The organism is Pseudomonas sp. IT-P253 (assembly GCF_949768125.1).
Lineage (GTDB): Bacteria > Pseudomonadota > Gammaproteobacteria > Pseudomonadales > Pseudomonadaceae > Aquipseudomonas.
Genome location: NZ_CATKPT010000011.1, coordinates 342291 through 399961, shown reverse-complemented (window position 1 = coordinate 399961; position 57671 = coordinate 342291). Strand labels below are relative to the sequence as shown.

The following is a 57671-nucleotide window of genomic DNA, read 5'->3' as shown; positions in this document are numbered from 1 at the left end:
AAGTTGTACTTGGTCTGCCGTGCCCGCAGCAGCGATCGGGTGGAAGCGAGCTCTTCCTGCATGCTCATGTAGCGCTTGAGCATTGGCGACAGGCTGCGCAACTCGTCGAACAACGCAAAACCGATGGCACCGATCACCACGCCAGCATCGTCATGAATCGGCAGGCGCATGACCACCAGCGGTTCATTTGAGGTGTCCTGCATGTCGAGCAGAATTGGCCGGCCGGTGCGCACCACCTCGCGCAGCAAGCTGCCGGGGATCACGCTTTCGCAGGCCTTGCCGATGGCCACTTCGGCTGATTCCAGACCAAAACGCCGGGCGTAGCGCTCGTTCATCCAGACGATGTTGGCGTCGCGGTCGACAATCACTGTGCCTTCGCTGGACTGCTCAATGATCTCGAACAGCGAGCGGATTGCCAGCAGGCGCACGCGCTGGTAGTCCTTGAGGCTTTCGGTGGTGTTCATGGATGCAGATCCTGGTTGTGTGTTGCTGGTGCCGGCCCCTTCGCTACGGATCACCTCGTCTGTAGGCGCGAGGCTTGCCCGCGAAGGCCACGACACGGTTTTGTGCCTACCGCGGATGCGCCGCTGCCAACAACTCTTTGGTATACGGGTGCTGCGGCGAATCGAACACGTCATGGCTGGCGCCGCTTTCCACCACTTTGCCATCCTTGATCACGATCATGTCGTGGGCCAGGGCGCGGACCACGGCCAGGTCGTGACTGATGAACAGGTACGTCAGGCCGTGTTTTTCCTGAAGCTGGCGGAGCAGGGCGACCACTTGCTTTTGCACCGTGCGATCCAGCGCCGAGGTGGGCTCGTCCAGCAGAATCAGCGCCGGTTTAAGCACCAGCGCCCGGGCAATGGCAATGCGTTGGCGCTGCCCACCGGAGAATTCGTGCGGGTAGCGATGCCGGCTTTGCGGGTCGAGGCCGACTTCTTCCAGGGCTCGAATCACTTCGGCCTTGCATTCCTCAGCGCTCAGCTGGCTATGCACTTCAAGGCCTTCGCTGATGATCTGCGCCACCGACATGCGCGGGCTGAGGCTGCCGTAGGGGTCCTGAAACACCACCTGCATTCTTTTGCGCCACGGCCGCAGCTGCTTTTGCGTCAGGCTATCCAGCGCCTCCCCCTCGAAGTGAATGCTGCCCTCTGAATCGAGCAGGCGCAGAATCGCCTGGCCCAGCGTCGATTTGCCGGAACCGGATTCGCCGACAATGCCCAGCGTCTTGCCACGCTGAACATTCAGGCTGATACCGTCCACGGCTTTCAGGTACGTCTTGCGCTGAAACAATCCGTCACTCAGGGCGAATCGCACCGTCAGATTGTCTACTTCCAGAACGTTTTCGCGCTCGTTGCGGGGCAGGGCTTCGCCTTCGGGCTCAGCGTTCAGCAACAAGCAGCTGTAAGGGTGTTTGGGCTCGGTGAACAGCGTCTCGCAGGGCGCCTGTTCGACGATCTCCCCCGCCTTCATCACACACACGCGTTGGGCAATGCTGCGCACCAGATTGAGGTCGTGGCTGATCAGCAGCAGGGACATGCCGAGCCGCTGTTGCAGGGATTTGAGCAGCAGCAGGATCTTGCGCTGTACCGTCACGTCGAGGGCGGTGGTCGGTTCATCGGCGATCAGCAACTCCGGCTCACAGGACAGGGCCATGGCGATCATCACCCGTTGTCGTTGGCCACCGGACAGTTGATGGGGGTACGCCTTGAGCCGTTCTTCAGGTTTTTGAATGCCCACCAAATGCAGCAATTCGAGAATCCGTGCGCGCGCGGCCTTGCCGGTCAGGCCTTTGTGCAACAGCAAGGTTTCACCGATTTGTTTTTCGATGTTGTGCAGCGGATTGAGCGAAGTCATCGGCTCCTGAAAGATCATCGCAATCCGGTTGCCGCGCAGTTCTCGCAGGACTCTGGACGACGCGCCAAGCAGTTCCTTGCCGCGATATTGGATGCTGCCAGTGGACTCGGTGCCGGTTTCGGGCAGCAGCTGCAGGATCGAATGCGCCGTTACGGATTTGCCGGAGCCTGACTCGCCGACCAGCGCCAGGCATTCACCGGGCCGGATGTCCAGGCATAGGTTGCGCACCACGGTCTGACCGTTGAAGGCCACGCTGAGGTCACGGATTTCGATCAGGTTGTTCATATCATCTGTCCGCGTCATGACCTCGGGTCAAAGGCATCACGCAACGCCTCCCCGATAAACACCAGTAAGGAAAGAATCAGCGCCAAGGTGAAAAACGCTGTCAGCCCCAGCCACGGTGCTTGCAGGTTCTGCTTGCCCTGGCCGATCAGTTCGCCCAGCGAGGCACTGCCGGCCGGCATGCCGAAGCCGAGGAAATCCAGCGCCGTGAGCGTGGAAATCGCCCCGGTCAGAATAAATGGCAGATAACTCAAGGTTGCGTTCATCGCGTTGGGCAGGATGTGCCGCACAATGACTTTGCGGTCGCTCAGGCCCAACGCACGGGCGGCTTTGACGTACTCCAGGTTGCGCCCGCGCAGGAACTCGGCGCGCACCACGTCGACCAGGGCCAGCCAGGAAAACAGCGCCATGATCCCCAGCAACCACCAGAAATTCGGTTCGACGAACCCCGAGAGGATGATCAGCAGGTACAGCACCGGCAGCCCGGACCACACCTCCAGCAATCGCTGGCCGATCAGGTCGATCCAGCCGCCGTAATAGCCTTGCAGCGCGCCGGCCGCAATGCCGATCAGGGCGCTGACAAAGGTCAGCATCAAGGCGAACAGGATCGACACCCGCGCACCGAAAATCACCCTGGCCAACACGTCGCGAGCCTGGTCGTCCGTCCCCAGCCAATTAACGTTGGAGGGCGGGCTCGGTGCCGGTTGATTCAGATCATAGTTCGGTGTGTCGTCGCTGAACGGAATCGGCGGGAACAGCATCCAGCCGCCATCCTTTTGAATCAGTTTCTGCACATAATCGCTGCGGTAGTCGGCCTGGAAGGGCAGTTTCCCGCCAAACTCCTGTTCGGTGTGTCGCTTGAAGGCCGGGAAATACAGCGAGCCCTGATAACTGACAATCAGCGGATTGTCGTTGGCGATCAATTCGCCACCGAGGCTCAGCAGGAACAACCCGATAAACAACCACAGTGACCACCAGCCGCGGCGGTTTTTCTTGAAACGTTCGAAACGCCGACGGCCTAACGGCGAGAGCTTGAACATCAGGCGTTCCTCGCGGAGAAGTCGATGCGCGGGTCGACCAGGGTGTAGCACAGATCGCCGACGATTTTTATCAAGAGACCGAACAGCGTGAAGATGAACAGCGAACCAAACACCACCGGATAGTCGCGTGAAACCGCGGCTTCGTAACTCATGCGGCCCAGGCCATCGAGGGAGAAAATCACTTCGATCAGCAAGGAACCGGCAAAGAACACGCTGATGAACGCTTGAGGAATCCCCGATACCACCAGCAACATCGCGTTGCGGAACACATGCCCGTACAGCACGCGACGCTCGCTCATGCCTTTGGCGCGCGCGGTCACCACGTACTGGCGGGTGATTTCATTGAGGAAGGAATTTTTGGTCAGGATGGTCAGGGTCGCGAAACCGCCGATCACCAGCGCGGTGACCGGCAGCACCAGGTGCCAGAAGTAATCGGCGATCTTGCCCACGGTCGACAGCGATTCGAAGTTGTCCGACACCAGTCCACGGACCGGGAACCAGTTCAGCGAGGTGCCACCGGCGAAGACCACGATCAGGAACATCGCGAACAGGAACGCCGGCATGGCGTAGCCGATGATGATCGCGGTGCTGCTCCAGATGTCGAAATGGCTGCCATGGTGCACGGCCTTGCGGATGCCCAGCGGAATCGACACCAGATAGGTGATCAGTGTCGCCCAGAGCCCGAGGGAAATGGTGACCGGCATTTTTTCCAGGATCAGGTCGGTGACCGTGGCGCCACGGAAGAAGCTCTTGCCGAAGTCCAGGCGCGCGTAACTGCTGAGCATCAGCCACAGGCGTTCGTGCGCGGGTTTGTCGAAGCCGTATTGTTTTTCTATGTCCTTGATCATTTGCGGATCGAGGCCGCGACTGGCCCGGGAAGTGCCAGACATGGTTTCGCCGGAACCACCGCCGACACTGGCACCGCCAATGCCTTGCAGGTGTGCGATGGCCTGTTCCACCGGACCGCCCGGTGCTGCCTGAACGATGATGAAGTTGACCAGCAGAATGATCACCAGCGTTGGAATGATCAGCAGCAGGCGCCGCGCTATGTAAGCCCACATCAGTGTGCTCCTCCGGGTTTGCCCCGACTGATTTTCTCGGCGGTCATCTGTTGGTTGGTCAGCGGCGTGGTGCTCACTTCCCACCAGCTTTCGATGGCTTCGTCATTGCTCGCCTGCTCGGTGGGCATGCCGAAGCGATTCCACCACACGGTGGAGGTGCCCGGCGGGTAATAGTTGGGAATCCAGTAGTAGTTCCATTGCAGCACCCGGTCCAGCGCGTGGGCATAGCGCAGCATTTCCGGCTGGGTGGTGGCGCGGATCAGGCCGGTGATCAAAGTGTCCACCGCCGGGTTCTTCAGCGCCATGTAGTTATTGGCGCCGGGGTCGGTGGCCGAGGCGGAGCCGAAGTAATTGAGCAGTTCGCTGCCTGGCGAGGTGGTGACCGGGTAACCGGTGACGATCATGTCGTAGTCGCGGCTCATCAGGCGATTGACGTACTGGGAGGAATCGATGCGGCGGATGTTCAGGTCGATGCCGATCTGTTTCAACGTGCGCTTATAAGGCAGCAGCAATCGGTCCATGCCGTTCTGGCTGACCAGAAAGGTGAAGCTCAGTGGTTCGCCTTTGGCGTTGACCAGTTGATCGCCATCGGGTTTCCAGCCGGCCTGCTCGAGCAAGTCCAGGGCTTGTAACTGCTTGTCGCGAATCAGGCCGCTGCCATCGGTCTTCGGCGCTTCGAAGACTTGAGTGAACACCTCATCGGGGATCTGCCCGCGCAACGGTTCAAGAATCGCCAGTTCGCCCGCATCCGGCAATTGTCGGGCGGCGAGGTCAGTGTTGGAAAAGAAGCTCTGCTGGCGGATGTACATGTTTCGCATCATCTGCCGGTTGCTCCACTCGAAATCCCAGAGCATGGCCAGCGCCTGGCGCACTCGGCGATCCTGGAAAATCGGATTTAACAGGTTGAACACAAAGCCCTGGCTCGGTTGTGGCGCTTGTGTGGCCAGGTGGGCCTTTTGCAGGCGACCGTCGCTCAGGGCCGGGCTGTCATAACCGATCGAGTATCCGGTGGCGGAGAATTCGCGGTTGTAGTCGTAGGCGCCGCCACGCAGCACCTGGCGCGCCACATCGGTATCGCCAAAGTACTCGATGCTGAAGTGATCGAAATTATAGAGGCCACGGCTGACCGGTAAATCCTTGCCCCACCAGTCGGGATTGCGCTCAAAAGTGATGCTGCGCCCGGAGTCGACCTTGCTTATCGTGTAAGGGCCACTTCCCAGTGGCGGCTCGTACCCGCCACCACCGGCGAAGTCGCGGGTTTTCCACCAGTGCTCGGGAAACACCGGCAGGGTCGCGACGTCCAGTGGCAGGGTGCGGTTTTCGTTGCTTTTGAAGTCGAACCGAACAACCAGCGGTGATTCCACTTCGACGCCTTTGACGTCGGCGAACTGGGTGCGATAACGCAGGCTGCCCTGGGTCATCAGCAAGTCAAAGGTGTAGCGCACGTCTTCGGCGGTGATCGGTGTCCCGTCGGCGAAACGGGCTTTTGGGTTGAGGTAGAAGCGCAGGAACAAGCCATCATCGGCGCGCTCCATTTTTTGCGCGACCAGGCCATACACGGTGTAAGGCTCGTCCAGCGAGCGCTGGGCCAGAGGCGAGTAGAGAAGACCGTCGACCTGCGTAACGCCGATGCCCTTGTCGATGTAGGGCAAGATGTGGTCGAAGTGACCGATTTCGATCGCCGAGCGACGCATCGTGCCGCCCTTGGGGGCGTGCGGGTTGGTGTAGGCAAAATGACTGAAGCCAGCAGGATACTTTGCCGGTTCGCCGTACACGGTCAGCGCATGTTGCGGTTCAGCATTCACACCGGCGGCGCCCAACAGCAGGGCCACGGCAGTGAACAATAAAGTGGGGAAAACCAGTCGCATTGTCAGCCTTAGAGCCGGGTGGTCGATAATCGCAATTTGTACGCTACCGGCGCGTCCCTAGCCAGCCGTATCACGTATCCCAAACACAACGGCCCACCAAAAGGCGGGCCGTTATGCGCAATACGCAGGTGTTGATCAGTCCTGGCGGCTGGTCACTTCCAGCAGGTGATAACCGAACTGGGTCTTGACCGGGCCTTGCACCACGTTGATCGGTGCGCTGAAGACCACGGTGTCGAATTCCTTGACCATTTGGCCTGGACCGAACGAACCCAGATCACCGCCCTGGCGGCTGGACGGGCAAGTGGAATTGGTTTTGGCAACTTCGGCGAAATCAGCGCCGCCTTCGATCTGGGCTTTGAGTTCGTTGCACTTGGCTTCTGAGGCAACCAGGATGTGACGGGCAGTGGCTTTAGCCATGGGTAAATTCTCCTTTCAATGTTCAGTAAAGTGCTGAGCCTACCGGATTCAGTGGTCTATTTCTTCTCAAAATTCCGTCCGGGTGGCGCAGCCAGTATGGCATTCCTTTATAAGCCGGCCATTCGCAGGCGCTCGGCATGCTGCACATACAAGTCGATCGGGTCGATGCCCGTGCGAACTCGACCGACGGCCTGGCCGATGCTGTCCAGGTGGTCGAGCGGGTAGTCGGAACGGATCACTTTGCCCAGATGGGAGCTGAATCGGCCGACCATGCCATCATTCTGCTCCGCTTCGGTGGTGAAATACCGGGAAAAGGCCCGGGATAACCCATGCAGTGGATCGAGCGCGTTGAGCCCTTCATCGAGGGTGTTCCTCGACAGGATGCCGCTCCAGGAATAATAGCCAACACCGTTGACCCATTCGCTGCCCTTGCCGCCCCAGGTTTTTGGCAAGCCTTGGGGATACTTGTCGTTGAACGCGCCCACGCCTTCGGTGGTGAGCGCGTTGAGCGCGGCGACAGCGTTCTGCGGCAGGTGGCGATGGCCACTGAGCAACGACAGAAAATCGGCAAACAGGCTGGCAACCGTCTCAGCAATATGTTCTGGCAGGCGTCCGGGCGTCAGGGCCTTGCGCAGGAAGTCGGCCAATTCCGAACCATGATTCGGCCCGCTGACGGACGTCACCGAGGCGACGGTGTGTGGTGCAACCGCCGCGGCATAACGTGCGGCGAGTGCGCCTTGACTGTGACCTATCAGGTTGACTTTTTTCGCGCCGGTTCCTTCCAGCACCCGTTCGATCTGCATCAGCAATTGGTCGCCGCGCGCTTCGTTGCTATGGGTAGCCGACAGGTGCGGGACAAACACCCTGGCGCCAGCCCCTCTGAGGGCGTGTTTGACCTCATGGAACAGCTCGAACTTGCCGATGCGCTCGAAGCCGAAAAGCCCGTGGACCAAGAGGATCGGATGGTGAGTGGTTGCATTCCGTTGCATGTTCATACCTTTTTCGCGGGAGTTCATGGGTGTGCTTGCGGCTCACTCTAAAGCACTCCTGCGCGTATGCGGTGTATGAAAAAGCCGCTGTAAGCTGATGAAAACGGTATAGAAAAGGTACGAAATCTCGAATGAGGATGAGGTCTATATCGGAATATTCGGCCATCCTTTGATGGGAGGTAGAGCACATTTGGGTAATGGCCTACCTCCAGAACGTCATTTGACTGTTATCCGTGTTGCGCTCGCAGCCGCGCTGCCGCCTGACGCAACAACTCCTCCGTCCCGTCCCAGCCAAGGCAACCATCCGTTACCGACACGCCGTAACGCAGCGACGGGCTCAACGGCTGGCAACCTTCGAACAGATGACTCTCAATCATCATGCCGATCAGCGAGCGATCACCTTGCAGGCGTTGCTCAAGCACGTCGTTGAACACCGCCGGCTGACGCAACGGATCTTTGCCGCTGTTGGCGTGGCTGCAGTCGACCATGATTCGCGCCGGGATTTTCAGCTTGGTCAGGTCGCTGTGCACCTGGGCGATGCTGTCGCGGTCGTAGTTCGGCCCGCGATGGCCTCCGCGCAATACCAGATGAGTGTCCGCATTGCCCGGGGTCTGAATGATCGCCGGGTGTCCCTGGCTGTCGACACCGAAATGACGATGCGGATGGGCGGCCGAGCGCATGGCGTCGCTGGCGACGCCGACACTGCCATCGGTGCCGTTCTTGAAGCCCACCGGCATGCTCAGGCCGCTGGCCATTTCCCGGTGAATTTGCGATTCGGTGGTGCGGGCACCAATGGCCACCCAGCTCAGCAGGTCGTCGAAGTAACCAGCGGCCATCGGTTGCAGCAGCTCGGTGGCAATCGGCAATCCGAGACGGAGCATTTCGCGCATCAGCTCACGGGACAACGTCAGGCCACCGGCCATGTCATCACGGCCGTCCAGGTGCGGATCGTAGGCCAGGCCTTTCCAGCCGATCGTGGTGCGAGGCTTTTCGACGTAGGCACGCATCACCAACAGCAGTTCATCACTGACTTCAGCGGCGAGTCGGGCGAGGTGGTTGGCGTATTCAAGGGCTGACTGCGGGTCGTGAATCGAGCAAGGGCCGACGATCACCAGCAGACGGGAGTCTTTACCGTTGAGGATCGCGCGGACCGCGTCGCGGTGGGCAACGACTTGCTGGGTCAGGGCGTTGCTGAGTGGCAATTGCTGTTTGAGTTGCAACGAGCTGGGCAGACGCAGGGTCAGCGCTTCATTGGCAGGGCTCAGGGTGGACAGCGGCAGAGCGGAGACGGACGAATTCATGTTCAGGCTTCCTGGGCTGGCGGCGGGTTCGTTCCCGCGCACTCGGCCCTACTGGGGTGTTCGACAATTAGCCGGATTGGCTGCGTGTGGGTGCTTGCCACCAGTGGGTGACCGATCGGAGGCGGCAGGCTGTCCCGAGCGGAGGCTGCTAAATCGCCAGGCGGTAAAACTGTCGTAACGGTAATAAGTGGCGTAGTTCATTTTCTAAATCCTCTGAATGTCTGGTTGTTGCTAAAAAGTGTCTGGGGCTGAAAAAACAAAACCCCCGGTCGGGAGGCCGACCGGGGGTTGAGAATTCTCTGGCGGCGACCCGTTTAAAGTGGGCGCCGTGTGGGTATCAGGCGCGCCAGTGGCTAAACCAATACCCAAAATAAAAGCTGACCGGAGCACAAGCGTCGTTCGCCCGGGCAGCCGCAACCGAGCGCAGGGCGCTGGCGGTACGAAGCGGTGAGCGGGCGTTGAACATGGTTTGTCTCCGATGGATGCGCCGAGCTTACTAGAGGCCGGTACGCGGATTCAATCAGAAATTGCTATCGATCACCGACGAGGTTTGCTACCGCTTGAGTGCGTCGAAGGTTGTGACACACTCGTGGCCTCGACCCAACACAACATTACAAGGACGAAGCATGACACCACTGACCATCGCGGCCGCTCAATCGATTTCCGTCGCGGGCGACCTTGCCGCCAATATCGCCGGGCATCAACGCTTCATGCAGGTGGCTGCAGAGCAGGGCGTGCAATTGCTGGTGTTCCCGGAGTTATCGTTGACGGGGTACGAGCGTGGACTGGCGGCTGAGCTGGCCATTGTGCCGGGCGCCGAGGTTCTGCAGTCCCTGCGGGATTTCGCCCGCGAAGTCGGCTTAACAACGGTTGTCGGCATGCCGATTCGGCTGTCGGAAGATTCGCCGGTATTGATCGGGGCGTTGGTACTGGGCGCCGATGGTTCGCTGGGGATCTATAGTAAGCAACATTTGCACGCAGGCGAGGAGGTGGCGTTTGCCCCGGGCACCGGTGGCTCGACCTTGACGATCGGTACCGACACTGTCGCGCTGGCGGTGTGCGCGGATTTTTCCCACGCCAGCCATGCGGCAGCGGCGGCGCAGCAAGGCGCGGATGTTTATGCGGCCGGCGTGCTGATCACGGAAAACGGCTACGCCCCGGACACGGCCATCTTGCAAGGCTACGCCCGCAGCCATTCGATGGTGGTGCTGATGGCCAATCATGGTGGTGCGACGGGGGGCTGGGAGTCCGCAGGACGCAGCGCAATCTGGGCGTCTGACGGTTCGCTGATCTCGGTCGCGCCGGGAACCGGCAATCTGATGGTGATTGCTCGGCGCAACGCGGATGGGTGGCAGGGGCAAGTAGTCGCTGTTTCGGAGGCTTGATGGGGTTTGAATTACGTACGGCGACTTCGGGGGACCTCGGTTTTGCTCGCGATCTCACTCGTCGCAATATGCTGCGCTATTACCTGCAGCACGATTTGCTGTGGCAGGACGAGGCGTTCGATGTGGGCTGGGCAGGACGCGAAAACTGGTTGGTTGTGCGAGAGGGTGTTTCGCTGGGTTATGTGAGCCTGAGCAGAGACGCAAGGGCTTTATACATTCGCGAGCTGCACATGCTTGAGTCGTTTCAGGGACAGGGCGCCGGTTCCTGGGTAATCGATCAGGTCGTTGCCATGGCGTGCAAGGAGCGGCGCCCGGCCTTGCGTCTGACGGTTTTTGAAAATAATCCGGCGAAAGCGTTGTATGAGCGAAAGGGCCTCAAGGTGGTCGGTGAGGAGGCGTGTTTCCTGAGAATGCAGCGTGATATCGGTGACTTGCATCGCTGAAACACACTGGCGACAAGCCTTTCCAGATGTATTGAAACTTTTTATATAACGCTTGCCGCTAGGTCTGCCAGATGCTTTTTGCTAAGGTGTCGACAACCCAATAGGACCATATCGCGAGGTGTCTGCTTGATTAGGGTGCTAGTAGTCGATGACCATGATCTCGTTCGTACAGGCATTACACGAATGCTGGCTGACATCGATGGCCTGCAAGTAGTCGGCCAGGCTGAGTCAGGCGAAGAATCCTTGCTCAAGGCGCGTGAGCTGAAACCCGATGTGGTGCTGATGGACGTCAAGATGCCCGGTATCGGCGGTCTTGAAGCCACGCGCAAATTGTTGCGCAGTCATCCGGACATCAAAGTCGTTGCGGTCACCGTGTGCGAAGAGGATCCGTTTCCTACACGCCTGTTGCAGGCGGGGGCTGCGGGTTATCTGACCAAGGGCGCCGGTTTGCCTGAAATGGTCCAGGCCATTCGCCTGGTATTTGCCGGGCAACGCTACATCAGTCCGCAGATTGCCCAGCAACTGGCGATCAAATCCTTCCAGCCGACTAACGATTCGCCCTTCGACGCGTTGTCGGAGCGGGAAATCCAGATCGCGCTGATGATTGTCGGTTGTCAAAAAGTCCAGATCATTTCCGACAAGCTGTGCCTGTCGCCAAAAACCGTGAACACCTACCGTTACCGTATTTTCGAGAAGCTCTCGATCAGCAGCGATGTCGAGTTGACGCTGTTGGCGGTTCGTCACGGCATGGTCGATGCCAGCCTCTGAAAATGACTGAAGCCTTCGATCCAAGCGCCTTTCTTTCAACGGTCAGTGGGCGCCCCGGTGTGTATCGCATGTTCGACAGCGAGGCACGCCTGCTTTATGTCGGCAAGGCCAAGAACCTCAAGAATCGCCTGTCGAGTTACTTTCGAAAAACCGGTCTGGCGCCCAAGACCGCTGCGCTGGTCGCGCGTATCGCCCAGGTCGAAACGACAATTACGGCCAATGAAACCGAGGCCTTGTTGCTCGAGCAGACGCTGATCAAGGAATGGCGTCCACCTTACAACATTCTGCTGCGCGACGATAAATCCTATCCTTATGTCTTCCTCTCGGACGGCCCGTTCCCTCGTTTGAGCATCCATCGCGGTGCGAAGAAGGCCAAGGGCAAATATTTTGGTCCTTATCCGAGTGCGGGTGCCATTCGCGAAAGCCTGAGCCTGCTGCAAAAGACCTTTTTTGTTCGTCAGTGCGAAGACAGCTATTACAAAAACCGCACGCGTCCCTGTTTGCAATACCAGATCAAACGCTGCAAGGCGCCTTGTGTCGGCCTGGTGGAGCCCGAGGTATATGCCGAAGACGTCAGGCACTCGGTGATGTTCCTCGAAGGCCGCAGCAACGCGCTGACCGACGAATTGTCCGCCGGAATGGAAGAAGCGGCGATCAACCTCGAATTCGAGCGTGCGGCGCAGCTGCGGGATCAGATCTCATTGCTGCGCCGGGTCCAGGATCAGCAAAGCATGGAAGGCGGCACGGGTGACGTCGATGTGATCGCCGCGTTTGTCAATCCGGGTGGCGCGTGTGTGCACTTGATCAGCGTGCGCGGCGGCCGCGTACTGGGGAGCAAGAACTTCTTTCCGCAAGTGGGTATTGAAGAGGACGTTTCCGAGGTGATGGCGGCGTTTCTCGGCCAGTACTTCATCAGCAGCCCTGAGCGCGACCTGCCGAGTGAACTCATCGTCAACGTGGTTCACGAAGACTTCCCGACCCTGATCGCCGCCATCGAAGAGCTGCGCGGTCGCGAACTGACCATCAGCCATCGGGTCCGCGGCACACGAGCCCGCTGGCAGCAATTGGCGGTCACCAATGCCGAGCAGGCCCTGGGTGCACGGTTGGCCAACCGTCAACACGTTGCGGCTCGTTTCGATGCCTTGGCAGAAGTCCTGAATCTGGATGAGCCGCCACAACGCCTCGAGTGCTATGACATCAGCCACTCCAGCGGCGAAGCGACGGTGGCGTCCTGCGTAGTGTTTGGCCCTGAAGGCCCGATCAAGTCTGACTACCGTCGTTACAACATTGAGGGCGTCACCCCGGGTGATGACTACGCAGCGATGCACCAGGCGCTGACCCGACGTTTCAGCAAGCTGAAGGACGGGGAGGGCAAGCTACCGGACATTCTGCTGGTGGACGGCGGCAAGGGTCAGCTGTCCATGGCCCGCGATGTGCTCAATGAGCTGGCGGTGCCCGACCTGATTCTGCTGGGCGTGGCCAAAGGCGCGACACGCAAGGCCGGTTTCGAAACCTTGTACCTGAACGATGCCGCCCATGAATTTACCTTGCGCGGTGATTCCCCCGCGCTGCATTTGATCCAGCAGATACGCGACGAAGCTCACCGTTTCGCAATCACCGGCCACCGCGCACGCCGCGGGAAAACCCGCCGCACCTCTACACTTGAGGGCGTCGCCGGAGTCGGACCGACACGTCGCCGCGATTTGTTGAAACATTTTGGTGGATTGCAGGAGCTGTCTCGTGCCAGCATCGAAGAGATCGCCAAAGCACCCGGGATCAGTAAAAAGCTCGCAGAGTTGATTTATGCAAATCTGCACAGCGAGTAGAATGCCACCTCACCTCGTAGCCAGTTGTGCCGATGAATATCCCTAATCTGATTACCGTTCTACGTGTCCTGCTCATCCCGATCTTCATTTTACTGTTCTACCTGCCCTACCAATGGAGCTACGTGGCCTCCGCCTCGGTCTTCGCATTTGCCGCTGCCACAGACTGGCTGGACGGGTATCTCGCCCGCCGTCTGGAGCAAAGCACGCCGTTCGGGGCCTTTCTCGATCCGGTGGCTGACAAGTTGATGGTCGCCGTTGCGCTGGTATTGCTGGTGCAAGAACACGGCAACCTGTGGCTCACGCTGCCGGCCGCCGTGATCATCGGTCGCGAAATTGTTGTTTCCGCACTCCGGGAGTGGATGGCCGAACTCGGCGCTCGCGCGCACGTCGCCGTGTCCAACCTGGGCAAATGGAAAACCGCCGCGCAAATGCTGGCACTGGTGATCCTGCTGGCCAATCCGTCGGACTTCAGTTTCTGGGTCCTGGTCGGTTACGCCTTGCTGATGGTGTCCGCTGGCCTGACTTTGTGGTCCATGGTCCAGTACTTGCGGGCTGCCTGGCCTCATCTGAAGACCGACGTAGAAAAGAAATAAAACTTTTTTGAATCAAAGGGTTGACGGGGCTTCTGGATTCTATAGAATGCGCCACACCAAGACGCGGGAATAGCTCAGTTGGTAGAGCACGACCTTGCCAAGGTCGGGGTCGCGAGTTCGAGTCTCGTTTCCCGCTCCAAGTTTGTACACATTTGTTGTTGCGCTACATGACATCAAATGTTTGAGGCCGAGTAGCAAAATGGTTATGCAGTGGATTGCAAATCCACCTACGCCGGTTCGATTCCGACCTCGGCCTCCACTATAAACAACCCCGTAGATCAATGATCTACGGGGTTTTTTATTTGCCCTCGGGAAAGTGACGAGTTCCGCAATTTTTGGGGGGTGTTCCGCAACTGCGCATGATGGGAGCACCTGTGGTCAGAGTGATGACAGGTTGCAGTCGACCCAATATAGCGGCCGATACCGCGTCGTCGACAGGCGACAAGGCTACAGCGACTAAGTCTGCTAGCCTTGAGGGCTCTGGGTGCTATAGAAGGGCTGATAATGCAGATGTTTAAAATCGAGGCGAACGGATTGAGTCAGCTCCGTGAGGCTCTGAGTCAAGCAGCATTGCCCTTTGATGATGTAAGCGACCCGGGGCGGCAGTTTTTCCGTTTTGAGATAGATGGAAAATGGATCGCGTACGGCGGGCTAGAGGGTTCCGATCAGGATATGCTGCTTCGCTCACTGGTCGTTTGTAATTTGCATCGCGGGAAAGGACTGGGCAAAGCTGTGCTGTCTGAGCTGGAACGATATGCTGCCTCCCAGGGGGCGCTTCGGTTGCACTTGTTAACTCAAAGCGTTACTGGATTTTTTACAGCCAATGGATTTGAAACTTTCGATAGGGATGAAGCGCCGGTCGCTATCAGTCAAACCGTCCAGTTCAAGCATTTGTGTCCTGCGTCGGCAACCTATCTACGAAAGTCGTTAGGCAACGCGGTTGTTACGAAGTAGCTCGTCAATTCGCGCTTATGGACGGGACCCGTGTTGTGAGTGTATGTCCGCACTTGGCGTTTTTTTTTGCCTGTCGCGAAGGACGGCAACCGACCCAAAACAGGCATTCGAGAAAGGCGGAAATCGGTCAAGTGTAGTCTTTCGTTGTCAATAAACTCGGGACGATTCAGAGCGCTTGCATCGAGCGCTGTATGTTTCTCCCCCAACATGTCCTACTTGCAATGCAAAATCTTCAAAAGATCAAGGAATCGCGTGCCGCTTGGCGGTAATGGACGGGTTGTGTCAGTCACTGCACAGAACGTTACAGAGTAGCTCTGAGTATCGGGAACGGCCCGAAAATCCCAGCTCTGTGGCAATAGCTCGGCATAGTGTCGGGGAAGAATCCCGCAAAATTGACCAGTTCGGATGAGTAAAGCTACGGAATCGAGCCCAAATGCATCGGGCCCTCGGCTGAAATTATGGTTTACCAGTGCTTGAGAAACAAAAGGCTGTCCCAGACGATTCACCAGCGGCATTGAGACTCCTGTATCGAGTGTCGCACCCGAGGCATATATCAAATGGACTTCTTCGAAAAGCTCCACGTAGCGTAGAGAGGGTGAGCGTTCGTGAGTGCCCTGGATTGCCACATGAATTCGCCGGTCTACCAATGCACGGGTAAGGTCGGTGAGAGTGAGCGTATGGATTTCCAGATGTAAGCCGCTTGCTGTCTGACCGAGCTGGCGGAGGGCCTCACCCACCCGGCAGTTGGGGTTACTGAAAGCATTATCGGTGATCCCTATCGCCAGATCTCCGGTGACCAACCCTTTCAATGCGTCGACATGAGGCTTGATACGATCCAAAGCATCCAGCGCTTCCGCTGTTAATCCCAAGACCGCTCTTCCTGCTTCAGTCAACTCGAAGCCCTGGGGACCTCGCGTACAAAGTGGAGTACCCAGCTTGGACTCTACGTCTTTGATCCGCCTGCTTATAGTCGCCCGGCTCATGCGCAGGCGCTGTTCGGCAGCACCAAAGCCTCCGGCCTCCGCAGCGACGCGAAATATCCGTAAACCCTTGAGGTCTTTCTCTACCAGTGATTCTTCTATATCAGACATGGTGGTTTCAGTTTCTGCAATCATGGTTTCGGATTTTGGTAGTTTTAAGCAGGTTTTGATGGGGATAGAGTAGTTCATATTCCACGTTGCGGTGTGAAGTAAAGGAGAACTACGCGCTCAATCGACGGAAATATCTGGAACGTCTGCCCAGAATTAAAAAAGACAAACGTCAGCCTGATCTCACTAAAAATAAAGCAGTATAGGAGGCGCGATGAGTTCTATCCCATTAGCAATATCAACAACTGAAAAGCCAACTCGCTATAGATGGTTTTTGGTTGCCTTGGCTTTTCTGGCTATTATTACGAACTACATGGACAGGGCAAACCTGTCAATCGCTCTGCCCTATATGAAAGCGGACCTGAATTTATCCTCTTCAGAAGCTGGTTTTATATTAGGTGCATTTTTTTGGACCTACGCACTATTTCAAATTCCCGCAGGTATGCTCGTTGATCGCTTTGGAGCGAAAGTAGTTCTAGGTGTTGCGGTCGTTTGGTGGTCCGCATTCACAATGGCAACGAGCCTGGTACAAACGGGAGCAGGGCTTCTGGGACTTCGGTTAATGTTGGGAGTCGGAGAAGCTGGCGCATTTCCTGCCGCAACCAAATTTGTTGAGCGTTGGTTTCCTCGGTCCGAGCGGGGTACAGCCACCGGTATCTATGACAGCGGGGCGCGGGGAGGAACATTGATCGCACTTCCCCTTTGCACCGCAATCATTGGTGCCTGGGGCTGGCAAACATCCTTTATCGTGACGGGGCTGATTGGGATCATTTGGGTTATTGTCTGGAAATTTGCCGCAACTGAATATCCATCGCAAAGCAAAAATGTTAACCAGGCCGAAGTTGAGCATATCTTGGACGGAACGAAGGATGAGCGTATCTCTACCGTTCGAATCCGCTGGGGAGCACTGCTGAAAACACGCCAAATATGGGCTATGGCGCTAGGCTTGGCATGCCAAAGCTACGTGATCTACTTTTTCATTACATGGTATCCGACCTATCTCGTCAACGAGAGGGGGTTCTCTCTGCTTCAGCTTGGATTCTTCGGTGTGCTGCCAGGAATCGCAGGATTGATCGGCTCATTTGTCGGGGGTTGGGCTTCGGACAAGATCGCCAATAGCGGCTACGGGGTCAGCGTTGGCCGTAAGGTCTGCATCGTGGCAGGCATGGTACTGGGTGCGTCTATCGGCTTGGCAGGTTTTGCAGCCCAGGCGTGGCTGGCTCTTGCCTTGCTGTCACTCGCTTTCTTCGGCGTATCAGCGGCAACATCCAGCATGTTGGCGTTACCAGCTGATATGTCTCCGTCGGGTTCAAAGTCGATTGTAGGGACTATCGCTGGCTTTCAAAACAGCATCGCAAACTTTGCGGGAATCGCTAGCCCTGTAGTCATTGGTTATCTAAAAGATCAAACTGGTTCCTTCGCTCCTGGATTATTGTCCGCGTCCGCTGTAGCTCTGTTGGGCTGTTTGATCTACGTATTTATGCTGGGCCCTATAAAGCCGGATGTATTTACACACGCAATTGAAGATAGAACCAAATAGCACTTCCTTGCTTAAATATCGAAATATTAACAAGATATTTCTGAATACTTTGCTGCGCGAAAGGAGTATAGAATGAATTTTCCCCTTACAGTTCCGCCGTCCAAAAAACATCAAAGTTTTCTATGGTCGCCAATTTGCACTGATCTTGACCAGCTAAATGCGCATGTGGCAATTCTAGGTATTCCTTTTGGCCAGGCCTACACTGCGGAACACATTAGCAATGACCAGAGCAAAGCCCCCGACGCGATTCGTGCTATGAGCGATCGTATCTGTCGCGCACTGCATCACTATGACTTCGACGTAGGCGGCCCTATCTACGACAACCGAGCCCTTAAAGTGGTCGATTGCGGAAACGTGCCTGCCGATCCGCGTGATCTCAGTACGCACGGACCACGCTCCGAAATGGCTGTGCGCAAGATTCTAAAGGCTGGAGCGATGCCAATCATCCTGGGCGGAGATCATGCAATCCCGATTCCAGTACTGCGAGCCTACGACGGCGAGGGCGGGCCTATTACCCTCATTCACATCGACGCTCATCTGGATTGGCGTGAAGAAATCAACGGTGTACGTGAAGGCTTATCCAGCACAATTCGCCGCGCCTCGGAAATGGATCACATCGGCGAGATCTACCAGATCGGGCTTCGTGCTCAGGGGAGCGGTCGTCAGACCGACTATGACGCCGCTGTAGCCTACGGTTCTCACTTGATCCCCGCATACGAGGTACATGAAAACGGTATGCAATCTGTGCTGGACCGAATCGATGATGGTGGCCGCTACTATCTGACCATAGATGCTGATGGCCTGGATCCTTCTATTGCACCGGGTGTAGCCGGACCGGCTCTGGGTGGAATTACTTACGTCCAGATGCGTCAGCTCATTCATGGGTTGGTAAAGAAAGGACGCGTAGTTGGTATGGACATTGTTGAGATCACACCGTCCATGGATGTCAATAATATTACTTCCATCACTGCTGGACGGCTGATTGTTAACTTGATCGGCGCTGCTGTACGTGCTGACTATTTTGACGCACCTCTAGCCGAGTAAAGCATGGGGCTAGCGGTATAAAAGCGGCGGTTTATCAGCCGCTTTTTGCTTATCCTGCGCAGGACGGGAATATCCAATGGCTCGATTTTCCGTTTCCTGCTAGGTCTTTTTCGATCGGCAGGCTCCTTGGTAAATTCGCTGGTTGGCCCAGCACCGAGTCAATCAACAAGCATTCAAAATCTAGTTTCCCAAAGCTTTGCTACGAAATAGACGCTTTTGCCACGCGATAGCACGGCTTAGGGCAGAGACTGTTTTGTTATGCTTTTTGCACACGTAACACCAAGGAGGCTTCATCATTGATGGACAATAAACTGACTTCCAAGATTGCGGTTGGTGGTCTGTTGGCTGGGGCGGCTGACCACGGGTTATGGCGAGGTGATGGGCACTTGGTGCCTGAAGACCATCAGCGAGGAACAGGGCGCGCTGTTGCACGGCGGGATTCCCCGTAAACAAGGGTTCACTCTGGAGTTCGCGCGCTATGGCGACGACATGCAGAACGTCTGATGGGGACATGCTCGATGTCATTTGTCACAACGTATATGGCCATCTGAACGGCAGCACCGAGGCGGTGCTGGATGCCAATCAGGGGCTGGCGGACGAGCCCCAGCCCTACCGCGCGGGTGTGGTGATCGTGCTGCCGGATCTGCCCAGCCCGACCGAGGCAGGGATTAGCTTGTGGGATTGACCCCGGGCTACACCGCCGGCCGCCCCTTGCGTTACGCGTAACGCTCCTTTGTTTTTTGACCCGCCCGGTGCGGGCTTTTTTTTTGGACAAAATCCATGACCCCCTTTTTTAGAATCGTCGCGGACGGTGCCGACATCACGGCCCTGATTAATGATCGGCTGTTGTTGCTGCGCACCTCGGACAAGCCGGGCATGGAGTCCGACGAGTTTGAGTTGCGCATTGATGACCGTGACGGCCAGGTGCGAGATCTACCTGGGCTATGTCGAAACGTCCCTGGCGCGCCTGGCGCGCTATGCGGTGGACACGGTCGAGGTGTCGGGGCCGCCGGACACGATCGTGATCAAGGGGAAGGCCAGCGATATGCGGGGCAGTGGCAAGACCATCCGGAGCGGCAGCTGGGAGGCCGTGCCGCTGTCGGTGATCGTGGCCGACATCGCGGAGCGCAATGGCTGGCAGCCGGCGTGCCCGGTGGCGACGAAAGTCGCTCGGGTCGATCAGCTCAACGAGTCGGATTTTAATTTCCTCACGCGCCTGGCCAAGCAATACGACTACACGGCCAAGGTCGCGGACCGCAAGCTGTTGGTGATGCCGCGTCAAGGGGGCCAGACCGCCAGCGGCAAGGCGTTCGGCGCGATCACCCTGACGCGTAGCGATGTCAGTCGCTGGCAGTTCAGCCTCGGCGATCGCAACTCGCACAAGGCCGTGGCGGCCAAACACCAGAACAAGAAGGACGGCAACCGGCGGCGTGGTTCATGGAGGAACACGAGCCCACCTTGACCCAGCGCATGCTCAACGAATTATCGGCATCACCGATGCCGGTCGCCGTCCCTGCAGATTGTCCCTGCAAGTCCAGCCAAGGCTCTTGCTCCGTGCACAAAGCGCGGCGAGCCCGGCGCCTGTTTATCCATACAGTAAAGGTCTTGTTATCAATGTCTACACCCATCATCCCTTGGATGGGCGGCAAACGCCGCCTGGCCGACCGCCTCATTCCGCTTTTCCACCACACGAATGCTATGTCGAAGTCTTTGCCGGCGGTGCCGCGTTGTATTTCATGCGGCCCCAGGCCGCGCCCGTTGAAGTCCTGAATGACATCAACGGCGACTTGGTCACGCTGTACCGTGTTGTGCAACATCACCTTGAAGAGTTCGTGCGCCAGTTCAAATGGGCGCTCAGCTCGCGCCAAGTGTTCGAGTGGCAGAAAATGACTCGCCCCGAAACCCTCACCGACATCCAGAGAGCCGCCCGATTCTTCTACCTGCAGCACCATGCCTTCGCCGGCAAGATCACCGGGGGAGACCTTCGGTACTGCGACCACCGGTCCTGCGATCAACCTGCTGCGGATCGAGGAAAACCTCTCGGCTGCTTGGCAGCGCCTGTCCGGCACTTATGTAGAAAATCTCCCCTGGCTTGAATGCGCCGAGCGCTATGACCGTGCCCATACCTTCCACTACATGGACCCGCCTTACTGGCAGACCGCCGGGTATGGGGTGGACTTTCCATTCGAAAACTACGAGCGGATGACCGACTTCATGCGCCGCTGCAAAGGCAAGGTAATGGTCAGCATCAACGACCATCCGGACATTCGCCGTGTGTTCGAGGGCTTCCATTTCGAAACGCTGGACATCCGCTACTGCAACACCAACCAGCGCCAAGGCAAAGCCGAGGTGAGTGGCGAACTGGTGATCATGAACTGGGAGCCGATTGCGTTGGGAGGATTGTTCTAGGTCATCAGTAGTGGTGTAGGAGGCCGGTGCGCCGAAAGCAGTCACTGGTGACCGGCTGCGTTCGACCGATTCCGTTAAAAAAGTCGGCTATGGTTTGCGCATCAGAAAATTACGCGCCCGAGATTGAAATCTTTACTTTTGGTAGAGGCTTCCGGACTCGGATTTCACGTAGCAGCGTGCAAAAAAGGCGTTTTCACCAGTCAATGATCAGGCGTTTTGGGCAGACCGACTTCCTCAGGGCGTGATGCTGCCTGTCGCAGAAATCCGGTGGGCAACCTGAACTCCCGACTTAGACCAGGTGGAAAACCGCGAAGCGTTTTCAATCGTGGGATATCAGGCTGCTTGCTGCGCTTGGCGCTTATGAGTGTTGGCTATTGATGTTCAAAGGGTCGCGAGCTCAGCTGCTCCCGCAAACATTGCCCTCCATGTTTGCGCCAACTTTGTCGGATGGGGGAGAGGGGCAATAGCCATCGGTTGTAAGAGGTGGACACTAAGGCATTGAGGGCGCATTCCCCCAGGGTCTACCCGGCAGGCACCTTTGAGATGCGGGTCTATACTCACGATCCTTGTCATTGGTAAGGGCTATGAATGCAAGCTGTGTATTCGACATTAGCCACAAGTCATTGCGGGTCAATGCTCAATATATTAAGGGTGCTGCACCAAAGGATGACGGATGGCCGTCAGTATTAAGATGGGGCAGTTGAAGTTTTTGAGCCTTGAGAGATGAGAACACGACATATCCGATATGGGTAGTTATGTGAATCGACTGGACGAGGATCAAACTCATGAAACCGAGAAAACTTATACTGGCGGGATTGGCGTTGAGTAGTCTGGCAGTGGGAGTGAGCATGCCAGCAGTGATTCAAGCTGCCGAAAACAAACCCAACATTATGTTCATCATGGCAGACGACATCGGTTGGATGCAGCCGAGCATCTATCACCAAGGGCTGGCGGTCGGTGAAACGCCGAATATTGATCGCATCGCCCAAGAAGGTGCGAAATTCATGACCTACTACGCCGAGCAGAGTTGTACGGCGGGGCGCAACGCGTTCTATACCGGAATGCATCCGCTGCGTACCGGCATGATTCCACCGCAATTACCCGGCAGCCCCTCATGGCTGCGTCCTGGCACACCCGCACTGTCCAAGTTTTTGCTTGATCTGGGCTATACCACCGGCGAATTCGGTAAGAATCACCTGGGTGACAACTTTGAGGCGCTGCCGACTTCCCACGGCTTCCAGGAGTTCTGGGGCTACCTTTATCACCTCGATGCGATGCAGGGAGTCAGCTTTGTCGACATCAACAAGACTCCGCAAGAGCAGGGCATTGCACCGCCATGCAAGGCCACTCCAATCAATGGGCTGCCGGACGTACCTGGAGCCATCGATCCGAGAGACGGTACCTGCCTGACACCACCACGTCCAGTCATCTCCTGCGTCTCCAGCGACGGTACGCAGAAGAACACCACGTGCAAGGACGAAGGGCCGCTGACGCTGGAACGCTCGAAGTCTGTGGATGAAGAAATCTCCGCCAAGGTCATCGACTTCCTCGACCGCAACGATCCGAAGAAGACCAACAAACCCTTCTTCGTCTGGTACAACCCGGCACGCATGCACATCACCACGGTACTGCCACCCAAGTATGAGGCCATGGTCGGTGAACCCGGCGGAAAGGACTGGGGCACCAATGAAGCGGGCATGAAACAACTGGATGACAATATTGGTTATGTCCTGAAGAAACTCCAGGACATGGGCCAGTTGGACAACACCATTGTCGTCTTCACCACCGACAACGGTGCGGAAACCATTACCTTCCCGGACGGCGGCACTACCCCGTTCAAGGGCGGCAAGTTGACCACCTGGGAGGGTGGCATGCGCGCTCCATTGGTCATTCGCTGGCCTGGAATGATTAAACCAGGCACGATCCTGACCGACATTTTTTCCGCGCTCGACTGGGTACCGACCCTGGTCAATATCGCTGGCGGAAAGAAGGGTAACGAGCTGAATGAGCAGATCATGGCGGGCAAGTACCCTGGTATCGTCAAGACCAAGCTCGATGGTGTGGATCAAACTGACTACCTGACCGGCAAGTCCGACAAGTCGGCGCGGGACACCTTTTTCTACTATACCGGCTCGCAACCTTCGGCCGTGCGCTACAAGAACTGGAAGATGTACTACACCATGGTGCCGGATACCGCGACAGGCGGGCTATTTGGCGCGACCACTTTCCACTGGACCCAACTGCTCAACCTCAAACGTGACCCTTTTGAAACAACAGTCGGCGCTGACGCGAAGTCCATCACCGGCTATGGCGGTGCTTTGGGTTCCCCTGGCAACGCCTATGTCTACAACTGGAACATGCTGCCAATCGGGCAATTGCTCTGGGAGAAGGAGTTGATGTCCTACAAAGATTTCCCGCCAATGCAGGCTCCTGAAACCTACAACCTGGATGGCATTCTCAAAGCCATGCAGCAGAATGGTCATAACGGACACGATTAACTCCGTGGCTAACCAGTCGCTATAAATCAACGGGCGCCCCAGACAGGCGCCCGTTTTTCTGAGTAGATGGATTTTTCTTTCCGGATGCCCGCTATTGGCCGATTTCTACCTGTCGCGAAGGACGGCAACCGACTGTGGATTCAACCGGTCGATGCAACAGATTGGCTAAATCGTTCAGCGGGCTTTTTGTTTTCGGGAGAAAAGCATGTTTGCGCTGGCGATCAATTACCGCCGGTTGGTGTAACCATTTGATGTGCTGAACCAACCCATCCTCGACTGATCGATCAGCGGAGGATCTCGGCCAGCGCTTGGCGCATCGGCTCACCGGAGACATGGACTAGGCCGGAGAATGGAGAGTCCAGCTCGAGAATCATTAAGATGCCTCCCGCAACTGCAACCGAACAGAGGCAGAGTGCGGTGATAGTCGTAGCATTGCGAGGTGCGAACAAGCCGAAGCTGGCTAATACAAGGCTAAGCCAAAAGATCAGCAGAGTTAGGAACGGCATCGGAATGTTGTTGGCATGCTGTTCCGCCAACAGCCAACGCGCCTGTAACACCTCGTCCGAGAGCGTGAGTGCTTGCGAGCGCAGCCAGCGCTGTCTTGGATCAGTAGGAACAAGCAATAGAATTGATTCTTGTGTCCTCTCCATCATCCGGACGGTCGCGTCTGTTGACTGTGAGGGTTCCCCCATCACTGGGAACAACTCCTGCATTTTCGCGTTCGCGTAGTTGCGAAGCTTAACGCGGGCATCCTCCGCCTCTGGCCCGTAGCGCTCCATCAGGCGGTTGATGCGGACAATGTCCACGGCGATCCTGGTTACTTCGCTCGACCGCGCCGAGAACGAACTGTTTGCTGTCGTGATCATCAGGCCGATCACCAAGGCCGAAAGCGTGCCGACAATCGCCGCTGAAACGGAGATTGCATTGCGCGACTCGTTGCTGAGATGTTGTTCAGGCAGAGTCCGCGCAGCAAAGATGCCGATAAGCGCGCCCCCGAAGATAGCGACGAATGCGATGAAACCGATAGCGAAATGGTTCATAAGAGATTGCGCATTGCGTCACCTTGGCATGCCTGCCGTCGTTTGGAAGGTTCGCGCTGCATACGTATTGCACGTCGGCCATGGCAAGCAACCGATCGAACTACGTGGTCAGCGGAACGCATCATTCATTTACTGCTCTGGAGGAGTGTAGTGCGATTTCAGCTCCGAACTTTGCATGCCTGCTTTTGGGCCTGGGCGATCGTCCGCTATTGGCCGAGGCTGTGTAAAAACGGCTTAGAGCAGGTTTGAGAGTCAGAACCAGAACGAAAATCGCGTTCCTACACAAATTTCAGGTCCGCTGATACACCAATCATTGGCAGATTTTACGTAGCGACACAGACTTCAAGACAGTGTCTGCGTTTTTACACAGCCTGGGCCGATTGCTGTCCGTCGCGATGGGTCGCAACCGACCCAATATAGCTGACTCTCGCATCCACCCAACGTTATCGACCAACAGCTGCTATTGCCTCTTGATGATTGAGGCACGAAAAACCGACTACGCTGTGAACGGCAAATGAACAGTGCTGGTTAAAGCGTTTGAATAGCTGCGCTGCCCCGAAATTACCGGAGTTTGTCGATAATGAATATCAAACAGCTAAAAACTTCCACATTGATGATGGCATTCCTGGGACTGCTGCCATTGTCGACGGTACATGCTCAGTCGGGGCTTACCGCTGAAGAAGCACATGCCATTGGCATTGATGCCTACACCTATTTCTATCCGCTGTTATCCATGGATATCTCCCGCAAACAGTTCACCAACATTGAGCCCGGTAAATCGTTCGGCAAAGGCCCAATGAATACGTTCGTGAGCGTTCCCGCGTATCCGCCAGCAAATATGAAAGCGGTAGTTCGCTTGAACTTTGACACGCTCTACTCCTCCGCATGGCTGGACCTTACCAAGGAACCTTTGGTGATCTCCGCACCGGACACCGATGGACGCTATTACCTTCTGCCGATGCTCGACATGTGGACGGATGTCTTTGCCTCCCCCGGTTGGCGGACAACCGGCACCCATGCGGGCAATTTTCTGGTGACCCCGCCCGGCTGGAGCGGAACTGTTCCGGAGGGCTTTACGCATCTTCCGGCCCCGACGTCTTATGTCTGGGTCATCGGCCGCACCAAGACCGATGGAGAACCGGATTACGCAGCGGTGCATAAGATCCAGGCCGGTTACAAGGTGACTCCGCTCTCGCATTGGGGCAAGGCTGCGGAGCCGGTAACGGTGCAGATTGACCCGAGCATCGACATGAAAACGCCACCCAAGGTACAGGTCGACACCATGCCGGCCGACCAGTACTTTGCATACGCCGCCGAACTTCTCAAGGTCAATCCTCCCCACGACACTGACCAGCCGATCATCGCGCAGATGAAGAAGATTGGTCTTGAGCCCGGTAAGAGCTTTGACATCAACAAGCTCGATCCGGCGTTGAAGCAAACACTTGAGAAGGTACCGGCAGAAGCGCAAGAGCTTATGAAATGGAAGATGGAGACAATTGCCCGAGTCACTAACGGCTGGTCGATGAACACCGACACGATGGGGGTCTACGGCAATTACTACCTCAAGCGCGCCATCATTGCACAACAAGGTCTCGGCGCTAACCTTCCAGAGGATGCAATCTACCCGTTGAACCTCGCCGACGACACCGGCAAACCGCTCGATGGCGCCAACAAGTACACGCTCCATTTCGACAAAAGTAATATCCCACCGATAAACGCTTTCTGGTCTGTCACGCTCTATGACGATGAGGGCTTCCAGGTGGGGAACGTGCTCAATCGATTTGCCGTCAGCAGTTGGATGCCGTTCAAAAACAACGCAGATGGTTCTCTAGACCTGTACATCCAAAACGAGAGCCCTGGCAAAGAAAAGGAGGCCAATTGGCTGCCTGCGCCCGAGGGCGCGTTCAATCTGACCATGCGTCTTTATGCACCCAAGCCCGAAGCACTCAATGGCAAATGGAACCCTCCATCGGTTAAGCGGATTTAAACGGCCAGAGGTTCGACTGAGTTCAATGCGAAGCAGTTATCGATTAACCGCTTCGCATTGAGCGAGTACAGAGGCTGGGTTCGGCGACCATGGCTACTCACCGATTAGACACTCGTGACGGGCTTCTTTTGGTCGTTTTCTGCCCATCGCGAGAGGCAGAAAACGACCGATTGTGTTGAAAAAGTCGGTCCTTCCAGACTGCCCGCATACTGGTTGCTGAAAACGCCTTTTTTCCGCGCAGCTACGCGAAATCTGAGCCCGGAATCCTCTTCTCATAGAAAAGATTTCAATCTCAAGCGCGTACTTTTCTGCCGTGGAAACCATGGCCGACTTTTTCAACAGAATCGACCCATAGCGGTCATTTGAATCGCATTGATTGACAGGCACGTCACCCGCTAAACCTAAAATTGTGCCGATGGTTCATTGATAGCAGACACTGGCTGATCGGTTGGATAAGCTGGGCGATCACCGTCGCACCGCTAGTGGAATCTGACAGGTTGTAAGTAGATTCAGGTGCGTGGGGATTTTTGTTTACCTTACGAGGCACCATGGACTCTTCTTTTGACGAATTGATCGACAGGGCGATGTATCTGGGCGTACATCAAGTTGCATACCCAATTGATATCTTCGGTATTGCTAGGTTGTTAGCAGAGCACACCTCCGACGATGTGGACTTTGAAAAGATACTTTCACTGGTTTCAGACCCCGAGAACCATTTTACTCGTTGGGCCGCCATACGAGCCATTGTGATCCTGGGGTCTGCATCGGTGGCCAAAGCTCACGAAACGCTGAGTGTCAGGATGACGCTCGAGGATTTTCCTCTCGCCCGACAAGAATTACACAAAGCGCTGGCATTGATGACAGGGTGATGCGATCCCCCTGAAAAGGGAATTAGCTGTCAGTTGGCTCAGCAGAGATGTGTATTCAGGACTGACCGCTATTGGCCGAGTTCTGCCCGTTACAGAAGTCAGCAATTGACCCGGGGGGATTGAACAAATCCGACAGAAAATCTTCGTTAGGGGAGGAGACAACGTCAAAAAAAACCGTTCCGCAACTCAAATCCAGCTCGTTGAAAGCCGCGGGGTGCAGCCCCTTAAAAATCAGTAGCTTGCGGAACGCTAATGATGTTAACCTATTGAAATTGCTTGTATTGTGGATGGATTGCAAATCCACCTACGCCGGTTCGATTCCGACCTCGGCCTCCACTAATAAACAAGCTCCGTAGATCTATGAATTACGGAGCTTTTTTATTTGCACCATCCTGAAAGATTTAGTCTTGAAAAGGATAGTTGCGAACTTGCTTCACCGGGACGGGATGTATATATTTCCCCCTCTGCTGCACAGGCGTCAAAATGGCCAGTTGTTTGGCCGTTTTCAGACAGCTTTATCGCGCTACCGCCCGAATGGCGAAACTGGTAGACGCATGGGACTTAAAATCCCCCGCTCGTAAGGGCGTGCCGGTTCGATTCCGGCTTCGGGCACCATCCTGCATTCCACCGAGCGCTTTTGAGTTCTTTGGAAGCCTTGAAAAACCTGCCTTCTGGCGGGTTTTTTCGTTTTAGCATTCCGTCGGATTCTCGTCCATTCTTCTGGAATCCAGTCATTTAGAGGGTAAAGTTAGGGGTAGTCATTGGTTCGATTAAGGATAGTACCCTTATGTCGCGCACAACTGCTCCGCTTACCGATGCTGCTTGCCGTTTAGCCAAGCCAACAGACCGTCCCTACAAGCTTTTCGACGGCGACGGTCTCTATCTCCTAATCCAACCCAATGGTCGTAAAGGCTGGCGTCTCAGGTATGTAAAGCCTGACGGCCGGGAGGGGTTGACCTCCCTCGGCAGCTATCCCGTAATTGGCCTGGCCGAAGCTCGCCAGAAGCGTTTAGATGCGAAGCGGATGCTCGCAGACGGCATTGATCCCGTCGAGAACAAGCGTAAAGCCAAAACGGAAGATGCTGTTAACGGCCGTACTTTTGAAAGCGTTGCGTTGGACTGGCACAAGAACATGTCGGCCAGATGGGCTCCCGACCATTCCAAAAATGTGTTCAACCGTCTGAATAACTATGTGTTCCCGTTTATCGGTGCTCGCGCGATTGCTGATCTCGATACTTATGATCTGATGCAACCTTTGGAGGCGATCAGAAAACGAGGAACGATTGACGTCGCCTTAAGGGTACAAAGATACCTGCAAAGTATTATGCGTGAGGCAAAACGCCTTCGTCTTATTCCGATAAACCCTGCGTACGATCTTCAGGGCTTGATCAAAGCGCCGCGAGTCTCCCATCGGCCTGCATTGCCCCTATCACGCCTGCCTGAATTGCTGGCACGAATCAATGCCTACAAGGGCCGAGAGCTGACCCGGCTGACGCTCATGCTGTCGCTGCACGTGTTTGTTCGCTCGAGTGAATTACGTTTCGCTCGTTGGTGTGAGTTCGACCTCAAGCGTGGCGTATGGGAGATCCCGGATACTCGGCCGGAACTGGAGGACGTACGTCATTCAACGCGGGGGACGAAAATGGCGGGCGATGTTCATCTTGTGCCTTTATCGCCGCAAGTTGTGGCCGTGCTTGAACAGATCCACACCCTCACTGGCACATTCGACCTGGTATTTGCCGGTGATGCTAGGGCCTGGAAGCCGATGTCAGAAAACACCGTGAACAAAGCGTTGCGCACTATGGGGTACGAAACCAAGACCGAGGTCTGTGGTCACGGCTTCCGCTCAATGGCATGCAGCGCACTGGTTGAGTCAGGGCTGTGGTCAGAGACGGCTATTGAAAGACAGATGAGCCATCGAGAGCGGAACAGCGTTCGTGCCGCCTACATTCACAAGGCAGAGTTCATTGAAGAGCGCAGGTTGATCATGAACTGGTGGAGCCGGTACCTTGAGGCCAATCTTCAGGAGCATGTCACCCCTCACGAGTTTGCGAATCAGGCCGGCGAGAATGTCAATCGGTTAAAAGTAAAACATGGCGCAATGAAGTAGGAGGGTAATTGCATCGACTTGACCACTTGTTTGCATTCGACTTGACCAGTCATTTGCATCGGATTTGACCAGCATGCTTCGTGGCCATGACTGGCAGAGAACGACCGAGGCTGTGTGAAAACGCCAGTGATTGTCTAACCTTCTGATCGTCGAGATCGTATCGGGGGCGATCATGAAGCGATTCATTGAAGGTGAGACTCGGACGCAAGTGACGTTGCTGCCGGAGTGCCTGGACGATTACGTAACCGAAGAAAATCCAGTCCGAGTGGTCGACGTTTTCGTCGATGAACTCGACCTGGGTGCACTTGGGTTTGAAGGTATTGATCCTGCTGCAACGGGGCGTCCGGCCTACCATCCCGCGATCTTGCTGAAGATCTATATCTATGGCTACCTCAATCGGATTCAGTCCAGCCGCCGGCTTGAGCGTGAAGCCCAGCGTAACGTTGAGTTGATGTGGCTGACTGGGCGATTGGCTCCGGATTTCAAAACCATTGCCGACTTTCGTAAGAACAACGGCAAAGCCATTCGCAGTGTCTGCCGGCAGTTCGTAGTGCTTTGCCGCAACCTCGACCTCTTCTCCCAATCGATCATCGCCATCGACGGCAGCAAATTCAAAGCCGTCAACAACCGTGACCGTAACTTCACCCAGGGAAAAGTGAAGGCACGCATGCAACAGATCGAACAAAGCATTGATCGATATCTGGCGGCGATGGATTCGGCGGATCGGGCAACGCCCGAAGTGGCCGAGGCCAAAGCAGAGCGGCTTAAAGAAAAGATAGAAACACTGAAAAAGCAGATGCAGAAACTCAAGGACATCGAGGCGCAGCTCCACGAAAGTCCAGACCAGCAGATCTCCCTCACAGACCCAGATGCACGCTCAATGGCCACGAGCGGCCGAGGCACCGGAACGGTCGGCTACAACGTACAAACAGCGGTCGACGACAAACACCATCTGATCGTTGCCCATGAGGTGACCAACGTTGGTAATGATCGTGGGCAACTGAGCAATATGGCGAACCAGGCGCGTGAAGAAATCAAGGCTGAATCGCTAACGGTGGTGGCCGACCGAGGTTATTACAAAGGTCTGGAAATCCTTGCTTGCGAGCAAGCCGGCATCACTACCTTCGTACCGAAACCCCTGACCTCCGGCAGCAAAGCCGAAGGCAGATTCGGCAAACAGGATTTCATCTTTCTTATTGCGTCGGACGAGTATCGATGCCCTGCGGGGCAGCTACTAACCAGGCGGCATTCGTCGATGGAAGACGGCATGTTATTGCATTGTTACTACTTCTCGGGCTGCCAGTCCTGCTCAATGCAAAAGCAATGTACGACGGGTAAGGAGCGCCGTGTGAAGCGCTGGGACATGAGGCGGTAATCGACGCGATGCAGGTTCGGCTGGAACATGACCTGGGGAAAATGAAGGTTCGCCGCCAGACTGTTGAGCATCCTTTTGGAACGCTCAAATATTGGATGGGATCCGCCCACTTCCTGACCAAAACACTTCCGCGGGTAAGTACCGAAATGAGTCTGCATGTACTCGCCTACAACCTCAAACGAATGATGAGCATCTTCGGCATCGTAGGACTGCTGAGGCGATCAGGGCGTAAATCCAGCCGCTTGCTCGCCCGTGAGTGGCTATTTGGGCCGCTGACGCGGCCCAAACGGCATTACGCACGTCTATGTAGCTGACTAAGGTAATTCGCGTTTCCGCCCGCTGATTCCACAGGCCCCCTCGCGACTCTCGGTTTTCGACGTATTTAGTGCGTTTTTACACAGCCTGGACCCAAAGCGGACATCACTCAAGCGCGTTAAGAGGCGTGCCTCGGCCGTCCCGGTTTCGAGCTATTGCGATACCTGCGGCAACGCATGAATGACATCCGCAGCCATCTTTTCAGCACTGTTTATCCGGTCAATCTGTAAGCCCATAGTGACTGCCATGTCTGGTAGGGTGAGGAGCGAAGGCCCGTTTGAGCCGAAGCCAGCGGTTATTGTTCGAATTGGCGGTTTCTGGCCGACTGCGATCGCACACTCCTGCATTTCGGCACTACCTGAAGCCGTTCATCCCTGCCTCGCGGCCGCCACTCTGTTGATTACATCATCCCAAGGTGGCGTTGCAGGGAACAGATCAGTCAGAAATGCGATGAATGCTTTTACGTTTGGGCTACCTCGACGGCTTTCCGGCCACAAGGCGGTGATGGCGAACCGTTCCACGGTGAATTGTGGGAGGACTGGAACCAGTTCTCCCCGGCGAACATAGGGCGCAGCCACATAATGCGGTGAGATACCGATACCGCCCCCCGCAGCCAGTACCGCCGCTACCGCGTCGCTGACATCAACGGTAAAGGCTGAATCGGGCGTCAGCTCAAGCAGCTTGTCACCCGCCTGATAAGGCCACCGCAAACTCTGCCCCGTACTCTGATAGCGAAAATTCACGCACTCGTGACCCGCAAGATCTTCAGCCGTGAGCGGTGTGCCTTTGTGCTGGAGGTAGTGAGGTGATGCAAACGCACCGATTCGATGGGGCCCCAGAGGCCGTGAAACCAGGCGCGAATCGGCAAGGTTGCCCACTCGAATGGCCACGTCGATTCCTTGCTCAATGATGTCTGAATACTGATCTCCGAGCCTCAGGTCGATTGCCAGACTGGGGTATTGCTCACGAAACCTGGGCAGTGCAGGCGCCAGGATGTTCAAACCGATGGGCAGCGGGGCAGCCACTTTCAAAATGCCTGAGGGCTCGGCTCGGGAAGCGACTGCTGCCTGATCAATGTCTTCTACTTCCCGCAGAATCCGCAGCGCACGTTCATAAAGGTCGCGTCCCTCCGGTGTAAGGATCAACGACCGCGTAGTGCGGGTGAACAGCATCAGCCCAAAATGCTCCTCAAGCCTTTGCACGCTTTTACTGATTGCAGAGGGGGACACCGAGAGTGCTCGCGCAGCAGCGGTGTAGCTGCCCAGCGAAGCCGCTCGTGCAAAGGCAATGAGCCCGGTTAAACGGTCTAAACCAATTTGTTCCTTCATGGCACTAGTAAAGCGACTTTGCCCCCAATTATCAATCTATCTTCATCGTATTAGTCTCTCTCCATCGAACGCCACTCAGGTGTTCCAGCGGAGACTCATCATGACGATTACCCAAACACTTCCATCCTCACTTGCCGACCGCACTGTGGTCATTTTCGGCGGCACATCCGGCATTGGTCTGGCAGCTGCCGTACAAGCGAAAGCAGCAGGCGCCAAAGTTATCGTGATTGGCTCGAACGCAGCTCGTGCCGAGCAAGCTGCAATCGACCACGGTCTGGACGGATGGCGTGCAGCGGACGTGACCGATAACAACGCTGTCGAAGTCGCCCTGTCCGATATTCCTGAGGTTGACCACCTTGTGCTGCTTGCCGGTACGTTCGTAGCCGGAACCGTACTGGCCGCTGATCTTGACTACCTACGCCGGGCGTTCGATGAACGTATCTGGGCTGCGATCAGTGTAATCCGTGCCCTCGGTGACAGGCTCTCAAAAGATGGGTCGATTACCTTCATCTCGGGTTCACTTGCTGATCGCCCCAATGCCTACGGCACTTCCGTGCTAGCGGCAGCATCGGCAGCCATGGAAGCGCTGGCTCGCGGCCTGGCCCTGGAACTGGCACCGGTTCGTGTCAACACGCTATCTCCCGGCCCGATCAACACGCCAATCCTCGGCAAGGCATTGGGCGAGGGCCGTGACGCATTCGTGGCATCTCTGGAGCAAGTTTTGCCGTTGCATCGCCTTGGCACATCAGAGGAAGCAGGGTCGGCAACAGTGTTTTTGATGACCAACACATTCATGAACGGCGCTGTGCTCAACATTGATGGCGGCGCACGCCTGGTTTGATCCTGTCCATTAATCTGAGAGCTTAACCATGACCACGCTATTTGATTCCCTGCGCCTCGGCGCGCTCGACCTGCCGCAACGTATTTTGATGGCGCCTATGACCCGGGCGCGCGGTACTCGCGATCACATTCCGACCGACATGATGGTCGAGTATTACCGTCAGCGAGCCAGCGCCGGTCTCATCATTTCCGAAGCCATCGGTATCAGCCAACAAGGACTGGGATGGCCCTACGCGACAGGCCTCTGGCTAGACGAACAGGTCGCCGGATGGCGCAAGGTAACCGATGCGGTGCATGCCGCTGGCGGTCAAATCATCGCGCAGCTCTGGCACATGGGGCGTGTAGTGCATCCCAGTTTTCTGGGTGGTGGGCAGCCGGTGTCCGCTTCCGTGACCACCGCGCCGGGGCAGGCCCACACCTACTCAGGCAAGCAGCCTTATACCCCAGCGCGTGCATTACCCCCGGAAGAAATTCCCGCACTGCTAGAAGACTTTCGTCATGCAACCCGCAATGCAATGAACGCTGGTTTTGATGGCGTACAGATCCATGCGGCCAACGGCTATCTGATCGACCAGTTTCTGCGTGACAGCGAAAACTTTCGTACCGATGTGTATGGCGGTTCGATCGATAACCGAATCCGCTTGTTGAAGGAAGTCACGCAGGCGGTGGCGCAGGTCATCGGCGCAGATCGCACAGGTGTCCGATTGACCCCAAGCAGCTATGAACAGGGCGTGCGCGACAGTGACCCCGAGCCCTTGTTCAAGCGCGCGGCCGAGGTGCTGTCTTCGATTGGAATCGCCCATCTGGAATTACGCGAGCCGCCGCTGGACGGTACATTCGGCAAGTCCGAGCGCCCACCGCTTGCTAGGGTAATTCGCGAGGTGTTCAGTGGGGTGCTGATTCTCAACTCGGACTACGATTTCACTCGGGCGCAGGCACAAATAGAGGCCGGGCTCGCCGATGCGATTGCTTTTGGGCGGCCCTTTATTGCTAACCCCGATCTGCCTCTAAGATTAGCGCGGCAGCTGCCCCTGGCTCACAGCGAGATGAACACCTGGTTCACACAAGGCAGGGAAGGGTATTCGGACTATCCGGCGTCAGGTAGCGTTTGAGTATGGCGAGTCGTCGACCAGTTGAATCCACAGCCGATTGCTGCCCTTCGTAAAAGGGCCGCAATCGACCCGTTATAGATAGTCCGTCCCGCCTTCACCGATACTGGAAACGGTTGGCAGGTAGCTGTCAGCGAGGGTGGAACATGCACCTGTAGACTACGAATAAATCGACCCAAACGCATGACGTTCGCCGCTTTAGTTTCGAGTCTGCAGGTGCGCTTGCGCTCGATAACGAATACTCAGGGTTCGCCGTCGCACCGGCGAACTATATTGCCTTCGCTGAACGCAAGCATGCATGTCCCTAGCAGTTATTTTATCGCTTGCGGAGGTTCACGTGACAGCGTCCTTGAGTCAGCACTTCACAGCCTATGTTGGCATCGATTGGGCAGATATCAATCATAATATTTGCCTACAGGCTGGGGATGACGATCATCGCCAGCTTGACTGTATTCCGCACCAGATTGATCGCATTGATGAATGGGCCATGCGCTTCGGTGGCCCTATCGCTGTAGCTCTGGAGTTGGCCAAAGGGCCTATTGTGTCGGCCCTGCTGAAGTATGATTTTTTTGTGCTGTTCCCGATCAATCCCTCGACGCTTGCCAAATATCGCGTGGCGTTCAAGCCGAGTCGCGCCAAGGATGATCCCACCGATGCGGAGTTAGCACTCGATCTACTGCTTCGCCATCCTGAACGGTTCACCGCGCTCAGGCCGCAGAGTGTGGCCATGCGCTCGCTGCTTAGTCTGATCGAACAGCGCCGGGACCTGGTCAACGACAAGACGCGTTTTACCAACCGTTTATGCAACACCCTCAAGCAATATTACCCGCAGGCACTGGAATGGTTCGAGCAGCGAGACACTCTGTTGTTTTGCGATTTCCTCACTCGCTGGCCGACACTCCTGTCAGCCAAACGGGTGCGTAAAACCACGCTTGAGGCGTTCTTTTATGCCCACAACGGGCGTCGCGCCACATTGATCGAGGCGCGTTTGGCGTCGATCCGTGCGGCATCTGCGCTCACAGAAGATGCCGGCATTATCGAGCTTTGCCGCTTACACGCCCTCGCGTTGGTGGAGCAGCTACGCACCGTCCTCACGGTGGTCGATCGCTTCGATAAGGAAATCGAGCGGGTCGCTTCTGCACTACCGGATTACGCATTGTTTCGTGGCTTGCCGGGCGCAGGCCCGCATCTAGCGCCACGCTTACTCGCAGCCTTCGGAGAGCAACGTGAGCGTTTCCATGGCGCGGACGAGCTGCAAAAGTACTCCGGCATAGCCCCGGTGACGGAACGGAGTGGTAAGAAGAGCTGGGTGCATTGGCGCTGGCAATGTCCAACGTTCCTTCGTCAGACCTTCGTGGAATGGGCGGGTCAGACCATCAATAAATCCTTTTGGGCGCGAGCTTTCTACCGGCAGCAACGCGCCAAAGGGAGCACCTATCAGGCTGCTGTACGCGCACTCGCGTTTAAGTGGATTCGGATTCTGTATCGGTGCTGGCAGACCAGGACGCCCTACGATGAAACCACCTATTTGAATGCCTTGAGGAAACGTGGTTCACCGCTCCTGAAGAACCTCGATTTAGGTTGACTTCCTCAGGGCGTGATGCGGGCGGTCGCGAGCGTCTGCTTTTGGGATGCCCTGCTTTCAGCTACGGGGACTGGAAGGGAGTGAACAGCGTGCCGGCTTGAGTTGGTCACCCTTATCGGTTCGCGCTGTCAGGCGGCACCTCCGATCGAGCAGGAAAATCCTGGCGTGGGGCATCACTGGGCGTGCCGTCAAAGCGGGCGCGTGCGGCATGGATGTCGCCATAGCAACGATCCGCCCAATCGATGAGGCTCGCCATCGGTTCCAGCAGCGATTGGCCCAGTGGGGCCAACCGATATTCAACGCCCGGCGGCTTGGTCGGAAAGACATGGCGGGTGATCAGTCCATCGCGCTCCAAATCGCGCAAGGTCTGGGTGAGCATGCGCTTGGAAATGTCATGGACAGCGCGGTGAAGCTCGCTGAAGCGGTGCGGCCGCATCGCGAGAGCCATGATCATGAGCATGCTCCATTTGTCGCCAATACGGTCGAGCACGTCTCGAACCGGGCAGTGCACGGATTGGGACTCGCCTAATGGATATTTTCTAAATCTTTCGATCGCCCTCAATGCGTTGCTCATGCGCAGTTCCTCGAAATCTGCTGGTTACTAAAAACTGCCTCCTTACGGCACGCGGCAGCGGTCTCTATAGTAGACCTACCCCAAGTAATAAGTCTCTCGACCACGGAGTCTCTATGTCGGGCGAGGGTTTGAAATCACTTACTCCAACTAAAGCGTATCGGCAGGAATGCCTGCCTGTTAGTTGGCCCTTACGTACAAAAATCCTAAAGATCAGGAGACCGTTCATGTTTTTAGTCATGGGAATTACGGGGAAAGTTGGCGGCGCCACGGCAAAACATCTGTTAGCGCAAGGCAAAGAAGTACGCGCGCTCGTCCGAAATCGTGGAAAGGCGGCGAAGTGGGTCGATGAAGGCGTGCAACTGGTAGACGGCGACTGGAATGATTCGGCAGCCATTGAGATGGCGCTTAGAGATGTCGAAGGCGCGTTTGTCATGTTGCCAGCTGAATGGGCACCTTCGCCTGATTACAAAGAAGCGAAGGCTGTGATTGCAAACTACGTCGGTGCGCTTGCCCAGGCAGAACCGCCGCGGGTGGTAGCACTCTCATCAATGGGTGCGAACAAAACCAGCGGGCTGGGGATGATCACGGCCCTGTCGCTTCTGGAGCAAGGATTTCGCGACCTGAAATTGCCGATCGCCTATGTGCGCGCCGGCGGTTTTTTTGAAAACTTCCTCTACGGCTTACATGTTGCCCAGGGTGGCACGCTCCCGGTCTACTACAACCCGACAGATCGGAAATCGACCATGGTCGCGACAAATGATATCGGCGCCGAGATCGCAGCGCTTCTGACCGGGCCGGCTTGGCTGAAGCATCGGGTCATCGAGCTCGGTTCAATGGTCAGTGCGGATGAAGTTGCCACACAACTGGGTGAAGTCTTGAAGGTCGACGTCAAAGCTTTTGCCATCCCGCGGGCTGGGTGGCCGTCGGCGTTCGAGCAACTGGGCATTCCGAAGGGCCAGACGGGGCCGGCCGAAGCGATGTTTGACGCTGTCAACTCGGGCTGGATGGACCTCGGGGTCGAGGGTACGTTGCACGTCCCGGGCGCGACGTCCGCCCGCGATGTCTTTGCTGCGGCCCAGAAAGCCGCTACGGCGTCGGTCCGATGATCCGCTGATCAGGGGTGGGATACGACTTTTGGAACCTACTCAGAAATTCGTCGTAGATCACCTTTTCCAGCTGCGGTATTCGTTGGGAATCAGCCAGCTTGTCGGTCAGGCAGTCACACCATTCCTCGGCAGCAAACTCATAATCCAAGGTCGGACAAATGTCTAAAATTTCTTGGCGCCAAGTCTTACCCTTAGCGCTTGCCGCTTTCTTCGTCGTGGGTTCACTCAGCAATTTTTTCGCCCCAGGACCTATCTATGAGGAATACCTGAAATGGGGGTACCCGCGCTGGTTCCATTTCGTGACCGGATCGCTGGAACTCACTGCTGCCATTCTGCTTTTCCGGGCGCCTAGTCGCCTGTTAGGCTCGGCGCTCGGCTGCACCGTCATGTTTGCCGCCCTCGCGACTGTTATCATCCACGGCGAATATGGGCACGCTGTGCCACCACTCGTCGTGGCGACATTGTCACTTGTGGTCGGCTGGATGAGCTGGCGCAAGCGGATGGCGTCAGCCGAACCGAGCTGACGCCGGAATCTGCCTTTCGCGCGCTGTCACCAGCACCCTAAAAGCAAGCCTCCAACGGCCGCTCTCGGGCAACTTGATGGACATTCCGATTGGCAGGTTTGGCCGATTGCTGCCTGTCGCGAAGGGCTACAATCGATTTTAGAAAGCTGTCGTCACGTCATCGTTCCGGTGAAGGACGATCACAAGCCTTGCATCGCCATGATGCATTTGTGGGCAGTGGCGATCGGGGCGGCCCTGCGTGTTGAACGCCGTACTGGAGTGATACGCGTCTTTCAGGATGGGGCTGTCGACAGATCACTCGGACCGACCCGAGCGGTTGGAGCGAGTTTGCACGTACCCGTTCGTGTACGCCGTTTCCGCTATTGGCCAATGTTCGCTCCAATATCCAACTAAAGAGTTATGAGCTAATAACCAGTCACTTATAGCTGTTCACTCATTTTTAGAGTGGATTAGTTATAGGCTCGATCTTCTATCTTTAGAATAAATGGTGATTAGTCAGAGCTGCTTTTATGTCTTTATGATTGGTTCTACAACTACTCGTGAGACAGGAAGTGGCTCGATGACAATTAAAATCAAACCCGTTGCCGGTCGAATTGGTGCGCAATTGGAAGGTGTGAAACTGGGTGGAAACATCAGTGCTGAGCAATTCGAACTTATTAACCAGGCGCTGCTGAAATATAAAGTGCTGTTCTTTCGCGACCAGCATCTGGATGACGCCGAACACGAAGCTTTTTCCCGGCGTTTCGGTGATCAGGTACCGCATCCGACCGTACGTTCCGCCGAGCAAAGTGCCGCCATCCTGCACCTGGACTCCAAGGAGACTCGAGCCAATTCCTGGCACACCGACGTGACCTTTGTTGCTAACTATCCGAAGATTTCAATCTTGCGCGGTGTGGTTATTCCACCGTATGGCGGTGACACGGTGTGGGCCAATACCGCAGCGGCTTACAACGACTTGCCCGAGCCATTAAAACAACTGGCAGACAGTTTGCGTGCGTTGCACACCAACTTATATGACTATGCGGCGCCACGTAATACTGACGAGTCGGGTATCAGGCGTTATCGCGAACAGTTTACTGCCGAAGTCTATGAGACCGAACACCCTTTGGTGAGAGTGCACCCAGAGTCGGGCGAAAGAAGTTTATTGTTGGGGCACTTTGTCAAACAGATTCAGGGCGTCAGCCATAGCGATTCGAAACAACTTATTCGCTTGTTCCACGATCGTATTACCCATGTCGACAACACCGTGCGCTGGCGCTGGCAGGAGGGCGACGTGGTGATCTGGGACAACCGCGCCACGCAGCACATCGCGATCAACGACTATGGCGATGCCCAACGAATCGTGCGCCGAACCACCATTGACGGTGACGTGCCAGTTGGCGTTGACGGTCGATTGAGCCAAGCACTCAAGCCAAGCCCGGATACCCGTTCGCCGAAAACCGAAGCCGATAAAAAACACCTCGCTGCTTAACAAACGAGTCTCATCGACACAAGGAAGGTTTCTATATGGAACTCAAAGGTATCCCCCTGTTTCGCAAAGGCCGCCTCGCTGCAGTACTGGCAGCGCTGCTTGCAATACCCCTGGCTCAGGCCGATGTATTGCGCATTGGTGTAGCAACGGCCGGCGGAGGTGACCCGGTAACGTTCAGTGGCTCGACCTTGGGCATCGTGCGCAATCAGCAACTGCTGGAAAAGGCCTTCGCTGGAACCGGTACCGAGGTGCAATGGTTCTTTTTCAAGGGGGCTGGCCCCGCGGTAAACGAAGCCTTATCGAACCAGCAACTGGATTTCGCCTACCAGGGCGATCTGCCCGCAGTCGTCGGGCGCTCCAATGGGCTGGACACCAAACTGCTGGCCGCGCTGGGTGTGCGTGCCAACCTTTACCTGGCAGTTCCCAAGGGCTCCGAGGTCAAAAGCATCGAAGATCTGAAAGGTAAAAAGGTGGCGGTTTTTCGTGGAACCAACGGCCATCTGGTGACGATCAATCTTTTGGCGGCGCATGGTCTGACCGAGCGCGATATCAAGGTAATCAACCTCGATACCGGAAGCACTCAGGCAGCCTTGGTATCCAATGGAGTGGATGCCGCATTCGGCGGCCGCGAATTGTTCAAGCTTCGCGATCAAGGACTGATCGACATCGTTTATGACAATCCCACCCAGGAAGTGCGCTACACCCGGCAGACTGCACTGGTGGTTCGGGGTACCTATGAGAAAGAACATCCGGACAACGTGCAAAAGGTTGTCGATACGCTGGTGGATGCGGCGAAATGGACATCGGATGTCAGCCATCGTGATGCTGTCTTTACTGAATGGGCCAAGAGTAATGAACCCGCAGAATCACTACGCGCCGACTTTACCGGCGTAAGCCTCAGGGACAGAGCCTCGCCTCTGGTCGACAACTTTCTGCTTGGCCGCTATCAGGCCGTGGCGGACCAGGCCAAGGAAGAAAAACTCATCCGTCGCCCCGTCAGTATCGATGGCTGGTTCGAGACCAGCTACTTGCAAAAATCCCTGAAAACCAAGGGGCTTGAAAACTACTGGACGCCCTACGGCCCGGACGGCAAACAGCCGGCTGGCAATGCAGTAGCGGCAGCGACCAGCAAGCAAGGGAGCTAGGCAAATGGCCAGGGCACAGACCGTCAGAGTAGCGCCGTACGCGACGCCGGCATTACCGAGCGACAACGTCAAACGCTTGCCACCGTCACCGGCCCGTTCAGTTCGCAAGGTAGAGGTGCTGCGCACGTCAGCCTGGACCTTCAATCCGGGTGATAAAGCCTTGCCCTGGCTGTTGCCGCTGGTGTTGCTCGGCTTATGGTACCTGGGGGTGGAACGCGGTTGGCTTTCAGAGCAGGTGCTGCCACCGCCAGGCTACGTTTATCAAACCTTGTCGGACCTGATCACCTCTGGTGACCTTTGGCTTAACGCCTCCGCCAGCTTGCAACGGGTGGTCGTCGGATTTGCGTTGGGTGCATTCGTCGGCATAGCGCTGGGCTTGGCCATGGGCCTTTCCAGAACGGTAGAGGATTATCTTTTACCCACCTTCAACGCGCTGGTGCAAATACCGGTACTGGGCTGGTTGCCGTTTGCCTTGCTGCTGTTCGGCATCGGCGAGACGCTCAAGTATGTGCTGATTGCCAAGGCGGCCATGGTGCCGATCACTCTGTGTACGTTGCAGGCTTTCCACCAGGCGCCCAAAGGGCTGTTGGAAGTCGGTCGGGCCTACGGCTTCAGTCGTCGGCAAAGCGTCACCTCCATCGTCTTGCCGGCGGCCATCCCGACGCTGTTCACGGGTTTGCGTCTGGGCTTCACCAAAGCCTGGTTATCGCTGGTAGTGGTTGAGTTGGTGGCATCGAGTGAGGGCCTGGGTTACCTGATTGTCTATGGGCGCCAGCTGTTTCAACTGGACCTGGTGATGGCGGCCGTTGTGGTGGTCGGTGCTCTCGGCCTATTGATAGATCGCGGTTTCGACTACCTGGAACAACGCTTGAGTCGGGGTCGGCCAACTGCCGGGGGACGACTGTCATGAGTGCGATTATCTCAGTCGGTAGCCGTAACCGTCGATATCGCGGATGGGTCTTGCCAATTGCCGCCATTACCGTGTGGTGGCTGGCTTCGAGCCAGGGCTGGAGCCAATCGGGCTTGCTCGTTTCGCCGGAAAAAGTCGCCACCACGGCCTGGGATCAAATTGCCTCGGGCAAGTTCTGGCGGGCCATTTCTGCCAGCCTGGCGCGTAACCTCAGTGGCTTTTTTATCGGCACCACGCTTGGCCTGGTATTGGGTTGCCTGCTGGGCCTGTCGTGGTATTTCCAACGTCTGGTAGGTCCGAGTTTCAATACCTTCAAGCAAATTTCTCTGTTCGCCTGGATCCCGTTGATCTCGGTGTGGTTCGGCCTGGGCGATGTGGCCAAGGTCGTGTTCCTGTCACTGGCAGCGCTGGTGCCGGTGGTGGTGAATACCTGCGACGGTTTACGCAATGTCCCACCCAACCTGTTGGAAGTGGCGCGGGTCTACGGCTTCACCCGTTGGCAAACCATCGTCGGGGTCATGCTTCCCGCTGCCTTGCCGTCGATTTTTACGGGGATTTACCTGGCGCTGGTCTATTCCTGGCTGGCAACCATCGGTGCCGAATACCTGCTGGTATCGGGGGAGGGGATCGGCAACACGCTGATTGATGGCAGCGAACATTTCATGATGGACCTGGTGTTATTTGGAATGGTGGTTATCGGCCTGGTGGGCTGGGGCCTCAACGCATTGGCCCGGACACTTGAGCGGCGAATGCAGCGCCTGTACGGCATCGCTCCTCGTTGATTGGCACTTTCAAAAGGATTGCAACATGCTCAACAACAGCCTGACCCTCGAAAACATCAGCAAGCGTTTCGCTTCCCGACCGGGCAGTTCGACTCAATTGCAAGTACTCGACAACATCCACCTCGACATCGCTCCCGGGGAGTTCATCAGCATCGTCGGTGCCAGCGGCTGCGGCAAATCCACGCTGCTGCGACTGATTCTTGGACTGGACGAAGAATATGACGGGCGCATCCTGCTGGATGGCAAACCCATCGAAGGCACTGGCCTGGAACGTGGCATCGTATTTCAGGACCACCGCTTGTTCCCCTGGCTCAATGTGGAACAGAACGTCGCTGTCGGCCTCAAGAATTCACCCCTGAGCGCTGGGCAGAAACGCGACACCGTGCGCGAGCACATTGAGCTGGTCGGCCTGCAAGACTTTATCGATGCCTACCCTCATCAGATATCCGGCGGCATGGCGCAACGCGTGGCCATAGCCCGCGGGTTGGTCAATCGCCCGAGCGTGCTGCTACTCGATGAACCGCTGGGTGCCCTCGATGCCTTGACCCGTGCGCGCCTACAGGGCGAGCTGCAAAACATCTGGGTCAAGGAAAAAATCACCATGATCCTGGTCACGCACGATGTTGATGAGGCGGTATTCCTGGGGGACCGCGTGGTGGTGATGCAGCCCAACCCCGGCCGCATCCGGCGCATCCTCGACATCGACTTGCCGCGTTCACGCAACCGCAGTGACAGCCGCTTCATTGCCCTGCGCGACGATGTGCTGAGCGATTTTGCCGAGCTGCACTGAGACGCTGCGCCTGACGCCGTGCGCAATTTTTTTTTCAAACTCAATTTTTTCAGGGAACGGGAAATGTCCGAACGCCAGCTCAGCCTCAACCTATTTATCTATCCGAACGGCCATCACGAAGCGGCCTGGCGTCACCCACAATCGGTGCCGGAATCCTCCATGGATATCGGCTATTACCAGCAACTGGCACTGCGTGCTGAACACGAGAAACTTGATGCGATTTTCTTCGCGGATTCTCCTTCACTGGCTGAAAGCGGGCATGAGGGTTTGCGCATTCGTTTCGAACCCATCACCTGGCTGGCAGCGATTGCCGCAGTGACCCAACGCATAGGACTGATCGCCACGGCCAGCACGACCTACAGCGAACCCTACAATCTGGCCCGCTCATTCAGCGCGCTGGACCACCTCAGCAAGGGGCGCGCCGGCTGGAACATCGTAACCACTTCCATGGCCGCTGCAGCCGCCAATTTTGGTCTGGATAAACATCCCTCGGCGTCTGACCGCTACGCTCAGGCCGAAGAATTCGTGCAGGTGGTCGGTGACCTGTGGGACAGCTGGGAGGACGATGCGCTGGTGCTGGACAAGACTTCCGGAGTGTTTGCCGATGGTGACAAGGTGCATGCGATCAACCACGTAGGTACCCACTACAAAGTAAAGGGCCCATTCAACTCTCCGCGCTCGCCACAGGGGCGGCCGGTGCAGGTGCAGGCGGGGTCTTCTGAAGATGGCCGTGATTTCGCTTCCAGGCATGCCGAAGCGATTTTCACCGCGCACCAGACCCTGCAAAGCGCGACCGAATTCGCCAACGATATCCGTGCTCGAGCGAAGGCGGCGGGGCGCGATCCTCGCCAGCTGAAAATTCTCCCGGGCATCAGCCCCTACATCGGTAGCACCGAAGCCGAAGCCCAGCGCAAGTTCGACGAGCTCAACGAACTGGTGCTGCCGCACATCTCGTTAGGTCAGCTACGCCGCCTGTTGGGGGTCGACCTGACCGGGCACGATCTGGATGCACCGTTCCCGCGCCACCTGATCAACTTCGACAGCAGTGAAAGCCAGTCAAGCCGTTTCAAATTGATCATCGACATTGTCGACCGCGAGAAACCGACGCTGCGCCAACTGATCAATCGCCTGGCGGGTGCTCGTGGGCATTGGGTGCCGGTAGGTACGCCGGTGCGGATTGCAGACTTGATCGAGCAGTGGTTCCGCAGTGGTGCCGCCGATGGTTTCAACGTGATGCCGCCAGCGTTCCCCGAAGGTTTTGAAGTGTTCCTCGATGAAGTGCTGCCGATACTGCGAAAGCGTGGCCTGTTCCGCAGTGAATATTCGGGCAGTACCCTGCGCGAGCATTACGGCTTGAATCGCCCGGATTCGCGTTTTTCCCTGAAGTCCGCCTGAGCGAGGAGCAGATAGTCTTGCGCAGACCAGGACGGCCTGGCTGCAACCGGACTCAAAGCAGCCGCTTGCAGATCATCCCGGGCCGTTCACGCTCATACCTGATCCATCACCTCGGTCACCCCCCGGTCCTCACCCAGGAACCCGCCACTCTGATGGTGCCACAGCCGCGCATAGATGCCGTTCCTGGCGAGTAATTCGGTGTGGGTGCCCTGTTCGTTAATGCGCCCATCATCCATGACAATAAGTCGATCCATCGCCGCAATCGTGGACAGCCGATGGGCGATGGCGATGACGGTTTTGCCCTTCATCATTTCATCGAGGCTTTCCTGAATCGCCACTTCGACTTCCGAATCCAGCGCGCTGGTAGCCTCGTCAAGTAGTAGGATCGGGGCGTTCTTGAGCATCACTCGGGCAATCGCGACGCGCTGGCGCTGGCCGCCCGAAAGCTTGATGCCGCGCTCGCCCACCAAGGTGTCGTAGCCGGTGTGGCCTTGCCGGTCGCTCAGTTGGCTGATGAACTCATCGGCCTGGGCACTGGCCGCGGCACTGCGGATTTGTGCGTCGCTTGCATCGGGTCGGCCGTAGGCGATGTTGTCGCGAATGGAGCGGTGCAGCAGGGAAGTATCCTGGGTGACCATGCCGATGGCGCTGCGCAGGCTGTCTTGTGTCACGTGCGCAATGTCTTGCCCGTCAATGCGAATCTGCCCGCTGTCGACATCATAGAAGCGCAGCAGCAAGTTGATGAGCGTGGATTTGCCCGCGCCGGAGCGGCCTACCAGGCCGATTTTTTCGCCCGGACGAATGTTCAGGCTCAGGCCATCGAGCACCTGGCGTTCGCCATTGTAGTTGAAGCGCACGTTATCGAAGGTTACTGCCCCGCCGGAGGTCACCAGCACGCCCGCGTCCGGCGCGTCCTGCACCTTGGGGCCGCGGGTCAGGGTTGTCATGCCATCCTGCACGGTGCCGATGCTCTCGAACAGCGAGGTCATTTGCCACATGATCCAGTGCGACATGCCGTTGATACGCAACGCCATGGCGGTAATCGCCGCCACGGCACCTGTGCCGACTTCGCCCAGGTGCCACAGCCAAAGTGCATAACCGCCGGCTGCCATGATCAACGCCACCACCAACGCCTGGTTGACGATCTCGAATTGGCTGACCAGGCGCATCTGGCGAAAACCGGTCTGCTTGAAATCCTCCATGGCCGCGCGCGCGAAGTGCGCTTCACGATTGGAATGGGAGAACAGTTTCACTGTCGTGATGTTGGTGTAGGCGTCTGAGATACGTCCCGTCATTGAGGAGCGCGCATGGGCCTGTTCCTGTCCGACTTTCCCCAAGCGGGGCACGAAGTAGAGCATGGCCAGCCCGAACAACACGATCCAGGCAACGAAAGGCAGCATCAGTTTCAGTGCGAAGCCGCCGGCCAGTGCGATGATCGCGATGAAATACACCCCGATTCCGGGTGCGATCTCGATAAGGGTGAACAGCACGTCGCGCACGGCCAGCGCAGTCTGCATCACCTTGGTGGTGACCCGGCCGGAGAACTCATCGGAAAAGAATGAAAGGCTTTGCCGCAGCATCAGGCGGTGGAAATCCCAACGCAGCCGCAACGGCAGATTGATCGCCAATATCTGGTGCTGCACCATGGTACGCAACGCCACCAGCCCGATGCTGGCCACCATTACGATGCCCATGCCCCACAACACGCGACTTTCCTGCGCAGCCGCATCACCACCAGCTTGCCAGGTCGAGAGCAGATCCACGACCTGACCGAGGAAAGAAAACAGCCAGGCTTCGTAGATCGACACACCGGCACTGAGCAGCGCAAACGCGAGAATATAGCCGCGGGCGCCCCGTGTGCACGCCCAAAGGAACCGAGCCAGGCCTTCGGGTGGCGGTGGTACCTCGTCGGGCGGGAAGGGGTCGAGTCTTTGTTCAAATGCGCGAAGCATGGTGGTCTCCGAAACAACAAGTTAAGGGGATTCTGCCATTTAAAGGTTGCTTTGAGGGTTAGAGTTGGCGGGTATCCTGCCAATCCTAAAATTGTGATGGTGGCTCTTTTCCGGCCTTGATATGCGAAAAGACCTGATCTGGATTTGCCTGACACCAATATCTGAACAGAAGGCACGACAGGTTAAGGCCGGATTCTCAGATATGTGACGATATTACAATTTGGTCACAAGTTGTCAACCGCCTTTGAGATGAGTAGGCTGTTCGCATGAACCAGTCATCAATATCCTCGCCCAGCTCCAGCTCCAGCTCCAGCTCCAGCTCCAGCTCCAGCTCCCGCGGCCCAGCCGATCACGACATTCGAGACCAGATTGTCGCGGCGGCCAATGAACACTTCAGTCAGTACGGCTACGGCAAAACCACGGTTTCCGACCTGGCCAAGGCCATCGGGTTTTCAAAGGCCTACATCTACAAATTTTTTGATTCCAAGCAGGCGATCGGTGAAGCCATCTGCGCTAATTGTCTGGCAGAAATCGTCGCGACTGTGGAGCAGGCTATCAATGTGGAAGGCCTGTCGCCGACGGAGCGCTTTCGACGTTTGGTCAAAACGGTGATCGCCACAGGTGTGAATCTGTTCTTCAACGACCGAAAACTCTATGACATTGCAGCATTCGCGGCGTCGGAAAGCTGGCCTAGTACGCAGGCTTATGACGCACAGATCAAACGCTTCGTGTCGCAAATCGTGCGGGAAGGGCGAGAGATTGGCGAATTTGAACGCAAGACTCCACTGGACGAGACAGTAGAAGCGATTCATCTCGCGCTACGGCCATTCGTCAATCCTTTGCTGCTGCAGTACAACCTCGATTTCGTCGAGGAAGCGCCCACGCTCACCTCCAACCTCATCTTGCGTAGCCTCATGCCTTGACCCTCGGCTAAAGGTTTACGGCATACCCGGGTCAGCACCAGATCATCAAAACGGCTTTTCACTTTGCCCTTCTTCCTATCCGTCGAAGGGCATTTTATTTATCTGATTGGTGACTAAAGACTGAATTGGTCATATGAATAAGTATGGGGATGCGTCGCTTCTACTGTTTCATCTCAGTGATACCCATAGAGTTCAAACAATGAAAACAATATTGCTCAAGAGCCCATTAGGCCTTGCTGTCGTGCTCGCATCCTCAAACGTTTTTGCAAGCGGCTGCGCTCTCAATGAACAAAGCATCAGCGGGATGGGATCAGCTAAGCTGCCCTTGCCGTGTTTCGCGATCGTTACCCGAACAGCGTCGCCACCTGTGCGACGTGGGTGCCCCGGCGCAGATCGAAGCGGTGTTCAAGGTTCAGCGCGCAGTTCGGGGGACTCGATGTCTTGGTCAGCAACGCCAGGAACGCCGGGCCGACCGCCCGGGATCGACGCGATCACCGATGAGGAATGGCAGCGCACCATCGACATCAACCTCACTGGACAATACCGGTTTGCCCATTACGCGGTGGACTGCTCAAAGCGTCACCCCGCGCGCAACTGATCCACATCGCGTCGATGGCCGGACGCTTGGGTTATGTTTGGCGCAAATCAAGGCCAAAGTGACGTGGTGATCAACATCACCACCGGCGGTGCACCGACCATGGGCGTGGAAGAACGCCTGCAGCCTGTGGCACAGCTCAAGCCGGAACTGGCGTCGCTGAACATGGGGTCGATGAACTTAAGGCTGTACGAAATGCTCGATCGTTTCACCGAGTTCAAGCACGACTGGGAGCGGCCAGACCTGGCCGAAAGCGTCTAAAATTTTCGTGTATCTGCAAGGCTCCGGTTTTTCATGTATCTAGAACACCCGAGCATTGATTTAACACTTGGGGAAATTATCGTCCGTCGCTTTTGGGCCGAAATCGCCGTTAATGTAGAGATCGAAGTTTTCCACGGTCTGGGCGGAGACAGCCTTGTCCAACCGATGTTTTATAAACCACCGGCCATTCACGCGGTGATAAGTAACATCATAGTAACCTGCAGCACTTCGCTGCCCATTATAGTTGGCGTTAGGCCTGAACAAACCAATCCACTGAAAATGCAACCGACTATAAGCCCTGTCACCGATGAGCTGGATTCGGGGAAGATGCATGAAGTGCAGCCCCTTGTAGAAGGCGTCGATGTCCCGGCAGAAGGCTGAGAGTTGTGCGCTTCCGGTGATGATCTGACGTTCTTGAGCACCGGCGGGGGCCAAGTCGAGCACGCCATCACTTGTGAACAGCGCTGCCCAGCCATCACCATCACCGGCATCCCAACTCCGTGCATATTCTGCCTCAAGATCTATGATTGCCAGACGGGCTTCAACCTCCGCGAGACGCATTTCAAGGGCCGCTAACTTTTCGCCATTCATTGTATTTCAGCTCCAAGCGTTTTCAGGGGCGTCGATACAATCTGCACGTTGAAAACTACGGGGTCAGAACTCCAAGTCATGTGACAGTTCCTTGTTGTTGTATTTTTTGTTCGGCTCTACTCAGAGGCCTGGCAGCCGTCATAGTCCAAACGGAGATTGGAAGCGGCACTTTCGCTTCCGCCTGGCTTCTCGTGCATTCAGTGAAGGCTCTCTATCGTCTCTTCAGACTAAGACACCCATCTGTTTGACCTTTAGGATCAGATCCAAAGGCCAATTCCAGAGAGAGCACCGGGTATGACTGTCGAGCGAGATTTCACCAATAAAGTGGTGTTGGTTACAGGTGGCACCAAAGGCATTGGATACGGGATAGCAGAGTGCTTCCTGAAGGCCGGCGCCACAGTACTGGTGTGCGGACGTAATGCTCCGCTGACATTACCGGGCGCAGAAGGGCGATCGGCGGATTTTTTTCCTGCGGATATTCGCGAGAGCGCCGACCTGGACAGACTCTTCACCCATATCCAAGAGCGCTATGGCCGGCTTGATGTGCTGGTAAAAAATGCCGGCGGTACGCCTTATTCTCTTGCAGCCAGCGGTTCAGCCCGCTTCCACGAGTCGTTGATCAGCCTGAACCTGACCGCACCATTGCTTACTGCATTGCGGGCGAATGCCCTTATGCAGGATCAGGACACAGGAGGAGTCATTCTGTTCATCGGCAGCGTGGGCGCTTACTCGGCCAGGCCGGGTAGTGCTACCTATGCGGCGGCCAAGGCTGGCGTGCTCAGTTTGACCAAATCCTTGGCAGTGGAGTGGGCGCCCAAAGTCCGGGTGGTCTGCGTCAGCCCCGGGCTGGTACAAACCGAGCAGTCTCATTTGCATTATGGCGATGATGACGGCATCGCTGCGGTGTCCGCTACCGTGCCACTTGGACGTATGGCACAACCTTCGGATATCGGTGAAGCCTGCTTGTTCATGGCTTCTTCGCAAGCAGCGTACATCAGTGGGGTAGACCTGCTGGTCCACGGCGGGGGCGAGCGCCCTGCGTTTCTCAATGCGGCATGTGTGAACAACGAATGAATCCCCGGCCTTTGCTCTAGTCCTGATGGACGATGAGTCAGCTTGTTCTCTCGGCCAGCATCTGGCCAGGTTCTACTTCTTCAGAATAGGAAATGACAAATGACACAGGCGGTCATCGTATCCGTAGCGCGCACGGCAATGGGCAAGGCCTATCGAGGGGCTTTTAATGACACTGAAGCGCCAGTACTCGGTGGTCATGTAGTGCGTGCAGTGGTCGAACGGGCAGGAATCGAATCGTCCGAGGTCGATGATGTGGTCATTGGCGTAGCGGCTCAGCAGGGGACTCAGGGCTACAATCTGGGTCGCTTGTGCGCTTACACGGGCGGCCTGCCTGACTCTGTGCCTGGCATGGCGGTGGACCGGATGTGCGCATCGGGATTGATGAGCATCGCAACGGTCGCCAAGGGCATCATGTGTGGCGAACTGAACATTGCAGTGGCCGGTGGTCTGGAGTCAATTTCGCTGATCCAGAACAAACACAAAAACACTTATCGGCTCCAGTCCAAAGCTGTGCTGGAGGTCGCGCCCAGCGCATATATCCAGATGATTGAAACCGCTGAAATCGTCGCGAAGAAATATGCGATCCCGCGTGCCTTGCAAGATGAGTACTCCCTGCAAAGCCAACAACGTATCGCAGCGGCTCAACGTGATGGGCTATTCAGCGAGGAAATCGTACCCATCACCACGGCCAAACAGCTGTTCGACAAAGAAGGCAACAGCCTTGGCCATGAACTGGTCACCCTGACCCAGGATGAATGCAATCGGGCAGATACAACACTCGAGAGCCTGGCGAACCTGAAGCCGGTTTGGAAGGGGGGTAATTGGATTGCTGAAGGAGAACACATAACCGCGGGCAACGCCTCGCAACTGTCCGACGGAGCTGCCGCCAGTTTGCTGATGAGTGCTTCTGAAGCAAAACGCCGTGGATTACAACCGCTTGGGGCTTACCTCGGCCTTGCGGTGGCTGGCTGTAAGCCCGAAGAAATGGGCATCGGTCCGGTTTATGCGATTCCCAAACTACTCAAACAGCACGGGTTGGCGGTCAAGGATATTGGGCTGTGGGAGATCAACGAGGCATTTGCCTGTCAGGTGATTTACAGCCGCGATCAGTTGGGTATTCCTCAGGACAGGCTTAACGTCAACGGCGGCGCTATTGCCATTGGACACCCCTTTGGAATGAGTGGCACGCGGATGGTCAACCATGCCTTGCTCGAAGGCCGACGTCGCGGCGTTAAATATGTCGTTGTGGCCATGTGTATCGGCGGTGGCATGGGAGCCGCCGGGCTTTTCGAGGTGTTATGAGCGTGAACGCCCAAACCGGTGATTGGTTATCACGGATTCAAGCGCGCCTCGATCAGCCTTATGCTCGGGTATTGGCGTGTGATCCCGTGAATCCAAGCATGATTCGGCACTGGTGCGAGGCTCACGGCGTCGATGATCCACGCTATCGGGTAGGCGTGGGTGAATGCAGTGACGCACAGTTGTTGGCCCCACCGAGTATGTTGCAGGTCTGGCTTCAGCCGGGCCCTTCAGGCTGGCGGCCGGAAGGCTCGGCGCAATTGGATGCGACGGAAATTATCCGGCTGTTCAGTGAGGGAGGTTATACCGGTCTGGTTGGCGTCAATGTTGATCAGGAGTTCGTTCGATACCTTCGCGCGGGGGAGCAGCTTTATAGCGTCAGTACCCTTGTGTTGGTGAGTGATCGCAAAACCACAGGGTTGGGTGACGGTTACTTCTTCACTGTGCGCCAGGATGTATTTGCTCAGGACGATGAAAAGGTTGCAGTCCTGCACTTCCGTCAGTTGTGCTATGTGCCGAGGGAGTCATCATGACCAGTACTTCGCCTGTGCGTTTTGAAGATATTTGCGTCGGCCAATCTTTACCGACATTGCGGGCTGAGGTGACGACCAGCAGCATCGTTACCAGTGCCATGGCCACCCGTGATTTTCATCCAATTCACCATGATATCGATACAGTCCGTAAGTTGGGGCACCCAGAGCTTTTCTTGAATATCTTTTCAAGCGCTGCCTATGTCGAGCGCTTCGTCAGTCAATGGGCAGGAACCGAGGCGCGTCTTAGCAGGATGAGCATTCGGCTAGGTGCTCCGTGTTATGCAGGCAATACGTTACGCATTGAGGGTACTGTCAGCGACTCAGGGGCCACGTCAATGCGCTGGGTTGAAATTGAGATGCATGCATACGGGAATGAAATCGTGCATGCCAGTGGTGCGGTCAGGCTGGAGTGGCCTTGAGTGGTTATTTTCTGCCCGCAAATGTAGTGTCCGATTCTCAAACAAGAATAAGCAGAGGATGACCTGATGAACGATGGCAGTACGGCGGCCGCTATCGGCGCCAATGAAAACGCCAAAGCGTGTGTGGTTGTGGCCGGCCCTGCGCTGGTGGCACTGATCCCTATGGCTGCGGCGCCTGCGCTACCGGCCATGGCGGTACAGTTCGCCGCTGAAGGTGACGGGGCACTCTTTGCACAGTTGGTGATGACGATTCCAGCGGTCATGGTCATTCTCGCCGCTCCTCTCATGGGCTATCTCGCTGAGCGTATTGGGCGTCGATTGGTACTGCTCAGTTGTCTGTTTCTGTTCAGCCTTTCGGGTGCTTGTGTGATGTTGTTGAGCGATCCCTGGTTGCTGATCGGCTCACGATTATTGTTGGGTGTTGCTGGCGGTGGGCTGCTAACCATTTCATTTGCATTGGCGGGGGATTTCCAGGGACACCTTCGTGAGCGCGTACTCGGTTTTGCCGGGGCGGGCGCGGCGCTGATGGCCATAGTCGCGATGGTCGCCGGCGGGCATCTGGTGGACTTACTGGGATGGCGAGGGCCTTTCATACTCTATTTGTTAGGTTTGCCTGTGGTGCTTCTCGGCTGGTTTGTAGTGGCTAGGCATAGTGCTGTAGAGCGTATCGTTAGCGACGTCAAGTTTCCGATAGGCAGCCTTTGGCCTCTTTATTTGCTAACCATTGTTTTGACCATTGGCCTATTCATGCCGGGTATTCAGGGGCCGTTCCTGCTTGAGGCGGATGGAGTAGAAAGCGCGACGACTCGAGGCCTCGTGCTATCGGCATACTCACTGGTGGCTGCGATTGCCGCCGGTAGCTTCGGTTACTTGCGCCGTCGTTTAGAGCCAAGAGCAGTGTTGGTGCTCACGGCGCTCGCTCTGGGCATCGGCAGCCTGGTCATGGCCGCAGCTCACAGCGTCTTCGGATTGATCCTGGGTTGTGTGATTACCGGGATTGGGGCGGGTCTGGTGGAGCCGATTACGGTATCAATGATTTTGTCCCGTGCGCCGGAATCCGTGCGAGCACGGGCGGTTGGATTGCTCTTGAGCGCGGTGTTCCTCGGGCAATTCCTTAACCCTTTGGCGGTAGGTCCTCTACGGACACTTTACAGTATCCATGGTGCATTTTTTGGCGTCGGGCTGCTCTTCATTGGTCTGGCGGTCATGCTTTTGTTAGTCGCACGCAAGCGCGTAGCCAACGCGGTGCCAGTGCCTTCCAATAGCGAGCGTTGAGCGCAGAGTCAGCGATACTTAAATGCCCCAGCCGGTGTTCAGGCTGGGGCATTTTTTTCATTGTGCTTTTTTGAAGGCAAGCTGCAAGGCAGTCGCTGCCACGCTCAAGGCCTCGTCGGCCGCATCAATAACCCCGAGCATGCTGGCGAAACCATGGATTTGCCCCTCCCACCGGTGGAGGCGAGCAATGACTCCTGCCGCCCTCAGTGCTTTGGCATACGCCTCGCCCTCGTCGCACAAGGGGTCATACTCGGCGGTGATTACGGTGGCTGGCGCCACGGCAGGTGAAAGAGTGGCTCGTAACGGAGAGGCGTGTGGGTCGTTCGCCGCCGATTGATCAGGCAAGTACTGATCCCAGTACCATTGCATCATTTCAGTGGTAAGAAAGTAATCTTCGCCACGTGCCCGGTAGGAGGGGCTGTCGAAGCGGCAGTCGGTTACCGGATACAGCAGCACTTGATGGCAGAGTGTCGGTGCGGCGTTTTGTGCGTCGATGTTGGCGATCACAGTGGCCAGATTACCTCCGGCACTGTCACCGGCGATGGCTATGCGACTTGGGTCGCCACCGAGTGAGGCGGCGTTCGTGATGATCCAGTTCAGCGCGGCAAGGCTATCATCCAAGGCCGCGGGAAATTTCGCTTCTGGCGCCAGGCGATAGTCGACCGACACAACCAGGCTTGCTGCGCGATTAGCCAGACAACGGCAGACGTTGTCGTGCATCTGTGGCGAGCCGAAGACAAAGCCACCACCGTGCAGATAAAGCGTAATGGGTAGCGGTCCTTCAGCGTCGGGATAATACAGGCGCAGGCTCAGTCGGCCAACGGGACCTTCGATACTGAGGTCTTCGATACGTCGCACCTCATCACCGGGACTGAAGGGTGATTGGCCTTCGGGCATCAGGGCCAAGGCAGCGCGGATCTGGGCGCCGTCCATGCTGTAGTCCATCGGCGGCATCAAGGACAGTAACTCCAGGGCGGCCTTGGCTTGTGGGTGAAGTGGCATGAGTCTGTTCCTGTTCGTTATGGAGGTAATCAATCGTGCTTGGTGGTTGCCAAAATGCGTTGTAGTCGGCGCTCGGCCGCTGTGCGAACTTCCTGTTGAGGGAAAATCCAGAACTGCTGTGCCTCGATCCCGGCCAGCACTATTTCAGCCAGAACTTCGGGGGACATGGCATGGCTGATCAAATCACGTAAATGTGCATTCAGATCCCCACTGTGGACAGAGCCATTGTCATTCAGGTTTCGGGCGATACCTGTGCTGATGGCAGCAGGACAGACCACCGAGACGGTGATGGGATGTCCAGTAGCTGCCATTTCTGCAGCCAGGCATTCGCTCAGAGCAATTACTCCATGTTTGGACACAGTATAGGGTGCCACCCAGGCTCCGCTCGTAAGTCCGGCCAGTGAGGCGATGTTCACGACATGGGCGCCACCTGTTTGATTGAGCAGGCGCGGGATGAAGGCATGAATGGCGTGAATCACGCTCCACAGATTGATATCCAGCACACGCTTCCATTCTTGTACATCGAGTTCCCAGCTGGCACCGCTGCTCAGCACGCCAGCATTATTGATCAGCAGGTCGACGCGGCCGAACTGTTCGAATGCCCTTATGGCCAGGTTCTCAACAGCAGCGGACTCGGCGACATCCGTTTCGATAGACAGGGCCGTGACACCCTGCGCGCTCACCTCGGCATGGACCTGTTCCAGACCAGTCAAGTTGATATCCGCCAGCACCAGCTTGCAGCCGCGCTTGGCCAGTGCAAGTACTAGGCCTTTGCCGATGCCGCTGGCCGCGCCGGTCACGACAGCTACCGAGTTTTTGCAGATGCGCATGGGGGTCGTGCTCCAGCTTTGAAATAAACATTGTTCTAGCGCGAGAGACGTCCGCGCAGCATCGTCCGCACGGACTAATCGGCAACTCGTCCAAATGGGGTATGTGCAGATCGGAGGTGGCGCCTAACGTGAGCAAAACCTGAGCGCGATGCGTGCCTGACGCGCGCGCTTTATGTGGTCCGGCTGGATTTGGCGCCAACGTGCGCTTCGTTTTGAGGAGAGAGAGATGGCACTGGGACACAAGATCGAGACACAAGCGATCCCGGAACGTTACGCCCGTGGCTGGCATTGTCTGGGGTTGGCGCAGGATTACAAAAACGGCAAGCCACATAAGCTCGATGTGTTTGGCACCAAGTTGGTGGCCTTTCAGGGTGAAGATGGCAATGTGCATATACTCGATGCGTATTGCATTCACATGGGCGCCGATCTGAGTATGGGAGAAGTGCAAGGCAACTCTGTCGTTTGTCCTTTCCATCACTGGAGTTGGGGGGCGGATGGCAAGTGCAACAGTATTCCTTACTGCAAACGAATTCCGCCAAGAGCCAAGACCAAAACCTGGCCAACTCGTGAGCAAAATCTACTGTTGTTCGTCTACAACGACCCGGAGGGTAATCCACCGCCGCCAGAAGTCGAGATTCCGCGCATCGATGCCTGTTTCTCTAATGAGTGGACGGACTGGAGCGTCAAGTATTGGCTGTTCAATACCAACTGCCGCGAGCTGGTCGACAACTTGGCGGACGAAGGTCACTTTAATGCGGTCCACCATGCTCCGAATGATTATTTCGCCAACATTTTTGAAGGGCACAAGGCCAGTCAAATCACCATTGGTGGCAGTGAAACGCTGACGGAAGGGGGGTTGAGTACCTACAACACCTATTTCGGACCGGCTTACCACATCACCCATATGATCGCCGAACAAGGCGGTATGGCCATTGAGTCGATCCTGTTGAACTCGCATGTGCCGCGGGATCTCAACAGCTTTCATCAGCGTTTTGGTGTGATCGTCAAGCGCGTGCCAGGGATGTCGGACGCCGAGAACGAAGCGTTGGCCGAAGCGTATTCGAAGGCAGTGTTCGATGCCTTTGCCCAGGACCAAGTGATCTGGGATAACAAGGTGAGAATCGACAATCCTATGCTCTGTGAGAACGACGGCCCGATTTATCAGTTACGCAAGTGGTACTCGCAGTTCTACACCGACGTCGTAGATCTGCCAGCGGATGTCGGTGAGCGCAAGATCTTCGAAACCGTGACCAAGGTGGCATCGCCTGCGATGCATCACGTGTTCGAGCAGGAAGATTCCGGGGATCAATGTTCCACGCCGCTACAGGCCGGTCGCACGGCATGATTTGACAAATGCAAGACGGGTGGAGGGCGGACCGGGTTGATCTTGGTTCGCCTTTTTTTTGCGTCAGTGAAACACCCGTCGGGGGAGGAGCTGGCCGTTAGTCTTTTTGGACGATGCCTGGGGCCCGTGCGAATGGAAGGATAGGGTTAAAGGCACACAGTCTCTGGTGTGACCATCAGGCTTTTATAGGGAGAAATTGCATGTCCATTCAGTCCGTACCCAAGACGGCGATCCCGAGTGAGTACGACCTCGTACAGCGTGCTCGCGCGATGGTGCCGCGGTTGCTTGAGCGTGCAGAACAGGCCGAGCGAGACGGTAAGGTCCCCGATGAAACGGTCGGTGAAATGCTGGAAGCCGGTTTCTTTCGTGTCTTGCAGCCCAAACGGTATGGCGGTTATGAAATGTCACCGGCGACGTTCTACAAGGTGCAGATGACCTTGGCCGAGGGCTGCATGTCGACCGCCTGGATCTACGGCGTTTTGGGAGTCCATCCCTGGCAGATGGCCTTGTTCGATGAGCGTGCCCAGGACGACGTTTGGGGGAGCGATACTTCCACTCTGGTGGGGTCAACTTACATGCCTGTCGGTAAAGTCACGCCGGCAGAGAAGGGGTTTCGTTTGAGTGGTCGTTGGAGTTTCTCCAGCGGTTGCGAACATGTTGAGTGGATTTTTCTAGGGGGAATGGTTCCTCCCTGCAACGAGGGTGGTACGCCGGAATACCGGACTTTTCTGTTGCCAAAAAGTGACTTCGAGATCGTCCGCAACTGGAATACCTTCGGCCTCAAGGGCACTGGGAGCCACGATATTGTTGTCGAGGATGTTTTCGTTCCGGAGTATCGAACCCATCGCACCCGTGACGATTCAGTAGCGGCCCGTCCAGGCTTGGCCATCAACGATGCGCCGCTGTACCTCTTGCCATTTGCACAGGTGTTTGTGCGTGCAGTGTCGTCTTCCT

General features: G+C 56.4%; 49 protein-coding genes, 3 tRNA genes and 6 pseudogenes (2 of these 58 cut by a window edge). 42 read left to right on the top strand and 16 right to left on the bottom strand.

The genetic code is table 11. The features are described from left to right. The 8 genes from ACM6IR_RS07685 to ACM6IR_RS07650 all read right to left on the bottom strand — a co-directional run. A protein-coding gene (locus ACM6IR_RS07685; protein WP_414907134.1) for a sigma-54 interaction domain-containing protein crosses the window boundary here: on the bottom strand, positions 1-464 show its 5' portion. It extends 952 nt beyond the left edge of the window; the window shows 464 of its 1416 coding nt (coding positions 1-464); its start codon is at positions 462-464; its stop codon lies beyond the left edge, outside the window. A 106-nt stretch (positions 465-570) separates the two neighbouring features. Continuing rightward, positions 571-2142 (bottom strand): ABC transporter ATP-binding protein, encoded by a 1572-nt coding sequence (locus tag ACM6IR_RS07680; protein WP_414907133.1) that lies wholly within the window; start codon positions 2140-2142, stop codon positions 571-573. Between the two features lie 14 nt (positions 2143-2156). After that, on the bottom strand, positions 2157-3179 hold the full coding sequence (locus ACM6IR_RS07675) for an ABC transporter permease (protein ID WP_414907132.1): 1023 nt from the start codon (positions 3177-3179) through the stop codon (positions 2157-2159). Beyond that, the gene (locus ACM6IR_RS07670; protein WP_414907131.1) at positions 3179-4240 is read right to left on the bottom strand and encodes a microcin C ABC transporter permease YejB; all 1062 of its coding nucleotides are present in this window, start codon (positions 4238-4240) and stop codon (positions 3179-3181) included. Before ACM6IR_RS07670 ends, ACM6IR_RS07675 begins: the two co-directional genes overlap by 1 nt. Beyond that, positions 4240-6108: an extracellular solute-binding protein gene (locus tag ACM6IR_RS07665; RefSeq protein ID WP_414907130.1), complete on the bottom strand. Its 1869-nt coding sequence runs from the start codon at positions 6106-6108 to the stop codon at positions 4240-4242. Before ACM6IR_RS07665 ends, ACM6IR_RS07670 begins: the two co-directional genes overlap by 1 nt. A 135-nt stretch (positions 6109-6243) precedes the next feature. Next, on the bottom strand, positions 6244-6525 hold the full coding sequence (locus ACM6IR_RS07660) for a peptidylprolyl isomerase (RefSeq protein WP_414907129.1): 282 nt from the start codon (positions 6523-6525) through the stop codon (positions 6244-6246). 107 nt (positions 6526-6632) lie between these two features. Further along, complete coding sequence (locus tag ACM6IR_RS07655; protein WP_414907128.1) at positions 6633-7514, bottom strand: esterase/lipase family protein; 882 nt, start codon at positions 7512-7514, stop codon at positions 6633-6635. Between the two features lie 227 nt (positions 7515-7741). After that, complete coding sequence (locus ACM6IR_RS07650) at positions 7742-8815, bottom strand: 3-deoxy-7-phosphoheptulonate synthase (RefSeq protein WP_414907127.1); 1074 nt, start codon at positions 8813-8815, stop codon at positions 7742-7744. 626 nt (positions 8816-9441) lie between these two features. On the opposite strand from ACM6IR_RS07650, the gene ACM6IR_RS07645 reads away from it, so the two are divergent. From ACM6IR_RS07645 to arsN2, 8 genes are all read left to right on the top strand, one after another. Continuing rightward, positions 9442-10200, top strand: a complete 759-nt coding sequence (locus ACM6IR_RS07645) for a carbon-nitrogen hydrolase family protein (RefSeq protein ID WP_414907126.1) — start codon at positions 9442-9444, stop codon at positions 10198-10200. Further along, the gene (locus tag ACM6IR_RS07640; RefSeq protein ID WP_414907125.1) at positions 10200-10643 is read left to right on the top strand and encodes a GNAT family N-acetyltransferase; all 444 of its coding nucleotides are present in this window, start codon (positions 10200-10202) and stop codon (positions 10641-10643) included. Before ACM6IR_RS07645 ends, ACM6IR_RS07640 begins: the two co-directional genes overlap by 1 nt. Before the next feature lie 126 nt (positions 10644-10769). Next, on the top strand, positions 10770-11411 hold the full coding sequence (gene uvrY, locus ACM6IR_RS07635) for a UvrY/SirA/GacA family response regulator transcription factor (protein ID WP_008015884.1): 642 nt from the start codon (positions 10770-10772) through the stop codon (positions 11409-11411). Between the two features lie 2 nt (positions 11412-11413). Next, entirely contained in the window at positions 11414-13237 is a 1824-nt protein-coding gene (uvrC, locus tag ACM6IR_RS07630; protein WP_414907124.1) for an excinuclease ABC subunit UvrC, read from the top strand. A gap of 32 nt (positions 13238-13269) precedes the next feature. Then, positions 13270-13830 (top strand): CDP-diacylglycerol--glycerol-3-phosphate 3-phosphatidyltransferase, encoded by a 561-nt coding sequence (gene pgsA, locus ACM6IR_RS07625; protein WP_414907123.1) that lies wholly within the window; start codon positions 13270-13272, stop codon positions 13828-13830. 63 nt (positions 13831-13893) lie between these two features. Further along, positions 13894-13969 (top strand) — tRNA-Gly (locus tag ACM6IR_RS07620). Between the two features lie 46 nt (positions 13970-14015). Next, positions 14016-14089 (top strand) — tRNA-Cys (locus ACM6IR_RS07615). A 245-nt stretch (positions 14090-14334) separates the two neighbouring features. Next, entirely contained in the window at positions 14335-14784 is a 450-nt protein-coding gene (arsN2, locus tag ACM6IR_RS07610) for an arsenic resistance N-acetyltransferase ArsN2 (protein WP_414907122.1), read from the top strand. A 212-nt stretch (positions 14785-14996) separates the two neighbouring features. Here the strand turns inward: arsN2 and ACM6IR_RS07605 are convergent, their stop codons facing one another. Continuing rightward, positions 14997-15953: a LysR family transcriptional regulator gene (locus ACM6IR_RS07605; RefSeq protein WP_414907121.1), complete on the bottom strand. Its 957-nt coding sequence runs from the start codon at positions 15951-15953 to the stop codon at positions 14997-14999. A gap of 133 nt (positions 15954-16086) precedes the next feature. Here ACM6IR_RS07605 and ACM6IR_RS07600 point away from each other — a divergent pair, with 133 nt between their 5' ends. The 8 genes and pseudogenes from ACM6IR_RS07600 (at position 16087) to ACM6IR_RS07565 (ending at position 23363) form a co-directional block, all read left to right on the top strand. Continuing rightward, positions 16087-17412: an MFS transporter gene (locus tag ACM6IR_RS07600; RefSeq protein WP_414907120.1), complete on the top strand. Its 1326-nt coding sequence runs from the start codon at positions 16087-16089 to the stop codon at positions 17410-17412. A 72-nt stretch (positions 17413-17484) separates the two neighbouring features. Beyond that, the gene (locus tag ACM6IR_RS07595; protein WP_414907119.1) at positions 17485-18456 is read left to right on the top strand and encodes an agmatinase; all 972 of its coding nucleotides are present in this window, start codon (positions 17485-17487) and stop codon (positions 18454-18456) included. A gap of 354 nt (positions 18457-18810) precedes the next feature. After that, positions 18811-18960, top strand: a pseudogene (locus ACM6IR_RS07590) (phage tail protein); the annotation flags it as partial. Beyond that, positions 18935-19141, top strand: a complete 207-nt coding sequence (locus tag ACM6IR_RS07585) for a tail protein X (protein ID WP_414907118.1) — start codon at positions 18935-18937, stop codon at positions 19139-19141. The pseudogene ACM6IR_RS07590 and the gene ACM6IR_RS07585, both read left to right, overlap by 26 nt. A 95-nt stretch (positions 19142-19236) precedes the next feature. After that, positions 19237-19876, top strand: a pseudogene (locus tag ACM6IR_RS07580) (late control protein); the annotation flags it as partial. Further along, a pseudogene (locus ACM6IR_RS07575) lies at positions 19875-19967 on the top strand (lysis protein); the annotation flags it as partial. The pseudogenes ACM6IR_RS07580 and ACM6IR_RS07575, both read left to right, overlap by 2 nt. A 103-nt stretch (positions 19968-20070) precedes the next feature. Beyond that, positions 20071-20865: pseudogene (locus tag ACM6IR_RS07570) on the top strand (DNA adenine methylase). Between the two features lie 785 nt (positions 20866-21650). Further along, entirely contained in the window at positions 21651-23363 is a 1713-nt protein-coding gene (locus ACM6IR_RS07565) for an arylsulfatase (RefSeq protein WP_414907117.1), read from the top strand. A 284-nt stretch (positions 23364-23647) separates the two neighbouring features. Here the strand turns inward: ACM6IR_RS07565 and ACM6IR_RS07560 are convergent, their stop codons facing one another. After that, positions 23648-24403 carry a hypothetical protein gene (locus ACM6IR_RS07560; RefSeq protein WP_414907116.1) on the bottom strand — a complete coding sequence of 252 codons (756 nt, stop codon included), beginning with the start codon at positions 24401-24403 and terminating at the stop codon, positions 23648-23650. 580 nt (positions 24404-24983) lie between these two features. Between ACM6IR_RS07560 and ACM6IR_RS07555 the strand changes: the two genes are divergently transcribed. From ACM6IR_RS07555 to ACM6IR_RS07535, 5 genes and pseudogenes are all read left to right on the top strand, one after another. Continuing rightward, the gene (locus ACM6IR_RS07555) at positions 24984-26390 is read left to right on the top strand and encodes a DUF1254 domain-containing protein (protein ID WP_414907115.1); all 1407 of its coding nucleotides are present in this window, start codon (positions 24984-24986) and stop codon (positions 26388-26390) included. A 548-nt stretch (positions 26391-26938) separates the two neighbouring features. Continuing rightward, positions 26939-27259, top strand: coding sequence for a hypothetical protein (locus tag ACM6IR_RS07550; protein WP_414907114.1), 321 nt, complete (start codon positions 26939-26941; stop codon positions 27257-27259). A gap of 528 nt (positions 27260-27787) precedes the next feature. After that, positions 27788-27874 (top strand) — tRNA-Leu (locus tag ACM6IR_RS07545). Between the two features lie 172 nt (positions 27875-28046). Further along, positions 28047-29369: a tyrosine-type recombinase/integrase gene (locus tag ACM6IR_RS07540; protein WP_414907113.1), complete on the top strand. Its 1323-nt coding sequence runs from the start codon at positions 28047-28049 to the stop codon at positions 29367-29369. A 172-nt stretch (positions 29370-29541) separates the two neighbouring features. Then, positions 29542-30962: pseudogene (locus ACM6IR_RS07535) on the top strand (IS1182 family transposase); the annotation flags it as partial. Between the two features lie 465 nt (positions 30963-31427). Here the strand turns inward: ACM6IR_RS07535 and ACM6IR_RS07530 are convergent. Next, on the bottom strand, positions 31428-32387 hold the full coding sequence (locus tag ACM6IR_RS07530; protein WP_414907112.1) for a LysR family transcriptional regulator: 960 nt from the start codon (positions 32385-32387) through the stop codon (positions 31428-31430). Between the two features lie 100 nt (positions 32388-32487). Between ACM6IR_RS07530 and ACM6IR_RS07525 the strand changes: the two genes are divergently transcribed. The 3 genes from ACM6IR_RS07525 (at position 32488) to ACM6IR_RS07515 (ending at position 35921) form a co-directional block, all read left to right on the top strand. Beyond that, a complete protein-coding gene (locus ACM6IR_RS07525) occupies positions 32488-33228 on the top strand; it encodes an SDR family oxidoreductase (protein ID WP_414907111.1) in 741 nt (246 codons plus the stop codon). A gap of 28 nt (positions 33229-33256) precedes the next feature. Further along, on the top strand, positions 33257-34339 hold the full coding sequence (locus ACM6IR_RS07520) for an alkene reductase (protein ID WP_414907110.1): 1083 nt from the start codon (positions 33257-33259) through the stop codon (positions 34337-34339). A gap of 334 nt (positions 34340-34673) precedes the next feature. Beyond that, entirely contained in the window at positions 34674-35921 is a 1248-nt protein-coding gene (locus ACM6IR_RS07515) for an IS110 family transposase (RefSeq protein ID WP_414907109.1), read from the top strand. Positions 35922-36033: 112 nt separating this feature from the next. On the opposite strand, the gene ACM6IR_RS07510 is transcribed toward ACM6IR_RS07515, so the two are convergent. Beyond that, positions 36034-36495 (bottom strand): winged helix-turn-helix transcriptional regulator, encoded by a 462-nt coding sequence (locus ACM6IR_RS07510; RefSeq protein ID WP_414907108.1) that lies wholly within the window; start codon positions 36493-36495, stop codon positions 36034-36036. A gap of 224 nt (positions 36496-36719) precedes the next feature. Here ACM6IR_RS07510 and ACM6IR_RS07505 point away from each other — a divergent pair, with 224 nt between their 5' ends. The 8 genes from ACM6IR_RS07505 (at position 36720) to ACM6IR_RS07470 (ending at position 44618) form a co-directional block, all read left to right on the top strand. Beyond that, the gene (locus tag ACM6IR_RS07505; protein ID WP_414907107.1) at positions 36720-37601 is read left to right on the top strand and encodes an NmrA family NAD(P)-binding protein; all 882 of its coding nucleotides are present in this window, start codon (positions 36720-36722) and stop codon (positions 37599-37601) included. Between the two features lie 158 nt (positions 37602-37759). Next, positions 37760-38125: a DoxX family protein gene (locus ACM6IR_RS07500; protein WP_414907106.1), complete on the top strand. Its 366-nt coding sequence runs from the start codon at positions 37760-37762 to the stop codon at positions 38123-38125. Positions 38126-38684: 559 nt separating this feature from the next. Further along, positions 38685-39596 (top strand): TauD/TfdA dioxygenase family protein, encoded by a 912-nt coding sequence (locus ACM6IR_RS07495; RefSeq protein ID WP_414907105.1) that lies wholly within the window; start codon positions 38685-38687, stop codon positions 39594-39596. 35 nt (positions 39597-39631) lie between these two features. Then, positions 39632-40741 carry an ABC transporter substrate-binding protein gene (locus ACM6IR_RS07490; protein ID WP_414907104.1) on the top strand — a complete coding sequence of 370 codons (1110 nt, stop codon included), beginning with the start codon at positions 39632-39634 and terminating at the stop codon, positions 40739-40741. 4 nt (positions 40742-40745) lie between these two features. Then, complete coding sequence (locus ACM6IR_RS07485; RefSeq protein WP_414907103.1) at positions 40746-41651, top strand: ABC transporter permease; 906 nt, start codon at positions 40746-40748, stop codon at positions 41649-41651. Continuing rightward, the gene (locus tag ACM6IR_RS07480) at positions 41648-42433 is read left to right on the top strand and encodes an ABC transporter permease (protein ID WP_414907102.1); all 786 of its coding nucleotides are present in this window, start codon (positions 41648-41650) and stop codon (positions 42431-42433) included. The genes ACM6IR_RS07485 and ACM6IR_RS07480 overlap by 4 nt, the downstream gene beginning before the upstream one ends. Positions 42434-42458: 25 nt before the next feature. Further along, positions 42459-43223: an ABC transporter ATP-binding protein gene (locus ACM6IR_RS07475; protein WP_123367948.1), complete on the top strand. Its 765-nt coding sequence runs from the start codon at positions 42459-42461 to the stop codon at positions 43221-43223. Between the two features lie 63 nt (positions 43224-43286). Then, the gene (locus ACM6IR_RS07470) at positions 43287-44618 is read left to right on the top strand and encodes an LLM class flavin-dependent oxidoreductase (protein WP_414907101.1); all 1332 of its coding nucleotides are present in this window, start codon (positions 43287-43289) and stop codon (positions 44616-44618) included. 92 nt (positions 44619-44710) lie between these two features. Here ACM6IR_RS07470 and ACM6IR_RS07465 read toward each other — a convergent pair whose 3' ends face one another. After that, positions 44711-46570, bottom strand: a complete 1860-nt coding sequence (locus tag ACM6IR_RS07465; protein WP_414907100.1) for an ABC transporter ATP-binding protein — start codon at positions 46568-46570, stop codon at positions 44711-44713. 266 nt (positions 46571-46836) lie between these two features. Here ACM6IR_RS07465 and ACM6IR_RS07460 point away from each other — a divergent pair, with 266 nt between their 5' ends. The 3 genes and pseudogenes from ACM6IR_RS07460 (at position 46837) to ACM6IR_RS07450 (ending at position 48349) form a co-directional block, all read left to right on the top strand. Beyond that, positions 46837-47493, top strand: a complete 657-nt coding sequence (locus tag ACM6IR_RS07460) for a TetR/AcrR family transcriptional regulator (protein ID WP_414907099.1) — start codon at positions 46837-46839, stop codon at positions 47491-47493. 321 nt (positions 47494-47814) lie between these two features. Continuing rightward, positions 47815-48135, top strand: a pseudogene (locus ACM6IR_RS07455) (SDR family oxidoreductase); the annotation flags it as partial. Continuing rightward, positions 48125-48349 carry a 3-keto-5-aminohexanoate cleavage protein gene (locus ACM6IR_RS07450; protein WP_414907098.1) on the top strand — a complete coding sequence of 75 codons (225 nt, stop codon included), beginning with the start codon at positions 48125-48127 and terminating at the stop codon, positions 48347-48349. The pseudogene ACM6IR_RS07455 and the gene ACM6IR_RS07450, both read left to right, overlap by 11 nt. 60 nt (positions 48350-48409) lie before the next feature. Here ACM6IR_RS07450 and ACM6IR_RS07445 read toward each other — a convergent pair whose 3' ends face one another. After that, positions 48410-48940, bottom strand: a complete 531-nt coding sequence (locus ACM6IR_RS07445; RefSeq protein WP_414907097.1) for a nuclear transport factor 2 family protein — start codon at positions 48938-48940, stop codon at positions 48410-48412. A 294-nt stretch (positions 48941-49234) separates the two neighbouring features. Here ACM6IR_RS07445 and ACM6IR_RS07440 point away from each other — a divergent pair, with 294 nt between their 5' ends. The 5 genes from ACM6IR_RS07440 to ACM6IR_RS07420 all read left to right on the top strand — a co-directional run bounded on the left by ACM6IR_RS07440 (position 49235) and on the right by ACM6IR_RS07420 (position 53540). Then, entirely contained in the window at positions 49235-50014 is a 780-nt protein-coding gene (locus tag ACM6IR_RS07440) for an SDR family oxidoreductase (protein ID WP_414907096.1), read from the top strand. A gap of 99 nt (positions 50015-50113) precedes the next feature. Continuing rightward, positions 50114-51316: an acetyl-CoA C-acyltransferase gene (locus tag ACM6IR_RS07435; RefSeq protein ID WP_414907095.1), complete on the top strand. Its 1203-nt coding sequence runs from the start codon at positions 50114-50116 to the stop codon at positions 51314-51316. A 2-nt stretch (positions 51317-51318) separates the two neighbouring features. Then, positions 51319-51846, top strand: coding sequence for a MaoC family dehydratase N-terminal domain-containing protein (locus ACM6IR_RS07430; protein ID WP_414907094.1), 528 nt, complete (start codon positions 51319-51321; stop codon positions 51844-51846). Continuing rightward, positions 51843-52265 carry a MaoC/PaaZ C-terminal domain-containing protein gene (locus tag ACM6IR_RS07425; RefSeq protein WP_414907093.1) on the top strand — a complete coding sequence of 141 codons (423 nt, stop codon included), beginning with the start codon at positions 51843-51845 and terminating at the stop codon, positions 52263-52265. The genes ACM6IR_RS07430 and ACM6IR_RS07425 overlap by 4 nt, the downstream gene beginning before the upstream one ends. Before the next feature lie 66 nt (positions 52266-52331). Then, on the top strand, positions 52332-53540 hold the full coding sequence (locus ACM6IR_RS07420; RefSeq protein WP_414907092.1) for an MFS transporter: 1209 nt from the start codon (positions 52332-52334) through the stop codon (positions 53538-53540). Positions 53541-53597: 57 nt separating this feature from the next. Here ACM6IR_RS07420 and ACM6IR_RS07415 read toward each other — a convergent pair whose 3' ends face one another. Together ACM6IR_RS07415 and ACM6IR_RS07410 are read right to left on the bottom strand one after the other, a co-directional pair. Beyond that, positions 53598-54542, bottom strand: a complete 945-nt coding sequence (locus tag ACM6IR_RS07415) for an alpha/beta hydrolase (protein ID WP_414907091.1) — start codon at positions 54540-54542, stop codon at positions 53598-53600. 29 nt (positions 54543-54571) lie between these two features. Continuing rightward, a complete protein-coding gene (locus tag ACM6IR_RS07410; RefSeq protein ID WP_414907090.1) occupies positions 54572-55372 on the bottom strand; it encodes an SDR family NAD(P)-dependent oxidoreductase in 801 nt (266 codons plus the stop codon). A gap of 226 nt (positions 55373-55598) precedes the next feature. Between ACM6IR_RS07410 and ACM6IR_RS07405 the strand changes: the two genes are divergently transcribed. Together ACM6IR_RS07405 and ACM6IR_RS07400 are read left to right on the top strand one after the other, a co-directional pair. Next, the gene (locus ACM6IR_RS07405) at positions 55599-56717 is read left to right on the top strand and encodes a Rieske 2Fe-2S domain-containing protein (protein ID WP_414907089.1); all 1119 of its coding nucleotides are present in this window, start codon (positions 55599-55601) and stop codon (positions 56715-56717) included. A gap of 200 nt (positions 56718-56917) precedes the next feature. After that, on the top strand, positions 56918-57671 hold the 5' portion of the coding sequence (locus tag ACM6IR_RS07400) for an acyl-CoA dehydrogenase family protein (protein WP_414907088.1). 449 nt of this gene lie beyond the right edge of the window; the window shows 754 of its 1203 coding nt (coding positions 1-754); it begins with the start codon at positions 56918-56920; the stop codon falls past the right edge of the window.

Bases quoted from the DNA above. Each gene is read 5' to 3' on its own strand.
- ACM6IR_RS07680 (WP_414907133.1), bottom strand. From the start codon at position 2,142: ATGAACAACCTGATCGAAATCCGTGACCTCAGCGTGGCCTTCAACGGT.
- ACM6IR_RS07675 (WP_414907132.1), bottom strand. From the start codon at position 3,179: ATGTTCAAGCTCTCGCCGTTAGGCCGTCGGCGTTTCGAACGTTTCAAG.
- ACM6IR_RS07670 (WP_414907131.1), bottom strand. From the start codon at position 4,240: ATGTGGGCTTACATAGCGCGGCGCCTGCTGCTGATCATTCCAACGCTG.
- ACM6IR_RS07665 (WP_414907130.1), bottom strand. From the start codon at position 6,108: ATGCGACTGGTTTTCCCCACTTTATTGTTCACTGCCGTGGCCCTGCTG.
- ACM6IR_RS07660 (WP_414907129.1), bottom strand. From the start codon at position 6,525: ATGGCTAAAGCCACTGCCCGTCACATCCTGGTTGCCTCAGAAGCCAAG.
- ACM6IR_RS07655 (WP_414907128.1), bottom strand. From the start codon at position 7,514: ATGCAACGGAATGCAACCACTCACCATCCGATCCTCTTGGTCCACGGG.
- ACM6IR_RS07650 (WP_414907127.1), bottom strand. From the start codon at position 8,815: ATGAATTCGTCCGTCTCCGCTCTGCCGCTGTCCACCCTGAGCCCTGCC.
- ACM6IR_RS07645 (WP_414907126.1), top strand. From the start codon at position 9,442: ATGACACCACTGACCATCGCGGCCGCTCAATCGATTTCCGTCGCGGGC.
- ACM6IR_RS07640 (WP_414907125.1), top strand. From the start codon at position 10,200: ATGGGGTTTGAATTACGTACGGCGACTTCGGGGGACCTCGGTTTTGCT.
- uvrC (WP_414907124.1), top strand. From the start codon at position 11,414: ATGACTGAAGCCTTCGATCCAAGCGCCTTTCTTTCAACGGTCAGTGGG.
- pgsA (WP_414907123.1), top strand. From the start codon at position 13,270: ATGAATATCCCTAATCTGATTACCGTTCTACGTGTCCTGCTCATCCCG.
- arsN2 (WP_414907122.1), top strand. From the start codon at position 14,335: ATGCAGATGTTTAAAATCGAGGCGAACGGATTGAGTCAGCTCCGTGAG.
- ACM6IR_RS07605 (WP_414907121.1), bottom strand. From the start codon at position 15,953: ATGAACTACTCTATCCCCATCAAAACCTGCTTAAAACTACCAAAATCC.
- ACM6IR_RS07600 (WP_414907120.1), top strand. From the start codon at position 16,087: ATGAGTTCTATCCCATTAGCAATATCAACAACTGAAAAGCCAACTCGC.
- ACM6IR_RS07595 (WP_414907119.1), top strand. From the start codon at position 17,485: ATGAATTTTCCCCTTACAGTTCCGCCGTCCAAAAAACATCAAAGTTTT.
- ACM6IR_RS07585 (WP_414907118.1), top strand. From the start codon at position 18,935: ATGGCGACGACATGCAGAACGTCTGATGGGGACATGCTCGATGTCATT.
- ACM6IR_RS07565 (WP_414907117.1), top strand. From the start codon at position 21,651: ATGAAACCGAGAAAACTTATACTGGCGGGATTGGCGTTGAGTAGTCTG.
- ACM6IR_RS07560 (WP_414907116.1), bottom strand. From the start codon at position 24,403: ATGAACCATTTCGCTATCGGTTTCATCGCATTCGTCGCTATCTTCGGG.
- ACM6IR_RS07555 (WP_414907115.1), top strand. From the start codon at position 24,984: ATGAATATCAAACAGCTAAAAACTTCCACATTGATGATGGCATTCCTG.
- ACM6IR_RS07550 (WP_414907114.1), top strand. From the start codon at position 26,939: ATGGACTCTTCTTTTGACGAATTGATCGACAGGGCGATGTATCTGGGC.
- ACM6IR_RS07540 (WP_414907113.1), top strand. From the start codon at position 28,047: ATGTCGCGCACAACTGCTCCGCTTACCGATGCTGCTTGCCGTTTAGCC.
- ACM6IR_RS07530 (WP_414907112.1), bottom strand. From the start codon at position 32,387: ATGAAGGAACAAATTGGTTTAGACCGTTTAACCGGGCTCATTGCCTTT.
- ACM6IR_RS07525 (WP_414907111.1), top strand. From the start codon at position 32,488: ATGACGATTACCCAAACACTTCCATCCTCACTTGCCGACCGCACTGTG.
- ACM6IR_RS07520 (WP_414907110.1), top strand. From the start codon at position 33,257: ATGACCACGCTATTTGATTCCCTGCGCCTCGGCGCGCTCGACCTGCCG.
- ACM6IR_RS07510 (WP_414907108.1), bottom strand. From the start codon at position 36,495: ATGAGCAACGCATTGAGGGCGATCGAAAGATTTAGAAAATATCCATTA.
- ACM6IR_RS07505 (WP_414907107.1), top strand. From the start codon at position 36,720: ATGTTTTTAGTCATGGGAATTACGGGGAAAGTTGGCGGCGCCACGGCA.
- ACM6IR_RS07500 (WP_414907106.1), top strand. From the start codon at position 37,760: ATGTCTAAAATTTCTTGGCGCCAAGTCTTACCCTTAGCGCTTGCCGCT.
- ACM6IR_RS07495 (WP_414907105.1), top strand. From the start codon at position 38,685: ATGACAATTAAAATCAAACCCGTTGCCGGTCGAATTGGTGCGCAATTG.
- ACM6IR_RS07490 (WP_414907104.1), top strand. From the start codon at position 39,632: ATGGAACTCAAAGGTATCCCCCTGTTTCGCAAAGGCCGCCTCGCTGCA.
- ACM6IR_RS07485 (WP_414907103.1), top strand. From the start codon at position 40,746: ATGGCCAGGGCACAGACCGTCAGAGTAGCGCCGTACGCGACGCCGGCA.
- ACM6IR_RS07480 (WP_414907102.1), top strand. From the start codon at position 41,648: ATGAGTGCGATTATCTCAGTCGGTAGCCGTAACCGTCGATATCGCGGA.
- ACM6IR_RS07475 (WP_123367948.1), top strand. From the start codon at position 42,459: ATGCTCAACAACAGCCTGACCCTCGAAAACATCAGCAAGCGTTTCGCT.
- ACM6IR_RS07470 (WP_414907101.1), top strand. From the start codon at position 43,287: ATGTCCGAACGCCAGCTCAGCCTCAACCTATTTATCTATCCGAACGGC.
- ACM6IR_RS07465 (WP_414907100.1), bottom strand. From the start codon at position 46,570: ATGCTTCGCGCATTTGAACAAAGACTCGACCCCTTCCCGCCCGACGAG.
- ACM6IR_RS07460 (WP_414907099.1), top strand. From the start codon at position 46,837: ATGAACCAGTCATCAATATCCTCGCCCAGCTCCAGCTCCAGCTCCAGC.
- ACM6IR_RS07450 (WP_414907098.1), top strand. From the start codon at position 48,125: ATGTTTGGCGCAAATCAAGGCCAAAGTGACGTGGTGATCAACATCACC.
- ACM6IR_RS07445 (WP_414907097.1), bottom strand. From the start codon at position 48,940: ATGAATGGCGAAAAGTTAGCGGCCCTTGAAATGCGTCTCGCGGAGGTT.
- ACM6IR_RS07440 (WP_414907096.1), top strand. From the start codon at position 49,235: ATGACTGTCGAGCGAGATTTCACCAATAAAGTGGTGTTGGTTACAGGT.
- ACM6IR_RS07435 (WP_414907095.1), top strand. From the start codon at position 50,114: ATGACACAGGCGGTCATCGTATCCGTAGCGCGCACGGCAATGGGCAAG.
- ACM6IR_RS07425 (WP_414907093.1), top strand. From the start codon at position 51,843: ATGACCAGTACTTCGCCTGTGCGTTTTGAAGATATTTGCGTCGGCCAA.
- ACM6IR_RS07420 (WP_414907092.1), top strand. From the start codon at position 52,332: ATGAACGATGGCAGTACGGCGGCCGCTATCGGCGCCAATGAAAACGCC.
- ACM6IR_RS07415 (WP_414907091.1), bottom strand. From the start codon at position 54,542: ATGCCACTTCACCCACAAGCCAAGGCCGCCCTGGAGTTACTGTCCTTG.
- ACM6IR_RS07410 (WP_414907090.1), bottom strand. From the start codon at position 55,372: ATGCGCATCTGCAAAAACTCGGTAGCTGTCGTGACCGGCGCGGCCAGC.
- ACM6IR_RS07405 (WP_414907089.1), top strand. From the start codon at position 55,599: ATGGCACTGGGACACAAGATCGAGACACAAGCGATCCCGGAACGTTAC.